Annotated in this window: 56 protein-coding genes and 1 tRNA gene (1 of these 57 only partly in view); 27 read left to right on the forward strand and 30 right to left on the reverse strand. The window is 64.5% G+C overall.

The annotated features are described in order from the left end of the window. Nucleotides 1–72 precede the first annotated feature (72 nt). On the reverse strand, nucleotides 73–291 hold the full coding sequence (locus VLT15_09465; protein ID HSR45444.1) for a dodecin family protein: 219 nt from the start codon (nucleotides 289–291) through the stop codon (nucleotides 73–75). Nucleotides 292–438: 147 nt separating this feature from the next. Between VLT15_09465 and VLT15_09470 the strand changes: the two genes are divergently transcribed. Continuing rightward, nucleotides 439–1,689: a HAMP domain-containing sensor histidine kinase gene (locus VLT15_09470; protein HSR45445.1), complete on the forward strand. Its 1,251-nt coding sequence runs from the start codon at nucleotides 439–441 to the stop codon at nucleotides 1,687–1,689. A gap of 306 nt (nucleotides 1,690–1,995) precedes the next feature. Here the strand turns inward: VLT15_09470 and VLT15_09475 are convergent, their stop codons facing one another. The 7 genes from VLT15_09475 to VLT15_09505 all read right to left on the reverse strand — a co-directional run bounded on the left by VLT15_09475 (nucleotide 1,996) and on the right by VLT15_09505 (nucleotide 10,102). Then, nucleotides 1,996–2,988, reverse strand: a complete 993-nt coding sequence (locus tag VLT15_09475; GenBank protein HSR45446.1) for an HD domain-containing protein — start codon at nucleotides 2,986–2,988, stop codon at nucleotides 1,996–1,998. Between the two features lie 66 nt (nucleotides 2,989–3,054). Further along, nucleotides 3,055–4,998, reverse strand: a complete 1,944-nt coding sequence (locus tag VLT15_09480; protein HSR45447.1) for an ABC transporter permease subunit — start codon at nucleotides 4,996–4,998, stop codon at nucleotides 3,055–3,057. After that, nucleotides 4,991–5,743, reverse strand: coding sequence for a phosphonate ABC transporter ATP-binding protein (gene phnC / locus VLT15_09485; GenBank protein ID HSR45448.1), 753 nt, complete (start codon nucleotides 5,741–5,743; stop codon nucleotides 4,991–4,993). The genes VLT15_09480 and phnC overlap by 8 nt, the downstream gene beginning before the upstream one ends. A gap of 102 nt (nucleotides 5,744–5,845) precedes the next feature. Continuing rightward, the gene (phnD, locus tag VLT15_09490; protein HSR45449.1) at nucleotides 5,846–6,988 is read right to left on the reverse strand and encodes a phosphate/phosphite/phosphonate ABC transporter substrate-binding protein; all 1,143 of its coding nucleotides are present in this window, start codon (nucleotides 6,986–6,988) and stop codon (nucleotides 5,846–5,848) included. An 80-nt stretch (nucleotides 6,989–7,068) separates the two neighbouring features. Then, the gene (locus VLT15_09495; protein HSR45450.1) at nucleotides 7,069–7,629 is read right to left on the reverse strand and encodes a hypothetical protein; all 561 of its coding nucleotides are present in this window, start codon (nucleotides 7,627–7,629) and stop codon (nucleotides 7,069–7,071) included. A gap of 116 nt (nucleotides 7,630–7,745) precedes the next feature. Beyond that, a complete protein-coding gene (locus VLT15_09500; protein ID HSR45451.1) occupies nucleotides 7,746–9,344 on the reverse strand; it encodes a hypothetical protein in 1,599 nt (532 codons plus the stop codon). Further along, entirely contained in the window at nucleotides 9,320–10,102 is a 783-nt protein-coding gene (locus VLT15_09505) for an ABC transporter ATP-binding protein (protein HSR45452.1), read from the reverse strand. Before VLT15_09505 ends, VLT15_09500 begins: the two co-directional genes overlap by 25 nt. Before the next feature lie 128 nt (nucleotides 10,103–10,230). On the opposite strand from VLT15_09505, the gene dnaX reads away from it, so the two are divergent. The 5 genes from dnaX (at nucleotide 10,231) to VLT15_09530 (ending at nucleotide 14,913) form a co-directional block, all read left to right on the forward strand. Then, complete coding sequence (gene dnaX / locus VLT15_09510) at nucleotides 10,231–12,042, forward strand: DNA polymerase III subunit gamma/tau (protein ID HSR45453.1); 1,812 nt, start codon at nucleotides 10,231–10,233, stop codon at nucleotides 12,040–12,042. 103 nt (nucleotides 12,043–12,145) lie between these two features. Then, a complete protein-coding gene (locus VLT15_09515; protein ID HSR45454.1) occupies nucleotides 12,146–12,472 on the forward strand; it encodes a YbaB/EbfC family nucleoid-associated protein in 327 nt (108 codons plus the stop codon). Further along, complete coding sequence (recR, locus tag VLT15_09520) at nucleotides 12,472–13,065, forward strand: recombination mediator RecR (GenBank protein HSR45455.1); 594 nt, start codon at nucleotides 12,472–12,474, stop codon at nucleotides 13,063–13,065. Before VLT15_09515 ends, recR begins: the two co-directional genes overlap by 1 nt. Nucleotides 13,066–13,137: 72 nt before the next feature. Continuing rightward, nucleotides 13,138–14,232, forward strand: coding sequence for a DUF3524 domain-containing protein (locus tag VLT15_09525; protein HSR45456.1), 1,095 nt, complete (start codon nucleotides 13,138–13,140; stop codon nucleotides 14,230–14,232). 18 nt (nucleotides 14,233–14,250) lie between these two features. Next, a complete protein-coding gene (locus VLT15_09530) occupies nucleotides 14,251–14,913 on the forward strand; it encodes an HAD family hydrolase (protein HSR45457.1) in 663 nt (220 codons plus the stop codon). A gap of 34 nt (nucleotides 14,914–14,947) precedes the next feature. On the opposite strand, the gene VLT15_09535 is transcribed toward VLT15_09530, so the two are convergent. The 3 genes from VLT15_09535 to VLT15_09545 form a co-directional block, all read right to left on the reverse strand. Further along, entirely contained in the window at nucleotides 14,948–15,520 is a 573-nt protein-coding gene (locus tag VLT15_09535; GenBank protein ID HSR45458.1) for a hypothetical protein, read from the reverse strand. Between the two features lie 160 nt (nucleotides 15,521–15,680). Beyond that, nucleotides 15,681–16,667, reverse strand: a complete 987-nt coding sequence (gene glpX / locus VLT15_09540; protein HSR45459.1) for a class II fructose-bisphosphatase — start codon at nucleotides 16,665–16,667, stop codon at nucleotides 15,681–15,683. A 1-nt stretch (nucleotide 16,668) separates the two neighbouring features. Beyond that, nucleotides 16,669–17,847: an acetyl-CoA C-acetyltransferase gene (locus VLT15_09545; GenBank protein ID HSR45460.1), complete on the reverse strand. Its 1,179-nt coding sequence runs from the start codon at nucleotides 17,845–17,847 to the stop codon at nucleotides 16,669–16,671. Nucleotides 17,848–17,914: 67 nt separating this feature from the next. Here VLT15_09545 and mce point away from each other — a divergent pair, with 67 nt between their 5' ends. After that, complete coding sequence (gene mce, locus VLT15_09550; protein HSR45461.1) at nucleotides 17,915–18,322, forward strand: methylmalonyl-CoA epimerase; 408 nt, start codon at nucleotides 17,915–17,917, stop codon at nucleotides 18,320–18,322. Continuing rightward, nucleotides 18,315–18,545 (forward strand): hypothetical protein, encoded by a 231-nt coding sequence (locus VLT15_09555; GenBank protein ID HSR45462.1) that lies wholly within the window; start codon nucleotides 18,315–18,317, stop codon nucleotides 18,543–18,545. Before mce ends, VLT15_09555 begins: the two co-directional genes overlap by 8 nt. Before the next feature lie 85 nt (nucleotides 18,546–18,630). On the opposite strand, the gene murJ is transcribed toward VLT15_09555, so the two are convergent. Beyond that, entirely contained in the window at nucleotides 18,631–20,238 is a 1,608-nt protein-coding gene (gene murJ, locus VLT15_09560) for a murein biosynthesis integral membrane protein MurJ (protein HSR45463.1), read from the reverse strand. Continuing rightward, nucleotides 20,235–21,113, reverse strand: coding sequence for a PHP domain-containing protein (locus VLT15_09565; protein ID HSR45464.1), 879 nt, complete (start codon nucleotides 21,111–21,113; stop codon nucleotides 20,235–20,237). The genes murJ and VLT15_09565 overlap by 4 nt, the downstream gene beginning before the upstream one ends. Nucleotides 21,114–21,237: 124 nt before the next feature. Here VLT15_09565 and VLT15_09570 point away from each other — a divergent pair, with 124 nt between their 5' ends. Beyond that, the gene (locus tag VLT15_09570) at nucleotides 21,238–22,938 is read left to right on the forward strand and encodes a chorismate-binding protein (protein HSR45465.1); all 1,701 of its coding nucleotides are present in this window, start codon (nucleotides 21,238–21,240) and stop codon (nucleotides 22,936–22,938) included. A gap of 131 nt (nucleotides 22,939–23,069) precedes the next feature. Here the strand turns inward: VLT15_09570 and VLT15_09575 are convergent, their stop codons facing one another. Further along, entirely contained in the window at nucleotides 23,070–23,954 is an 885-nt protein-coding gene (locus tag VLT15_09575; protein ID HSR45466.1) for a peptidylprolyl isomerase, read from the reverse strand. 79 nt (nucleotides 23,955–24,033) lie between these two features. Here VLT15_09575 and VLT15_09580 point away from each other — a divergent pair, with 79 nt between their 5' ends. Next, nucleotides 24,034–25,266, forward strand: a complete 1,233-nt coding sequence (locus tag VLT15_09580) for an aspartate kinase (protein ID HSR45467.1) — start codon at nucleotides 24,034–24,036, stop codon at nucleotides 25,264–25,266. Further along, nucleotides 25,259–26,272 (forward strand): aspartate-semialdehyde dehydrogenase, encoded by a 1,014-nt coding sequence (locus VLT15_09585; GenBank protein HSR45468.1) that lies wholly within the window; start codon nucleotides 25,259–25,261, stop codon nucleotides 26,270–26,272. Before VLT15_09580 ends, VLT15_09585 begins: the two co-directional genes overlap by 8 nt. A 117-nt stretch (nucleotides 26,273–26,389) precedes the next feature. On the opposite strand, the gene VLT15_09590 is transcribed toward VLT15_09585, so the two are convergent. The 7 genes from VLT15_09590 to VLT15_09620 all read right to left on the reverse strand — a co-directional run bounded on the left by VLT15_09590 (nucleotide 26,390) and on the right by VLT15_09620 (nucleotide 31,470). Continuing rightward, entirely contained in the window at nucleotides 26,390–26,977 is a 588-nt protein-coding gene (locus VLT15_09590; GenBank protein ID HSR45469.1) for a hypothetical protein, read from the reverse strand. Nucleotides 26,978–27,015: 38 nt separating this feature from the next. Then, a complete protein-coding gene (locus tag VLT15_09595) occupies nucleotides 27,016–27,297 on the reverse strand; it encodes a MazG nucleotide pyrophosphohydrolase domain-containing protein (protein ID HSR45470.1) in 282 nt (93 codons plus the stop codon). Nucleotides 27,298–27,389: 92 nt separating this feature from the next. Further along, nucleotides 27,390–28,421 carry a glycerophosphodiester phosphodiesterase family protein gene (locus tag VLT15_09600; GenBank protein ID HSR45471.1) on the reverse strand — a complete coding sequence of 344 codons (1,032 nt, stop codon included), beginning with the start codon at nucleotides 28,419–28,421 and terminating at the stop codon, nucleotides 27,390–27,392. Nucleotides 28,422–28,471: 50 nt separating this feature from the next. Then, nucleotides 28,472–29,479 (reverse strand): type I phosphomannose isomerase catalytic subunit, encoded by a 1,008-nt coding sequence (locus VLT15_09605; protein ID HSR45472.1) that lies wholly within the window; start codon nucleotides 29,477–29,479, stop codon nucleotides 28,472–28,474. 202 nt (nucleotides 29,480–29,681) lie between these two features. Continuing rightward, nucleotides 29,682–29,755, reverse strand: a tRNA-Pro gene (locus tag VLT15_09610). Next, nucleotides 29,746–31,056, reverse strand: a complete 1,311-nt coding sequence (locus VLT15_09615) for a hemolysin family protein (protein HSR45473.1) — start codon at nucleotides 31,054–31,056, stop codon at nucleotides 29,746–29,748. Before VLT15_09615 ends, VLT15_09610 begins: the two co-directional genes overlap by 10 nt. A 33-nt stretch (nucleotides 31,057–31,089) precedes the next feature. Continuing rightward, the gene (locus VLT15_09620) at nucleotides 31,090–31,470 is read right to left on the reverse strand and encodes a response regulator (protein ID HSR45474.1); all 381 of its coding nucleotides are present in this window, start codon (nucleotides 31,468–31,470) and stop codon (nucleotides 31,090–31,092) included. Between the two features lie 129 nt (nucleotides 31,471–31,599). Here VLT15_09620 and VLT15_09625 point away from each other — a divergent pair, with 129 nt between their 5' ends. Both VLT15_09625 and VLT15_09630 read left to right on the forward strand, forming a co-directional pair. Continuing rightward, nucleotides 31,600–32,862 carry an NfeD family protein gene (locus tag VLT15_09625; protein ID HSR45475.1) on the forward strand — a complete coding sequence of 421 codons (1,263 nt, stop codon included), beginning with the start codon at nucleotides 31,600–31,602 and terminating at the stop codon, nucleotides 32,860–32,862. Nucleotides 32,863–33,063: 201 nt separating this feature from the next. Then, nucleotides 33,064–33,306 (forward strand): WhiB family transcriptional regulator, encoded by a 243-nt coding sequence (locus VLT15_09630; GenBank protein ID HSR45476.1) that lies wholly within the window; start codon nucleotides 33,064–33,066, stop codon nucleotides 33,304–33,306. Here VLT15_09630 and selB read toward each other — a convergent pair. Continuing rightward, nucleotides 33,294–35,096: a selenocysteine-specific translation elongation factor gene (gene selB, locus VLT15_09635; GenBank protein ID HSR45477.1), complete on the reverse strand. Its 1,803-nt coding sequence runs from the start codon at nucleotides 35,094–35,096 to the stop codon at nucleotides 33,294–33,296. The two genes, VLT15_09630 and selB, sit on opposite strands and share 13 nt — an antisense overlap. Continuing rightward, nucleotides 35,087–36,418: an L-seryl-tRNA(Sec) selenium transferase gene (gene selA / locus VLT15_09640; protein ID HSR45478.1), complete on the reverse strand. Its 1,332-nt coding sequence runs from the start codon at nucleotides 36,416–36,418 to the stop codon at nucleotides 35,087–35,089. Before selA ends, selB begins: the two co-directional genes overlap by 10 nt. A gap of 35 nt (nucleotides 36,419–36,453) precedes the next feature. On the opposite strand from selA, the gene VLT15_09645 reads away from it, so the two are divergent. The 3 genes from VLT15_09645 (at nucleotide 36,454) to VLT15_09655 (ending at nucleotide 38,867) form a co-directional block, all read left to right on the forward strand. Next, a complete protein-coding gene (locus VLT15_09645; GenBank protein ID HSR45479.1) occupies nucleotides 36,454–36,816 on the forward strand; it encodes an FxsA family protein in 363 nt (120 codons plus the stop codon). A 63-nt stretch (nucleotides 36,817–36,879) separates the two neighbouring features. After that, the gene (locus tag VLT15_09650) at nucleotides 36,880–37,671 is read left to right on the forward strand and encodes an MBL fold metallo-hydrolase (protein ID HSR45480.1); all 792 of its coding nucleotides are present in this window, start codon (nucleotides 36,880–36,882) and stop codon (nucleotides 37,669–37,671) included. Then, complete coding sequence (locus tag VLT15_09655) at nucleotides 37,668–38,867, forward strand: peptidoglycan DD-metalloendopeptidase family protein (protein ID HSR45481.1); 1,200 nt, start codon at nucleotides 37,668–37,670, stop codon at nucleotides 38,865–38,867. Before VLT15_09650 ends, VLT15_09655 begins: the two co-directional genes overlap by 4 nt. A 321-nt stretch (nucleotides 38,868–39,188) precedes the next feature. On the opposite strand, the gene VLT15_09660 is transcribed toward VLT15_09655, so the two are convergent. Then, complete coding sequence (locus VLT15_09660; protein ID HSR45482.1) at nucleotides 39,189–40,328, reverse strand: P-loop NTPase; 1,140 nt, start codon at nucleotides 40,326–40,328, stop codon at nucleotides 39,189–39,191. A 102-nt stretch (nucleotides 40,329–40,430) separates the two neighbouring features. Here VLT15_09660 and erpA point away from each other — a divergent pair, with 102 nt between their 5' ends. The 4 genes from erpA to VLT15_09680 all read left to right on the forward strand — a co-directional run bounded on the left by erpA (nucleotide 40,431) and on the right by VLT15_09680 (nucleotide 43,474). Beyond that, on the forward strand, nucleotides 40,431–40,793 hold the full coding sequence (erpA, locus tag VLT15_09665; GenBank protein ID HSR45483.1) for an iron-sulfur cluster insertion protein ErpA: 363 nt from the start codon (nucleotides 40,431–40,433) through the stop codon (nucleotides 40,791–40,793). A 98-nt stretch (nucleotides 40,794–40,891) separates the two neighbouring features. After that, a complete protein-coding gene (locus tag VLT15_09670; protein HSR45484.1) occupies nucleotides 40,892–41,272 on the forward strand; it encodes a Rid family detoxifying hydrolase in 381 nt (126 codons plus the stop codon). A gap of 15 nt (nucleotides 41,273–41,287) precedes the next feature. After that, entirely contained in the window at nucleotides 41,288–42,805 is a 1,518-nt protein-coding gene (locus VLT15_09675) for an aldehyde dehydrogenase family protein (GenBank protein ID HSR45485.1), read from the forward strand. A gap of 69 nt (nucleotides 42,806–42,874) precedes the next feature. Continuing rightward, on the forward strand, nucleotides 42,875–43,474 hold the full coding sequence (locus VLT15_09680; protein HSR45486.1) for a class I SAM-dependent methyltransferase: 600 nt from the start codon (nucleotides 42,875–42,877) through the stop codon (nucleotides 43,472–43,474). 123 nt (nucleotides 43,475–43,597) lie between these two features. Here the strand turns inward: VLT15_09680 and VLT15_09685 are convergent, their stop codons facing one another. The 4 genes from VLT15_09685 to glnA (VLT15_09700) form a co-directional block, all read right to left on the reverse strand. Beyond that, nucleotides 43,598–43,939 (reverse strand): DUF6300 family protein, encoded by a 342-nt coding sequence (locus VLT15_09685; protein ID HSR45487.1) that lies wholly within the window; start codon nucleotides 43,937–43,939, stop codon nucleotides 43,598–43,600. Nucleotides 43,940–43,941: 2 nt separating this feature from the next. Then, on the reverse strand, nucleotides 43,942–44,748 hold the full coding sequence (locus tag VLT15_09690) for a class I SAM-dependent methyltransferase (GenBank protein ID HSR45488.1): 807 nt from the start codon (nucleotides 44,746–44,748) through the stop codon (nucleotides 43,942–43,944). An 81-nt stretch (nucleotides 44,749–44,829) separates the two neighbouring features. Continuing rightward, nucleotides 44,830–45,450: a response regulator transcription factor gene (locus VLT15_09695; GenBank protein HSR45489.1), complete on the reverse strand. Its 621-nt coding sequence runs from the start codon at nucleotides 45,448–45,450 to the stop codon at nucleotides 44,830–44,832. Then, nucleotides 45,447–46,772 (reverse strand): type I glutamate--ammonia ligase, encoded by a 1,326-nt coding sequence (gene glnA, locus VLT15_09700; protein HSR45490.1) that lies wholly within the window; start codon nucleotides 46,770–46,772, stop codon nucleotides 45,447–45,449. Before glnA (VLT15_09700) ends, VLT15_09695 begins: the two co-directional genes overlap by 4 nt. A 244-nt stretch (nucleotides 46,773–47,016) precedes the next feature. On the opposite strand from glnA (VLT15_09700), the gene glnA (VLT15_09705) reads away from it, so the two are divergent. Further along, nucleotides 47,017–48,441, forward strand: coding sequence for a type I glutamate--ammonia ligase (glnA, locus tag VLT15_09705; GenBank protein HSR45491.1), 1,425 nt, complete (start codon nucleotides 47,017–47,019; stop codon nucleotides 48,439–48,441). A gap of 139 nt (nucleotides 48,442–48,580) precedes the next feature. Here the strand turns inward: glnA (VLT15_09705) and VLT15_09710 are convergent, their stop codons facing one another. Beyond that, entirely contained in the window at nucleotides 48,581–49,192 is a 612-nt protein-coding gene (locus tag VLT15_09710; GenBank protein HSR45492.1) for a hypothetical protein, read from the reverse strand. Between the two features lie 129 nt (nucleotides 49,193–49,321). On the opposite strand from VLT15_09710, the gene VLT15_09715 reads away from it, so the two are divergent. After that, nucleotides 49,322–50,113: a hypothetical protein gene (locus VLT15_09715; GenBank protein ID HSR45493.1), complete on the forward strand. Its 792-nt coding sequence runs from the start codon at nucleotides 49,322–49,324 to the stop codon at nucleotides 50,111–50,113. Between the two features lie 49 nt (nucleotides 50,114–50,162). Continuing rightward, nucleotides 50,163–51,098 (forward strand): MBL fold metallo-hydrolase, encoded by a 936-nt coding sequence (locus VLT15_09720; protein ID HSR45494.1) that lies wholly within the window; start codon nucleotides 50,163–50,165, stop codon nucleotides 51,096–51,098. Nucleotides 51,099–51,126: 28 nt separating this feature from the next. Here the strand turns inward: VLT15_09720 and VLT15_09725 are convergent, their stop codons facing one another. After that, nucleotides 51,127–51,384 (reverse strand): NifU N-terminal domain-containing protein, encoded by a 258-nt coding sequence (locus tag VLT15_09725; GenBank protein ID HSR45495.1) that lies wholly within the window; start codon nucleotides 51,382–51,384, stop codon nucleotides 51,127–51,129. Nucleotides 51,385–51,426: 42 nt separating this feature from the next. Between VLT15_09725 and VLT15_09730 the strand changes: the two genes are divergently transcribed. From VLT15_09730 to VLT15_09745, 4 genes are all read left to right on the forward strand, one after another. Beyond that, a complete protein-coding gene (locus tag VLT15_09730; protein HSR45496.1) occupies nucleotides 51,427–53,400 on the forward strand; it encodes a hydantoinase/oxoprolinase family protein in 1,974 nt (657 codons plus the stop codon). Continuing rightward, nucleotides 53,397–54,944, forward strand: coding sequence for a hydantoinase B/oxoprolinase family protein (locus tag VLT15_09735; protein HSR45497.1), 1,548 nt, complete (start codon nucleotides 53,397–53,399; stop codon nucleotides 54,942–54,944). The genes VLT15_09730 and VLT15_09735 overlap by 4 nt, the downstream gene beginning before the upstream one ends. Further along, on the forward strand, nucleotides 54,941–55,354 hold the full coding sequence (locus tag VLT15_09740) for a nuclear transport factor 2 family protein (GenBank protein ID HSR45498.1): 414 nt from the start codon (nucleotides 54,941–54,943) through the stop codon (nucleotides 55,352–55,354). The genes VLT15_09735 and VLT15_09740 overlap by 4 nt, the downstream gene beginning before the upstream one ends. 105 nt (nucleotides 55,355–55,459) lie before the next feature. Further along, nucleotides 55,460–56,706: the 5' portion of an FAD-linked oxidase C-terminal domain-containing protein gene (locus VLT15_09745; protein ID HSR45499.1), read on the forward strand. Its footprint extends 169 nt past the window's final position; the window shows 1,247 of its 1,416 coding nt (coding positions 1–1,247); it begins with the start codon at nucleotides 55,460–55,462; the stop codon falls past the right edge of the window.

Genomic DNA, 56,706 nt, shown 5'->3' on the forward strand with positions numbered 1-56,706 from the left:
ACTGCCTTTTCGCGCGACCTTCGGCACCTATAGGTGCCGAATCTCGCGCGAAAACGGGGATTTGGAGAGGGGTTACTTGACTGCGAAGGCCAGTTTCAGGGTTGTGTGGAACTGCACGACCTTGCCTTCGTGGACTCTGGCCGTTTGGTTGGTCACCTCGACTCCGGTGATGTTCTTCACCGTCTCCGCGGCCTTGGCCACTCCCTGCGAGACGGCGTCTTCAAAGCTCTTGTCCGAGATCCCGATGATCTCGATCACCTTCACTGCGCCGCGGTCGATGAATTCGGACATCCGTTGCTCCCTTTGTTCGTAGCTCGTCGGTGATCCTACGCCGGACGAACTCCAAGCCGGAACGTGCTATCGGAGCGACCCCGCCTCCATTTGTGGAGTTGACCAAAAAGCCTTTGCTTTGCCCCGGTGTCTGCCGACATAGAAAGTATGACACAGGCCGTATTGTCGCAATCGGTGCGTCGCGGCGAGTCAGTAGTCGATTTTGCTGATGTCTCCTCGACGTTTCACCTGGTGCGCGCCTTCACCGCAGCTTCGAGCGCCGCCGCACTGGCGATCTTTGCCTCTTCCTGGGACTTCCGGAGCGGAGCCTGGCTGGCCGTCGCTCTCGCCGTTGCGGCAACCGCGGATGCCCTGTGGCAGAGGAGAAGGGGGGCCGGCAAACCCTTCCTCCGGCTGGCATTCGACGCGACGGCGCTTTCCCTGGCCGTGATCGTCATCGGCGGTCCGGCACTGATCGCCGGGCCGTTTGCCTACCTCCTGGCGGCGGCTCTGATGATTCTTCCAACCAACCGGGCAATGTTGATGGTCGGCTACTTCGCAGCGTGGATAGCCGCCGTCTACTTCTCGGCAGTCACCTCGGCCGAAGGTTCGACCCGTCTCTATCTGAGCATGGGAGCGGCGCTCATCTTCCTCGCGGCACTTGGCGTCGTTCTCGCCGTCGTGGGTGACTCCGTCCGGGCGGCACGCGCCAGGCAGGACGTCATCCTCCAGGGTGCAGTCGAGGAGAGCCGGGCGAGGACCCAGTTGCTGGCCAGCGTTGGCCATGAACTCCGGACCCCGCTGACCGCAGTCGTCGGTTTCTCGCAGGTACTGCGCGATGGCAACCTGTCGAAGCAGGAAGTAGACGGTCTGATCGCCGCCCTCGCCCGGGAAGCGTTCGACCTGTCCGGCATCGTCGACGATCTGCTCGTCGCGGCGCGGGAACAGATCGGTGAACTCTCCGTCATCGAGGTCCGGGTCGATGTCCGGGCGCAGGTCGCCCAGGTGCTGGAGGGTTGGGAGCGGAGCATCGGCCAGAAGATCGACGTTGACTCGGCCCCCGATGTCAAGGCGCTCGCCGACCCGGCCCGGCTGCGGCAAATCGTCCGCAATCTCCTCACCAATGCCCTCCGCTACGGGGGCGACCACGTGCGGATCGAGATCAAGGCAGCACCGGAGTGGGTCTACGTGCGCGTGTGCGACGACGGCAAAGGAATTCCGCGAAATCGATGGCAGCGGATCTTCGAGCCCTATGAGCGGGAGACCGGCAAGGATCAGCAACCCGCCTCGGTCGGTCTCGGTCTGGCCGTCTCACGTCAACTCGCCCGCCTCATGGGCGGGGACCTCACCTACGTCCACAACGGCGAGAGTGTCTTCGAGTTGAGCCTGCCGAAGGCGTCCTCCGAAGTGGTCCGCTAGGCCATTTCGCGACCCGGACGAACCGCCTCTCTGTGGCACGGAGATGTCTGCTGACCTTCACGGATGGTCTTGTGCTCCTGGTTGCCCCCTCCGCCGGCAAGCATTAGCTTGCCGCCACCTCCCCCGTCTGGTGCCGGGGGAGGAACGCGTGGGTGTCCGTGTTTCGGTTTTCCGCTCTGCCGGCAGGCATTGGCTTGCCGCCACCTCCCCCGTCTGGTGCCGGGGGAGGAGTGTGTGGGTGCGGTTCGCTCGGGAGAGCACGTGGCGGCGTGCGAATTGCGAAAGCCCCACAACCCGGGATTCCTCCTACGCGATTCCCTCCGGCCGGAACAGCGAGTCGTGCAGACGCAGCGCGAAGCGATCGGTCATACCCGAGACGTAGTCGATGGCGCGGTCGGTGAAGTCGGTGTCTTCGATCCGATAGGTGGCCGGAACCTCGGTCGGATGCTCGACGAAGTAGTCGACCAGATCGCGGATGACCCATATCGCCGCGTGCTTCTGCCGTTCGCCGTGCGCTCCGAGGTAGACCCGTTCGAACATGAAGTCCCTGAACCGGCCCATGACGGTGAGAACCTCCGGACGCATCGTCACCCTGCCCTGCTCCAGCGACTCGTCGATGACCGCACGTACCATCGAGTCGATCCACTCCGCGCCGGGTTCCCCGAAGGTGTCCATGGCGTCCTTCGGAATGTCCCGTCGGTTGAGAACCCCGGCTCGGAGAGCGTCGTCGACGTCGTGGGTGAGATAGGCGATACGGTCCGCGAACCGGCACAAGTAGCCTTCCGGCGTGTTGGGGGGCGGCTCGACTTTCCACGAGTGGGCGCGGATTCCGTCGAGGGTCTCCCAGGTCAGGTTGAGAGGTTCGAGCACGGTGAGCAGGCGCACGCTCTGTTTCGAGTGGAGCCACTCTCCATCTACATACGGTGAGAGGGCGTCCTCGCCGGTATGCCCGAACGGCGAATGGCCCGTGTCGTGTCCGAGACAGATCGCTTCGGTCAACGCCTCGTTCAGGCCGAGCGGTACCGCCATCGCCCGGCCGATCTGAGTCACCTGCAGGGTATGAGTCAGGCGGGTGACGAAATGATCGCCCTCTGGATTGAGGAAAACCTGGGTCTTGTGTTTCAGACGACGGAAGGCTTTGGAGTGGAGGATGCGGTCCCGGTCGCGCTCGAAAGCCGTCCGGTATTCATCCGGTTCCTCTTCGACTGCGCGACCCTTCGACTCCGAGGACAGCGTCGCCTCGGGCGAGAGCAACTCCCTCTCCAGCGACTCGCGCTCTTCCCGTTTGATCAACCGCATAGGGGACAACCTAGAGCCTGGAGCTCAGAACCTGGAACCAAGTGCTGCAGCCGGCCGCAACAACTCCTAGACGATCCTCTCACGAATCCGGGAGCTCAGGTAGTCCATCGAAGCAACGACCACCGCGATGGCCAGCATGTTCACCGATGCAGCCTGGTAGTTGAGCAACCGGATGTTCTGCTGGAGCAGGAAGCCGATTCCGCCACCGCCGGCGAACCCGATGATCGTCGACATGCGAACATTGATATCCCAGCGGTACAAGGTGAAAGATATGTACGGCGGGACGATCTGGGGGATCACCGCATAAACGATCGTCTGGATCCTCGTTGCGCCCGATGCTTTCACGGCCTCGATCGGTCCCGACAGGATGCTCTCGACCTGCTCTGAATAGAGTTTGGCGAGTGCGGCCACTGTGTGCAGTGCAAGGGCGAGAGACCCTGCGAACGGTCCAATGCCCACCCAGACAACGAACACGATCACCATGACCAGTGGCTCTATCGACCGGATTGCGTTGAAAACGGTTCGGGCAATGTAGTAGACCGACAACCCGATCCCGATCTGCTCGCGCTGGTAGGCGCGCATAGCCAGGATGAGTCCGATGGCGGCCCCCACACCCCCCGGCACCCAGTAGACCTTCAACGGATCAGTGATCTGGTAGAGCGAACCGATCCCAACTCCGATGAGGCCGGCCAGCAGCGCACCGGAAGTCGCGGCGAGTGGGACCCGGAACACTTTGATGAAACCGGCAGGAAGGTGGCCCTTCATCCACATGCCGAGTTTGCCTGCGAGGTTCATTAGAACCCCGGCGGTCGCCAGCGCGGTGAGGAGGGTGATTATTGCGTTGAGGATGTCGCCGAGGCTGGCAACGAACGACCCCAAGAAATCGAAACCCGACAAGCGGGGCTCGAGCCACTCACCGACGGTCACCATCAAACTGGCCAGCAGGAACAGCACAACGATCCCGCCCACGGAGGCAGCCGACATGACTGCCGCTCGTATGCCGCGCTCCGAGGGCGTCGGCGGTTCCTCCTCCACCGGCGGCAGGGCCCATCGGAAGGCCATGACCATGAGAATCGGAATTGCCACCAATCCGAGGATGACCAGGAATGTCGAATCGGTGAGTTGCTCGCTGATAGCCCTCGCCCAACCGGCCGCCAGCATGCCGACTCCGACCCCAACCGGCAGGGCGATCAGTTGAAGAGCCAACTTCGTCATCGGGACGCTTATGTCCCGCATCAGATTGCGCGCAGCAAGGAAGCTGAGGGGAACGGCGATGATCGTGCCCAGGGTGGTTGCGAGGAAAGCCAGGAATACTGTCTCGATTATCCGGTCCCAGGTGTTCTTCGTGGATTCTGAGATCCGCGGGGATCTGACGGTGGACACGACACCGTTGCCGTCCTCTACCTCTACCTCCACCGGATTGAAGACCGACCCGATGTTCTCCCGGGTGATCGCCCTGATCGTCTGCGGTTCGTCGCCTTCTCGCTCACGAGTGTTGACTTCTATCTCGAAATCCCCGAACTCGTCGGTCTGGAATTCGGCCAGCCTCAGTTCCAGATCACCCAAAGTGGGGTCATCGGACGGCGGTACCTGGACGAGAGTGCCCCGCGCGTTTGCCGAGAAATTGAATCCGCGGACTGTGATCTTGTCGCCCGGTGCAACGCATGCGGGTTCCACCGTGATGTGCCGCGAGTCAACGTCGGGCTCGTCGGCAACGAAACCCACGGCCTGACAGGGCATCGCAAAAGTCGTATCGGTGGGTGTAGATATTCGCTCGTAGGTCAGGATGTCGGGCCGGGCAAGGGCCCGGAGAACCCGAACCAGTTGAGTCTGACGGGTCTCAGACTTGATCTCATCGAGGTTGACGTCGGTCACTGCGAACCCGTAGGCGTAAACGATCACGCCGAAAACCATCGCCAGTATCAGGAGAACTGTGCGCTTGAGCCCTCGTTTGGGAGTGACCGGCATCGGTTCGAGTGTCTGCTGCGAGGTGTCTCTGCTATCAGCCAACGCGCTCAGCCTCCTGCCCGTAGATCTCCTTGAACTTGGCGTCGTCTATTTCCGATGGAGATCCTTCGAATACCAGTTTGCCTTCGTTGAGAGCGATGGCCCGATCGGCGTAGCGATGGACCAGATCCAAGAAGTGAAGGCTGCAGATCACCGTCACCTTGTCCTCATCATTGATCGTCTCGAGGTACTGCATGATGCTGTGCGCCAGCACCGGGTCGAGGCTGGCCACCGGCTCGTCCGCCAGAATCATTTCGGGATCCTGCATCAGAGCCCGTGCAACTCCCACCCTTTGCTGCTGGCCGCCGCTCAGTTCGTCGGCGCGCTGGCCGGCCTTGTCTTCCAGTCCCACCCTGGCGAGTTGCTGGTGGGCCTTGATCACCTGATCCCTGGGGAAACGGTTGACGAGGCTCAAAGCCGGGTTCACGTAGCCGAGGCTTCCCTGGAGCACGTTGGTGAGAACCTTCGAACGGTGGACCAGGTTGAAGTGCTGGAACACCATTCCGATCTTCCGGCGGATTCTGCGCATTTCCTCCTGAGAGGCACTGGTGATGTCCACACCATTCCAGGTGATGCGGCCCTCGGTAGGCTCGATCAGGCGGTTGATGCATCGCAGTAGCGTGGACTTGCCGGACCCGCTGAGTCCAATCACCGCTAGGAACTGGCCGTCGGGGACCTCGAAGCTAACGTCTTCGAGGGCCTGTGTCCCTCCGTCATAGACCTTGGTCAGGTGTTCGACTTTCAGCATGCCCTGGCGGCCGTCCTTCCTCGCTCGCTTTGAGAGCTAATCGCGAACCGGGCAGGGGATCAAACCCCTGCCCGGTTCCGTTTCATCAGGGATAGGGTTTTCCTAGCCCTCCAGTTCGTAACCGACCAGATCAACGATCCTGCGGAGGCTGTCGTACTCCGAGTCGGTCGCCGGGTCGATGCCCGTCCATCCGTAGAAGTCCTGGTTTCCGATCGACTGATTCCACGCGCAGTCTTCATTGTCCTCGCACTCGCCGGCGAAGGCGGTGAGAGCTGCTTCGATCTGGGCGCGAACGTCGGCGGGGAACTCCGGACCGAACGACAGGGTGTCGTTGGGGATCTCCGGCGAGATGGTCAGAATCTTCACCTTCTGGATGATATCCGGAGCGTCGTTGCGGGCACTGGCCCGTGCGTCCAGTACACGCCACTGGGCGTCTTCCGGACCGCAGAACAGACGCGACCCTTCCTCGTTCGGGGCGCAACTATCAACGATTTCGTCCGGGATCTCCGGGTTGTCGCCGATAGCCCAGTCGAAGTTCGGTGTCAGCGGCGGGCTGAAGAATGTGGTAGCAAAGTCGGCTTCGCCCCGGTAGACGGCCAGGGCCGCCTGCGGGTGACCGCCGGCTTCCACTCGCTCGCCGGGCGTAACGCCGGCTTCGTCGAACATCAGAGTCGGGACCATGTAGCCCGAGGTCGATCCGGTGTCCGGGAACGCCCAGGTCAGGCCCTCGAGATCTTCGATGCTGTCGATGTCGCTGTCACGCGGGACCAGGATCTGGGCCCAGTACACGGACCAGCCGAAGCGGATGGCCTTGAACGAAACATCTACGCCACAACGGTTGCTGGCAAGAACGTATCCCAGGCCGGGAATGAATCCCATGGTGTTTTCCGGCGAGGCACACATCTCCTCAATGGTTGCCGCATAAGAGGTAGGTACCGAGACCTCGAAGCTAAGCCCGGTGGCTTCTTCGAGGGCTGCCTTCATGATCTCGCCACCTGTGACGATCACCTCTGCCTCGACCGAAGGAACGAACAGCACCTTGATCGGGTTCTCAGGAGAACCGACCGTCGGGGCAGGCTCGGTCGTTGTGGTCGTCGGTGCTTCCGTGGTCGTCGTCGGTTCCGGTGCAGCCGTCGTGGCCGTCGTAGCCGTCGGCTCTTCGGTGGTGTCAGATGTGCTGTCACCACACGCGGCAAGCACGAGCATCAGTGCAAGTGCCAGCGCGATCCAAACACGTGATTTCATGCTGGAGTAACTCCCTTCCTGTAGCGGACAATCGGAGATCGCCCGTCTCGTGACAATCTAGCCACTGAGGACGATGCCAGCTACCTGGTGGCCAGTTCTTGCACGATATCGACGAAAGATGGCCAATCCGGAACGTCGCGAGTCCCGGGTACGGGGCCATTCCAGGGCCGGACGAACCGGCACACCAGGGATTCCGGGCGGGCCCGGTGGATCGATACCACCTGGTGCGGGGCGTCATCGAGGTAAACGTCGCATGCGACCCGCCACTTGTCGTCGAGCATGTGCACTTCTCGCGTCGGAAGTCTGTGTTCGGAGATCCAGGCGAAGGTGTCGTGGATCGCCCAGTCGGGTTTCTGCGTCAAGATCACGACCTCATGCCCGGAACGTGCCAGTGCTCGCAGCGCCTCGACCGCTCCCGGGTAGGTCTCCAGGTGCCGGAACATGGTCGCTCCGCCGTGATCCTTCGCCCATGTCCAGAACTCGCCCATGTGCCGGAAGTGGGTCAGGGAGGGGATTCCGTCCCAGGCATCCACCGCGTCGAAGGGGATATCCGCACCGAAGTCGGAGTTGTAACGGTTGATCCAACCGCTGTTGAAGTCGGCGACCACTCCGTCGAGATCGATTCCAAGGCGCAAGTGCATGATCTCAGGCTAGGCCTGCGAGGTTCCAGGTATCAGGTACCAGATAACGGCAGTTCTCTCCGACGGCTCCGCCGCCGGCGAGAACTGCAATTTGATTCGACGACGCAGTTGTCGAATCAAACCTCTACCCAAGCCAGAATCTCCGGCAGGCGCCGGCGTGTCACCCAGATGGACACTGCAAGTCCCGCTCCGTACAGCAAGAGACCCCATACGACCGACAACCAGGCAATGAGCATGGGCGAAAGGGCATCCGTGTAGAAGAGCGCGATGGTCATCGCCGAGGCCGGTACGACCAGGCTGAGCCCGATCACGAAGAAGGCGATCAACTGCGACCCGATGGCCAGGCAACCCTGCTCGCTGGCCTGGGAGAAGACGTCGGTGCCCGGGTCGGGGAGGCGCAGCGGGGTCACGGCGGACACGACGTTTCCGACCGCCATCTGGGCCAGAACCGCCGTCAGCATGAGAGGCGGCAGCAGCGTCAGGTACCGGGCCGTGCCCACGTAGAACGAGAACGCTATCGACACGGCCGAAGCCTCGAGCATAAGCCCGAGGCCGGTCGCCAGATTCTTTCCGACGATAACCTGGAGCGGGCTGGCAGGCAGTGCGAACAGGAAGCTGGCCGCCCTGCGTTCCCAGCCGAACTGGTTCAACGCAATCGGCAGCCCGACGAACAACACGACGATCGGGGCCAGGAGCGGCATCCATTCCTGTTCCCTGACCCTGGCGAGTTGGGCGTCGCCGAAGAAGGTGGCTGCAACCAGGAACCCGAGGAAGATGACCGCCCCGGTCCACACCATGCGCATGCGCGGCTCCCTCAGGTAGTACCTGAGTTCCTTGCGTGCGACGACCAGGACCGTCGACCATCCGAAGCTCTCGGCGAAGCCTCTGCCGAATGATCGGCGGGACACGGTGGTGACCTCGGGCGTGGTGAGGAGTCGCTGGACTATCCAGAACCAGAACGCCAGCAGTGCCCCCAGCCATCCAAGCGAGATCACCAGGCCGGATACGACTCCCCAGGGGTCACCGGCGTGCGCAGACAGGATCGCAGACTGGGCCCCGGCAGGCGGGACGAGGATCCGGAACGGTGACAGCGGATACTTCTCAACCGCTCCGACCAGGCCGTGTTCCCCGACGGCGGCAGCGATCGACCGCTGCAGCAGGAATCCGGCCAGCCCCAGTGCGGCGATGATCACCATGATCAGGTCTCTGCCGCGCCTGCTGCGCACTAGAGCACTCACTACGGCGGTGAAGGCCTGGCCGCTCACTATGAGGATGGCCAGGATCAATGCGCCCGCAACGATCGTCACCGGAGTGGCGAGCCAGCCGCTGAAGGTGAAAGCGGTCACCGCGAGGAGCATCAGAGGGACGATGATTGGTGGAGTCACCAGCCCGGCCGAGAGGAGCCCGCCGAGCAGCTGGCGGCGCTCGAACGGCATCAGAGAGAACTTGTTGGGATCGAGAGTCTCGTCGAGCGGGAACACGATGACCGGCACTGTGGTCCACAAGATCCACAACAGTGCCATCACCCAGATCGAGAACTCGCCGCGATTGACTCCCGATAGACCGGCGGCGGTCGAACCGTACCAACGGGACAGGGACCAACCACCCCAGATGATCAAGGTGAGGACGAGCGGTAGCCCGATGGCCCGCTGCCGGTCGTGGCGGACGCCGTTGACCAACAGCCTCCACTTCAGCCAGACGAGGCGTCGAGCCAATCCAGGCCTCCCGGGGTCTCTTCGGCACCGACCGCGGCCAGGAAGGCGTCCTCGACACTCGATGCCGAGTAGTGGTCGAGGAGTTGCTGGCGGGGTCCCTCGATGATGAGGGCGCCGTCGACCATGATTCCGATTCTCGAGCACAGCCGCTCGACCAGTTCCATCACATGCGACGAGAACACCACGGTCGCCCCTCGCTCCGTGTAGCCCTGCAGCAGACTGCGGATCAGCCGGGCGCTGACCGCGTCGACCCCCTCGAAGGGCTCGTCGAGGAACAGGACCGGCGGAGCATGGATGACGGCTGCCGCCAGCGCCACCTTCTTCCGCATTCCGCGCGAGTAGTCCGTGATCAGACCGTGCGCCGCCTCGGCCAGATCGAGGGCCTCGAGCAGTTCGTTCCTGCGCCGCAACGCCTCGTTTCTCGGCAGCCCGTGGGTCGCAGCAGTGAAATCGAGCAGTTCGGCTCCGGTGAGCCGCTCGTAGAGGTTGAACTCCTCGGGAAGTACGCCGATGCGCCGTTTCACCTCGATCGGCTTCGACCACGTATCGAACTCCCCGATCCCTGCACGACCGGCATCGGGTCGAAGTAGCCCGACGATCATCTTTATCGTCGTCGTCTTTCCGGCACCGTTGGGACCGAGGAGACCGTAGAACTCGCCGGGTTCGATCGCCAGATCGACCCCGTTGACGGCGGTCTTCTTGCCGAAATGCCTGACCAGGCCTTCCGCCCAAACGGCAGGTTTCGAATCTGTCGCCATCGGTTATCTGTCTTCCCGTCGCGCGCAACCTAGGAACCCAGTATCGGCCATTTGCCGCCACTATTGAGAACTGATCGGCGGTAGCCCGCGGCAGGGCTCCTCGGATCGCTGAGGAACCGGGCGTCGCTATGCTCGCTCAGGTGGAATACCAGGCGCTATATCGCAAGTACCGGCCCCAGCGTTTCTCGGAGATCATCGGCCAGGGCCATGTGACCGAAACCCTGGCCCGGGAGGTCGTGGAAGACAAGGTCGCTCACGCCTACCTGTTCGCAGGCCCGCGGGGAACAGGCAAGACGACCGCAGCCCGAATCCTCGCCAAGTCGTTGAACTGCACCAATCGCCAGGACGGCGGAGAGCCGTGCAATGTGTGTTCTTCGTGTGTCGGGATCACGGAGGGGTCGTCCCTCGACGTGATCGAACTCGATGCCGCCTCACACAACAGTGTCGACGACATCCGCGACATGCGGGTGAGCGTGTCGACCGTTGCCTCGGCAGGCGGCGCCAAGCGAGTGTTCATCCTCGACGAAGCGCACATGCTTTCGAAGGCTGCCGGCAATGCACTGCTGAAGACACTCGAAGAGCCTCCGGCACACGTCCACTTCGTTCTGGCCACAACCGAGCCCTACAAGCTGCTCGACACGATCCGGAGCCGGGCCCAGCGTTTCGACTTCCACCCGGTATCGATAGGCGTGCTCGTGAAGCACCTCGACTCCATCTCGGACATCGAGGGCTATCGGCGGTCCGAGGAAGCGCTCGTCGCGGTTGCCCGGCATGCCCGAGGGTCCGTGCGCGACTCGATGAGCTTGCTCGAGCAGGTCGCCGCTCTGGGCGAATCGAGCGTTGAGGTGGCCGGCGTGAACCGTGCCCTGGGGCTCGCCGACCGCGAGGTCTACAGCCGGCTCGGCTCGGCCGTGGCCGACCTGGACGCCCGGTCTGCCCTGGAGATGGTGGCGACCCTGTCGGCTGAGGGTGCCGATCTCCGCAGGTTCGCCGCCGAGGCGATTGCGTTCTTCCGTGGAGTGTTTCTCGTCAAATACGCTCCGAATCTCTCCGAAGTCGTGGACGAATCGGAAGATGTCATCGACGACTGGCGGCGTGTGGCCGACGAGCTATCTGCTTCCGACGTGCTCCGCGTGCTCGACATCATGTCGGAGGCCCTGATTCAACTGCGAGAAGGCCGGGAAGAGCGGCTGATGATCGAACTGGCTCTCCTGAAGATGACCCGTCCGGAGGTCGCGTCCGATCCGTCGTCGCTTGCCGCCCGGCTCGAACACCTGGAGCAGCGCATGAAGCGGATGACCGCCGGTGCGGCGGCAGCACCGCAGATTCCCGTTCCGAAACCCCTTCCGGCCGCGCCGGAACCGGTTGCCGTCCCGGCTTCCCGGGGGAAGGCTCCCGAGGAGGAGGTCGTTGCTCCTTCTGCTTCGGTCGCCGACGGCGCCGCAGACGAATCCCCGGAGGATTCGACTGAGGAGCCGGCCCCGGTCCCGGAAGCGGCCGCTTCGAAGGGGCCCGCCGCTACCACCGGAGAGGTCACCTTCCTCGACCTCCAGTCCGTCTGGCCCGCGCTGGTTGCCGGCGTTCGGGACATTCTGGGCTCGCGTCGCTATGCCCTCTTCCGCGAATCCAGCCCGGGAGCGGTCGAAGGCTCGATCCTGGTGATGCACCTGCCCGAGCACCGGAGTTTTCACCTGCAACAGCTGAAATCCGACAACGTGGTGGCGGCGATCGTGGCAACGAAGGCTTCGGAACTCCTCGGTGTAGAAGTGACGGTCGAGTTCCGGACGGACGGGGAGCCGCAGCTCCCGGTGGTCCGTGAGGTACCGGTGATACCCGACAAGGACGACCTCGCCGAGGCCCCGGAAGAAGGAACCGATCCGACCAGCCTGATGTCCGAGTTCCTCGGAGCAGAGGTTGTCGAAGAGGTAGAGAACGACTAGGTGTCGGGTGCCGGCACCGCCGGTCGCCGGCCCATCGTGAGGACGGAGCCGTCCTGCCTCTCGAAGGACGAGGCTGAAGCCGGAGTGGTGATACCCTCTGACCATGGGAATGCGACCTCAAGACATGCGCAAGCTGATGCAGCAGGCGCAGCAAATGCAGGAACAGCTAGCCGCTGCTCAGGACGAACTCGCCTCAGCCACGTTCGAGGGGAGCGCCGGCGGCGGTGTGGTCAAGGCCACGGTGACGGGATCGAACGAGATCGTCTCGGTTGAGATAGATCCCTCGGTGATCGATCCGGAGGATCCCGAGATGCTCGGCGATCTGGTGGTGGCAGCAGTCAACCAGGCGATCAAGAACGCGGCCGATGCCGCCCAGCAGTCACTCGGCGGGCTGGCCGGAGGCCTTGATCTCGGTGGCTTGCTCGGCTGATGTTTGAGGGGCCGATTCAACGGCTTATCGATGAGCTCGCTCGACTTCCCGGGATCGGCCGAAAGTCTGCTCAGCGTCTTGCCTTCCACCTCCTGAACGCCGAGGATGCCGACGCGCAGCGTCTGGCAAGCGCCATCGTCGACATGCGCACCCAGGTCCGGCTGTGCAGCCGGTGCTTCAACGTCACGGGTGCAGAGGAATGCTCGATCTGCCGGGACCTGCGCCGGGATCCCACCCTCGTTTGTGTTGTCGAGCGGGCGCAGGACATCGTGGTCATCGAGAAGACCCAGGAGTTTCGCGGCCGCTACCACGTTCTGGGCGGCGCCCTCTCACCGATCGACGGTATCGGCCCCGGCCAGTTGCGGATCGCTGAGCTCAAGCACCGGATACCGAACGAGGGCGTGCAGGAACTGATCGTGGCGACCAACCCGACCATCGAGGGCGACACGACCGCCATGTACCTGGCGCGCGAGCTGAAGCCGCTCGGGGTCCGGGTGACCCGGTTGGCCAGCGGACTCCCCGTGGGCGGGGACCTCGATTACGCAGACGAACTCACCCTCGGCCGGGCCCTGGTGGGCCGGCAGGAGATATAGGCGAGACACGGCCCGCAGGCGGCGCCCGAGCCACGGGCGATCCAGACGATGGGCGTCGCCTAGCCTCCCAGCATGAAGATCCTCCTCATTGAGCCCTACTTCGGCGGCTCGCATCGGGTCTGGGCGGAGGGCTACGCGGCGCACAGCAGCCACGAAGTCCGCCTTCTGACGATGCCGGCGAGGTTCTGGACCTGGCGGATGCGGGGCGGCGCAATCACGCTGGCGCATGAGACGGAGCTGTGGGTTGAAGAGAACGGCCGCCCCGACCTGGTGGTGGCGAGCGACATGCTGGACCTTCCCGCCTATCTGGGGGCGGCTCGCCGGGTGCTGGGCGGCACGCCGGCAGCCCTCTATCTCCACGAAAGCCAGTTCACCTACCCCTGGTCGCCGCAACTGCGCACCGACCTCCAGTACGCCTACGTCAACTGGTCCTCGATGCAATCGGCCGACCTGATTCTGTTCAACTCGGCGTTTCACATGAAGGTCGTGTTCGAGAGCCTGCCCAAGTTCCTTCGCCAGTTTCCCGACTCCACCCATGAGCATCTGGTCGGCGAGGTCCGGGAACGATCGGCGGTTCTGCACGTCGGCATCGATCTGCGACGATTCGATCGGGTTCCCTCCTCCCGGGGCGACGGCGCCCCGCTGATCCTGTGGAACCAGCGCTGGGAGCACGACAAGGATCCGGCTGCCTTCTTCCGGGCTGTGTTCGGACTCGCAGACGACGGTGTCGAGTTCAGGCTTGCCGTGTGCGGTGAGAACTTCCGGCAGATGCCCGAGGAGTTCGCGGAAGCCGAGCGGCGGCTTGCCGGCCACCTCGTCCACTTCGGTTTCGCGGCGGAGGACGAATATGTGCGGCTGCTCCGCGCGGCGGACGTCGTCGCCAGCACGGCGCTCCACGAGTTCTTCGGCATAGCGATTGTCGAAGCCGCCTACGCGGGAGCCTTCCCGGTGCTGCCCGACCGGCTCTCCTACCCGGAGTTGTTTCCCGAGACCCTTCACGAACGGGTGCTCTATCCGGAGGGCGGTCTTCAGGAGCGCCTCCGGTGGGCACTCACGCATCCTGCCGAACGCATGACGGTGGCGGCGGAGTTGAAGCAGTCGCTGACGGCGTTTGACTGGTCGGTGCTGGCCCCCCGCTACGACAGGCTTCTGGCAGCGCTGGCGTAGCGCTACCGTTCCGGACTCATGCAGCACGTTGTCTGGGACTGGAACGGGACCCTCCTGAACGACCTCCAGCAGGTCGTTCTGTCCGTCAACGCCGCCCTCGCGTCGGTGGGCGTCGGCCCGATCGATGCCGACGGTTACCGGGCCGGATACACCCGCCCGGTCGTGCTCTTCTACGAGCACCTTCTCGGCCGTCCGGTCGGCGACGAAGAGTGGGAGCGGCTGGACATCACTTTTCACGACGCCTACCGGGAGGCGCTGGCCGGCGCCGAACTGGCCCCCGATGCTCTGGAAGCGATGGACCGGGTCGAAGCGGCCGGGTGGACCCAGTCGCTGCTCTCGATGTTCCCGCACAACGAACTGCTCGCTGCTCTCGACGAACACGGCATTGCGGACAGGCTCCTGGCCGTTGACGGCTTGCGAGGGGGGCGCGGCGAGCGGAAGTACGGCAGTCTCGTGAAACATCTGGAGCACGTCGCCCCCAAGCTCGGCGGCCGAATCGACCCGAAGACGGTGGTCATGATCGGAGACGCTCTCGATGACGCCGATGCCGCCGAGGGACTCGGAATCAGATGTGTCCTCTACGCCAGCGGATCCCACCCGCGCGAGAAGCTCGAAGCCTCGGGTCACCCGGTGGCCGGCTCGCTCATCGAGGCGCTGGCCCTGGCCGGGATCACAAGCTGACTCGATCCGCCTGCGCCTCGAATGTGTTTGCGCCTCAGGGCTGGAAACGCGTGAAGATCGGCTGACACTGCGCCATGGCAGCCTGGAAGGCCGGATCGTTCGGATCTATGTTCTCGCCCATCTCGAACAGGCCGCCGAACCCGTCTCCCGAGAAATCGGGATCCGGCATGTCGTAGCCGTTGTCGCGCATGCAGGTAGCGAACTCGAGGAACGTGTCCTGCAACTCGACGAGGTCGGGAAGCTGTCCGCCTCCGAACTGGACACCTTCCAGGAACTCGGAACAAGCATCCAATGCGGCTTCGATGTTGGCGCGGATCTCCTCGGGCGTCGAGCCAAACGTCGTCATGTCCAGATCGTCCATCGAGAGGTTTCCGTCGGCGTCGACCGTCGGATCAGGAAAATCGAGGCCTTGATCGCGCATGCACTGCGTGAGTTTGAGGGCCTGTTCCTCGCTCATTTGCGAGAGACTGGTCGCCTCGGTGGTTGCCGGAGCGACCGTTGTCGTGGTGTCCTCGAGGGTGGCGATGGTGTCCGCGCTCCCGTCTCCCCCACAAGCCGAGGCAAAGAGCGCGAGACCGGCAAGGGTCATGATCAATCGGCGGTTCATGAACACATTCTCGCAGGCTCACGGCCAACTCGAACATGCGGCGGTTCCAGATCATGGGTTCTGCCCCACCAGATGATTGGCCTACCGGACCACGACTCGATTACAGAAGCTGGAACCCAAGACCTAGAACTCAGAACCTTGAACCCGGAACTTCTGCGTCTCAGTCGTACACCAGGGCGCTGATCTTGCGCAGGCGGGTGAAATCGTGGCGGGCGTGCATCGATCGGACGGACCCGGTTTTCGAGCGCATGACGACCGAGTGGGTGCGGGCTCCGTCGCCGAAGAACTCCACTCCCTGCAGAAACTCCCCGGTCGTGACTCCGGTGGCTGCAAAGAAGACATTGTTCGACCGGACCAGATCTCTCTGGGTGAGCACGGTGTCGAGATCGAGGCCGTTGTCCAGTGCGTACTGCCGCTCAGAGTCGTCGCGCGGCCAGAGGCGCGCCTGTATCTCGCCGCCCATGCATGTCAACGCGGCGGCGGCAATGACGGCTTCCGGGGAGCCGCCGACACCGAGCAAGATATCGATTCCCGTCGCCTCGTCGGCTGCGGAGATCGCGCCCGAGATGTCGCCGTCCCTGATGAGGCGGATTCGTCCGCCGACCCTGCGCACGGCGTCGATGTACTTGGCGTTGCGCGGCCGGTCGAGAATTATGGCAGTCAGGTCGTTGATGTCCTTTCCCCTCGCATCGGCGACCACGTGCAGGTTGTGCTCTACCGGAGCGTCGAGATCGATCTTGCCGGCGGCCGCCGGCCCAACCGCGATCTTGTCCATGTAGACCACGGAGCCCGGTGAGTACATAGACCCGCGTTCTGCCATTGCGATCACTGCAAGGGCACCCGGCATGCCCTGAGCCGACAAAGTGGTCCCGTCGATCGGATCGACGGCGATATCCACCTCCGGCCCGTTGCCGTTGCCCACCCGCTCGCCGTTGAAGAGCATCGGGGCCTCGTCCTTCTCGCCCTCGCCGATGACGACGACGCCGTCAATGTCGATGGAGGCGAGGATCGCACGCATCGCATCGACCGCGGCGCGGTCGACGCCCTCTTTGTCACCCCTGCCTTGCCAGCGAGCGGCAGCCATGGCGGCGGTTTCCGTCACATGAGCCAGATCGAAGGCCAGATTGCGGTCCGGTGTCTCGATCACTTCATGCCACCTTCACGATCAAGGCGTCGCCCTGACCTCCGCCGCCGCACAGGGTCGCCGCGCCGATGCCGCCTCCGCGCCGGCGCAGGGCGTTGATCAGCGTGACGACCAGGCGGGCTCCGGTTGCCCCGATCGGGTGACCCATCGCGACTGCACCGCCGTTGACGTTCACCTTCTCGTGGGGGATGTCGAGCATCCTGGCCGACCACAGCGAAACGGCGGCGAACGCTTCGTTGATCTCGACCAGATCGAGGTCGGACGCCTCCATTCCGGCCTTCTTGAGCGCCACTTGCAGCGCTTCTGCCGGTCGCTCGTGCAGCGTGGCGTCCCGTCCTCCTATCTGTCCGTAGGCGATCACTTCCGCGAGGATCGGCAGGCCGGCGGCCTCCGCGGCCCTGCGGTCGGCAGCAACGACCGCTGCGCCTCCGTCGGAGATCTGAGAGGCGTTCCCGGCTGTGATGGTTCCCTCTTCGATGAAGGCCGGTCGCAGACGACCGAGCGACTCGGCGGTCGTGCCGGCTCGTACACCCTCGTCGGTGTCGAAGACCACGGGGTCACCCTTGCGTTGCCGGATCGAGATGGGGACGATCTCGTCCGCGAAAGCGCCGTTCTCGGCGGCTGCGATCGTGCGTGCGTGGCTCGCCGCCGACCATTCGTCCTGTTCTTCCCGGCTGATGCCGAGCTGCCGGTTCTTCATGTCCGAACTCTCGCCCATGGTGCACTGGTCGAAAGCGCAGAAGAGACCGTCGTGCAGCATCACATCGACGAGAGTTGCATCGCCCAGGCGACTGCCGGCGCGTAGCTCGCGCAGCACGTGAGGTGCGTTCGTCATCGACTCCATGCCGCCCGCCACGACAAACGACGACTCGCCGAGGCGGATCGACCGATCGGCATGGCCGATGGCCGCGAGTCCGGAAAGGCATACCTTGTTGATCGTGATCGCCGGAACGGTCATCGGGATGCCCGCCCGGGTGGCGGCGACCCGCGAAGTTATCTGACCCTCTCCTGCCTGGAGGACCTGTCCGAAGATGACCTCGTCCACCTTGTTGGCTTCCAGGCCCGAGCGCTCCAGCGCACCCTCAATGGCTCTCGCGCCGAGATCAACGGCACGCAGTGCTGCGAGGCTCCCCGAGAACTTGCCGATCGCCGTTCGGGCGATCCCTGTGATAACTGCACCCATTACTGGTCACCTCCTGCGACGAGACTACCCGGGTAACCCGGCGTCCTCCCCGGTAGTCTCAGTCCCAGTGAAGCTAATCAATCTCGATCATGTTGCAATTGCCGTGCCGGACCTCGACCAGGCGATCGCCGAGTACAGGCGTCAGTACGAGGTGGAGCCACTCTTCCGCGAGGTCGTCGAGGAACAAGGTGTCGAGGAAGCAATGATCCCGCTCGGCGGGTCGTTCGTGCAGCTCATTCGACCGCTCCGCGCGGACTCTCCGGTGGGGCGTTTTCTTGCCAGGAACGGGCCGGGTCTTCACCATGTCGCCTACGCGGTGGCCTCGATCGAGGACGCTCTCGACCATTTGAGGAGCGAAGGGATCCGTCTCGTGGACGAATCCCCCCGTATCGGTGGGAGGGGAGCCAAGATCGCCTTCGTCCATCCGAAGGAACTGGCCGGGACCCTCATCGAACTGGTCGAGACTGATGAATAGCGAGATCCGGGTGCGCGGCGGCGTCGGACCCCAGGAGGCGGCTGCCATCCTGGCTGCCGTTCAGCTACTTCTCGAGGAAGAGGCCGCATCACAGGCGATGATCGCCCCCCGCAACGTTCCGACGGCCTGGGTGCGGTCGAGCCGGCGACGGGTCGTGAAACCTGCCAGGCACACATCCACTTCTCTGAGCCCCCACGGAATCGCCGACGGCCAGATCCGGTAGGGGGAGCCCTGCCGGGCACCGGTTCCGCATTTCGGGTTCCGGGTGTTCGGGTTCCGCCGTCCCGGGCCGGTGGACCAATGGCCGATCAATCGAGTGGCGCCGATGCTCCTCGGCCGCGCCGCAAACCCTCCAGTTCCGGCGCGCGCATCGCTCGTGCGGAACCCAGGAACACTGTTCCGACTACGAGGGCGCCCACCGCCAGTGCGGCCAGTGACCGCCAGAAGCCTGACAAGGCGATATCTCCGGTGACGGACGATACCGCCCACCAGCCTGCGGCCGCCGCCAGACCGGCCGCCACCGCGCTGCGACCTATTGAGGCGAGCAGAGGTTGAAGCTCACCGCCGCCCGTTCTCCGGTACCAGACCGAGGCCATCATCAGGGTATAGAGCGTCATGGCGAGAGTGCTGGCCAATGCCATGCCGGGAGTCCCCATCACGTCGAAAAGCCATATGTAGAGCCATACTCCGGCGGCCGTGCCGATGGTTCCGGTGATCACCGGCACCCACATCTCCCGGCGGGCGTAGAAGCCGCGGGCGTACAGCTGGTGGGCTCCCCAGACCGGGATGCTGAACGCGTAGGGAACGAGGGCCGCCGCAGTTCCGATTGTCGCCGCGTTCGTGAACTCTCCGCGCTCGAAGACCAGCCGGACGGCAGGTTGCGAAGCGGCGAGAACAGCCGCGGTCGCCGCAGCGCCCACGAAGACCGTGTACTGGAGCGCCTTGCGCAGAGTCGCCGCCAACTCCGCATGACGGCCCTCTGCGAAGAGGCTCGCCAGGAACGGATAGGCTGCTACGCCGGCCGCCTGGGCGATCATGCCGACCGGCAACATGTTGAGCCTTCGAGCCAGACCGAGTTGGGTGATCGAACCTTCGCCGGCCCATTGGCCGAATATCCGCACGAACTGCTCGTCGAGCACGGCGATCGACTGCCCGAGCATCAGGGGGAGCGCCAGCACGGCGTACTCCCAGAGAGACGGATGCCGCCAGCGCGTGCCCGGCATCCAGCGCAGGCCGGCCCGTTTCGCCCCGACGACCTGAAGGGCGAAGTTACCGAGGATGGCTCCGGCCAGGGCTCCGTAGACGAACCCCGCCGGCGAAGGTTTCCCGATGGCCCAACTGATGAGACCTCCGGCGATGATGCTCAGGTTGTAGACGAGTGGGGCCAGCGCGGGGATCAGGAACCGTCTGCGGGCGTACTGGACGGCCATCAACAGCGAGCCGACGAGGAAGAACAACTGAGCCGGAGCAACGACCCTCGTCAGTGCGGCCACCTCATCGAGCTGCACGTCGGATAGGCGTTTGGCTGCATCGGACACGGGCAGCCAGTCTGAGAGTCCGACGAACAGCAACTCAACCAGCGGTCGGGCGAAGACGATCGTGGCGACGGTGAGTGCCGTCATCACCACCACAACCGGACGGACCACTGCAGCAAACGATCGCCAGGCGCCGTCCTCGTCGTCGTCGACGAAGTAGCGGGAGAGGATCGGAATGAAAGTGATCGTCATGTACCCGCCTGCCATGAGATAGAACAGCAGATCGGGAATGAAGAAGGCGGCGAAATAGATGTCCCCGGCCGCCGTTGCGCCGAGGAGGTTGGCGATGAGGAGATCGCGCAGCAGGCCCAGGATGCGAGAGAGCACGATCCCGCCGGAGACGAGCAACGCCGCCTTGCCGATGGTCGTTCGCCGGCTCATGACGGCAGCGCGGCCCGAGCCGCGCTCAGTTCCTCGAGCACTTCGTCGGCGACGACAAGATCACCCCAGCCGGTGCCCAGCTGAAGGCCCTCTTTGTAGGTCCCGTGGTAGTCGGAACCCCCAGAAGGGATCATTCCGAAGGATCTCGTCACCGCGGCCAGTGCCTCTCGTTCGTCGGGGGAGTATTCGGGGTAGTAGCAGTCGATGCCGGCCAGCCCCAGGCCGGCAAGGTAGCCGAACGCTTCACGAAACTGGGCTTCGGACTCGAGGCCCATCGTGTACGGATGGGAGAGAATCGGCAGCGCTCGTGACCGCAGGGCTAGTTCGATGGAATCCTCAGGGGTGAGGCGCTCGCGAGGCACATAGGCCGGCCGCCCGTTGCCCAGGTAGTCATCGAATGCGGCGCGCATGTCCTCCGCCACCCCCTTGCGGATCAGCACGGCGGCGATGTGCGGCCTGCCGGTTACGCCGGTGCCCGCCTCCTCCGCCACCTCTTCATTCGTGATATCGATCCCGAGACCGTTGAGCTTCTCGACGATGCGGTCGTTCCGGGTCGCCCGGGCCCCCCGGATACGGGCCAATCGGTCCTGGAGCGGGCCTTCCCCCGGTTCGAGGAACAACACGACCATGTGCAAGGTCCCCGGTGCCCACTCACACGAGATCTCGATGCCGGGGACGACGTCGAGGCCGAGCCGGGCACCTGCGGAGCGCGCCTCCTCTATGCCATCCTGGGTGTCGTGATCGGTCAGCGCCAGCGCGGACAGCCCGGCGGAACGGGCCTTCTCGATGAGCGCTGTGGGCGAGTCCGACCCATCGGAAAACCGGCTGTGGGTGTGGAGGTCGACGGGCATATCCGCCGGGCAGAGTAGCGACACGAGGCACTCGTTCCGGCCATCATGACGGGATACCATTCCCACTAGGGAGGCACAGACGACCACCGGTCACACACCCTACATCCGCTTCGACGATCTGCGACCGCATAGCCGGCGGTCGTTCACGATGTCCGGCGAGGCGCAGATTCTCATAGCGAAGTCGGCACGCGAGGTAGCCGGTGTGCTCGATGCGGCCGAGCAGGCGGTGGCGGGCGGACGCTGGGTGGCCGGTTTCGTTTCCTATGAGGCGGCGCCCGGTCTCGATCCTGCACTCCGTGTTGAGCCCTCGGCGGGCACCGCCTTCGACGAGCTCCCGGCGGCGTGGTTTGCCGTGTTCCCCGACCGCCGACCGGCCGACGACTCGAATGCCGAGAGCTATTCCCTCGGCAGCTGGAGTGCCGCCGTCAGCGAATCCGACCACCGTTCGTCGGTCCATCGAATCCTGGAGCACATCCGGCAGGGCGATACATATCAGGTCAATCTGACCTTCGGCCTCTCGACCCCCTTCACCGGCGGCGCTCGATCGTTCTACCTCGACCTGATCGCCGCGCAAACGTGCGGATACGGGTCATATATCGACACCGGGCGATGGCAGATTGCGTCGGCCTCGCCCGAGTTGTTCTTCGAGTGGAGCGATGAGCGGATCGTCTGCCGCCCCATGAAGGGCACCGTGCGGCGCGGATTGCTCACTGCGGAGGACGAGGAGCAGCGCCTCGCATTGCTGGCGTCCGAGAAGGACCGGGCCGAGAACGTGATGATCGTCGACATGGTTCGCAACGACCTCGGCCGGGTGGCGGTAGTCGGCTCTGTCGACACTCCGGTCCTGTTCAGCGCCGAGAAGTACGACACGGTCTGGCAACTCACCTCCACCGTGACGGCGCGAACAACTCCGGGCACCTCGCTGCGGTCGGTCTTCGAAGCACTGTTCCCGAGCGCGTCGATAACCGGCGCACCAAAGGTCGCCACGATGGAGATCATCAGCGCACTCGAGGGACACCCGCGCGGGGTCTATTGCGGCACCATCGGATTCGGCGGTCCCGGGCCAACGGGCCGTCCTGAGTGGGCGTTCAACGTCGCAATCCGTACGGTCGTGCTGGATCGCCGGCGCGGGGTGGCGCATTACGGGACCGGGGGCGGCGTCACGATCGATTCAACCGCCGAGGGCGAGTATCGAGAGGCATTGCTCAAAGCAGAGGTTCTGGCACGACGCACTGCCGACTTCCGCCTTCTGGAGACGATGCGGTGGGAGCCGGCGTCCGGATTCTGGCTTCTCGACCGGCACCTGGATCGCCTGGTGGACTCGGGCTGGTACTTCGACATCCCCCTCGATCGAGAGAAGGTCTTGACGGACCTCCAGCGGGCGGTCGCCGGTTTGGACGCCCCTTCCGTCCTGCGCCTCGTAGTCGACCGTACGGGGTCGATCTCGATCGATGTTGCAGCCCTGCCGGCTGCGGATACCGGGGTCAGGCTGGCGGTGGACGACCGGCCGATCGACCGCCGGGACCCGCTCCTCTACCACAAGACAACCGGACGGCGCGTGTACAACGAGGCGGCGGCCCGGCATCCCGGAGCAGACGACGTCGTGTTGTGGAATGAGTCAGGACAGGTCACCGAAACGACGATCGGGAACCTGGCCGTGCTGGTGGACGGAATCTGGTGGACGCCGCCCGTGTCGAGCGGGTGCCTGCCGGGAACGTATCGGGCCGAACTACTCGAGGAGGGGAAGCTTCGCGAGCGGGTGATCACCACCGGTGAGCTTCGTTCTGCCGGCTCGATCGCGCGCCTCAACTCGGTGAGAGGCTGGGAAATGGCGGCTCTGGCCGGATAGCTCCCCGTGCTCCGAGGGCCGCCCATTCTCCGGCCACGGGCGAGAGAGACAGGCGGATTTCGCGTTCTCGTTCCGGGATGCGAAGGTCCGGGGGACCGAACTCAGATAGTCAGGCTGCTACCTGCCACCTGCTACGGCGTGACCTCAACATCGACCCGCTCGATGAACAAGCCCTCCATGGGCACGCTCTGCTCGCCTCCGCGGAACTCCTTGGGGAGGGCCTCGATGGCGTCCATGGTGGCGTCGGAGTCGACGGTCCTGCCGAACACGGAGTAGCTGGGGCCGAGCGGGTAATCCTCGAACATGATGAAGAACTGGCTACCGGCACTGCCCGGCGCCCCGCTGTTCGCCATTGCCAGTGTTCCCTTCGGGTAGGGAGACACGGCAGACGCCAGCTCATCGGGCAGCAGGTAGCCGGGGTTGCCGGTTCCGGTCGCCGTCGGGTCGCCGCCCTGCAGCATGAATCCTTCGACGATGCGATGGAAAGCCTGTCCTGTGAAATAGCCCTGACGGGCCAGGAACACGAACGAGTTGACGGTCTCGGGCGCGGCTGCCGGATCGAGCTCCAGAACGATGTCACCGCACGACGTGACGATGGTCGCGACTACCCGATCGGAGGGATCTATGCCTTGATCCTCCGGGGCGTCGAAGGTCATCGGCTCGACCGGATCGGGCAAAGTCCCGCCGCAGGCGACCGGCAGCGTCCGGTAGTCGTCGTAACCCGACGGTATCTGCACGTCGGGGCCGGCGGCTGCCGTGGTAGCGGTGGTACTCGTCGAAGTCGAGTCGGTCGTGCTCGTCGAGGCCGGGATGGTTGTACTCGTCGAGGTATCAGCGGTCGCGTCGTCGTTTCCGCTCAGCAGCGAGTTGACACCGAGGACTATGACGACGATCACGAACAATATGACGACTTGAGTGATCCGGCGGCGCAGTGCTTTGGCTCGAGCTGCTTTGCGCTCTGCTTCGAGACGCTTCTGGCGGTTCACTTTTTGTCGTTCGCGTTTTTCGTGGCTCACGGGCGGGAACTATAGGCGCGTCTGAAGAGGTTTCCGCCACCGTTACACTCGTTCTTCGACATTAATCAGGAGTGGCCGGATGGCCTTGATCGTTCAGAAGTACGGCGGCACCTCGGTGGCCGATGCAAGCCGCCTCAAACAAGTTGCACATCGGATCGCCGCCACCCGCCGCGCAGGCAACCAGGTGATCGTGGTGGTCTCCGCGATGGGTTCGACCACCGACGACCTGATTGCGCTGGCCGATCAGGTGAACACCAGTCCGCCGGCCCGCGAGATGGACATGCTGCTCACCGCCGGTGAGCGCATCTCCATGGCCTTGCTGGCCATGGCCATCCATGCCGAAGGTCTCGAAGCCGTGAGCTTCACCGGTTCCCAGGCCGGCATCCTGACCAGCGAAGCACACGGCGAAGCCAAGATCGAGGAGATTCGCGGATTCCGAGTCCAGGAGTCACTCGATGAGGGCAAGGTCGTCATCGTCGCCGGTTTCCAGGGGGTGTCGCCCCGAACCAAGGAGATCACAACACTCGGACGGGGAGGCTCGGATGCCTCGGCAGTTGCTCTGGCGGCTGCTTTCGGGGCGGACGTTTGTGAGATCTGTACAGATGTCGACGGCGTCTTCACGGCCGACCCGAGAATCGTTCCCAACGCCAGGAAACTCGACGAAATCTCAACCGAAGAGATGCTCGAACTCGCCGCCACCGGCGCCGGCGTGCTCATGGCGCGCTCGGTGGAGTTCGGACGTCGTTTCAACATCCCTATCCACGTGCGGTCTTCGTTCAGCGACGCGCCGGGTACCTGGGTCAAGGAGAAGACCATGGAACAAGCCATCATCAGCGGAATCGCTCACGACAAGTCGGAGGCGAAAGTAACGGTTCATGGAGTTCCGGATCGGCCGGGTATTGCAGCCAGTCTGTTTGAGCCCATGGCGAAGGCTGAGATCAATATCGACATGATCGTTCAGAACGTTTCCATCGACGGCTCGACGGACATCAGCTTCACGGTCCCGAGAGCCATGTCGGCGGTCGCTCTCGGCGTCACCGAGCAGGTCGCAGCCGAGATCGGCGCGGCCGGAGTCGACATCGACAACGACATCGCCAAGGTCTCGCTCGTCGGAGCCGGCATGAAATCGCACCCGGGTGTGGCCGCCAAGGTCTTCAGGGCGTTGAGCAATGCGGACATCAACATCGAGATGATCTCCACGTCGACCATCCGCATCTCCTGCGTCGTTCGGTCGGATCGGGTGGAGGACGCGGTCCGGACCTTGCACGAGGCGTTCGAGGACGAACTGGCCGGAGCGCAAGCCGATGCCTGACAAGAACGTTGCGATTGTCGGGGCGACCGGTGCCGTCGGCAGGGCCATGCTGTCGATTCTGACCGAACGGGATTTCCCCGTGGGGCGACTGCGCCTGATGGCCTCCGCCCGTTCGGCCGGACAGAAGATAGAGACGGTCTGGGGAGAGGTCGAGGTCGAGGATCTGTCCATCGCCGATCCGACGGGAATCGACATCGCTCTCTTTTCGGCCGGCGGTGGTCGGTCCAGGGAGTACGCCCCCGCCTTCGCCGGCGCCGGTGCGGTGGTGATCGACAACTCATCGGCGTTCCGCATGGATGAACGTGTTCCGCTGGTTGTAGCGGGAGTCAACGATCACGCCGCGAGCGCCAACGAGGGCATCATCGCCAATCCGAACTGCACGACCATGACGATGCTCATGGGAGTGGCTCCTCTGCACCGGGCCGCAGGGCTGGTCCGGATGGTCGCCTCGTCGTATCAGGCTGTGTCGGGCTCCGGCAAGACCGGTGTAGACGAACTGTCCCGCCAGATCCGTCTTCTGCAAGCCGACGAGGCGGCCCTCAACGATGGAACCTGGGTGGACCCGGGCGGCGACGTCTACGCCCGCCCGATCGGCTTCAACGTCTTGCCGTTGATAGGTAGTGCGGATCCGCACGGATACACCGACGAGGAGCTGAAACTGCTGAACGAGACGCGCAAGATCCTCGAGGCGCCTGCGATCGAAGCAGAGTCGACCTGCGTCCGCGTGCCGGTCGTGACGGGCCACGGCACGTCCGTTGCGCTGTGGTTTGAACGTCCGGTGGCTCCGGAAGAAGCGGTGCGGCTGATCGACGAAGCACCGGGTGTTCAGGTGTGGCTGGACAGGGTGCCTACTCCGCTCGATGCGGCGGGTACCGATGATGTGCTGGTGGGACGTATCCGGCCGACACTCGACGGCAGGGGCGGACTCAACATCTGGACGGTTGGTGACAACCTGCGCAAGGGCGCAGCCCTCAACGCAGTCCAGATCGCAGAGTTACTGGTCTAGTCGGCGTCAGATCGTCGCCGTAAGCGACCCATCCGATCGGTTGTAGGTTCTGGGTTTTGGTTGTAGGTATCCAACCCGGCACCTAAAACCTAAAACCCCAAAAACCCAATACCTCTCTCAGATGATGCAGAAGGTGCCGCCCATGTCGACCGCGTCTTCCTCCCCCGTGATCAGCGGGCAGAGTTCACGGTCGAACGGGACGATCTTCAAGGAAGCTCGAATCGAATGAGATGCGGGTTGGGTGATGCCGGCAGGAGCGTGGGTCGTCGTCGTTGTCGGCACCGGTGATGGGGGAGGAGCATCCCCTTGACAGAAGATCACGGAAACGTAGAGGTAGCCGTCGCTGCCGCGCTTTTGGGCCGCCCCGATCGAAGTCCACTTCGATGACGTGATCACCGACCAGTGCACTCCGCTCCTGGCGAACTCCTGAAAGATCATCTCGATGTTGGGGCCCATGCCGACGACTTCTCCTGCAGAGTCGCAGGTTCCGATGATCGGGCTCAGGTCCGAGTGAAACGGTTTCCCCGCGGCAGCCTGTGCGCTCGCCGACGCGCCGGCGAGTGACTGCGCCTCGCTCAGGGTCGGCAGGGAGCCGCCTCTTGCAGATGCGACGGCGGATTCGAGGTCGTTGGCGACGGCCGGTAGAGCGATCAGGGCAATGAGGGCGGCCGCGACTATGGAAAGAAATGGAAATCGACTCTTCACCCCGGGAGCCTAATCGCCCGGTTCCGGTGAGCGCTATCTCACGTACAGTTGCACGGCACAGAGCCGCACTTCGGACACCCATGGGCGTACCGGTCGAGCGCCCCTTCGATATCGATGCCCGCCTGGTTGGCGAGCGAGAACGTCCAGGCGAGGACGTCGGCGAACTCGTGAGACTGCTGATCCGGGTCGCCCTTGCGAAGCGACTGGGCGAGTTCACCCACCTCTTCGGTCAACCAGGCGACCGAGGCGGGGATCCCTCTGGCGCGATCGCGGTCACCGTAGGTGCGTTCCATCATGCGCTGAAACTCTGTGATCTCCATGCGATCTCCACTGTCACCCGGTTCCCGACCGATACCGGGCAGGATCGTAGCGCACCGGGCGGATGGGGATCTGAGCCCGTGACCGTCGGGTCCTACTGCTCGCCGACCTGTTCCATCAGTAGATCGGGCCTGTCGGTGATGATCCCGTCCACTCCCAGCGCGATGAATGTGGCCATGTCACCCGGATCGTTCACGGTCCACGGGATGACCCGGAGTCCGGCCTCATGAGCCTCCGCGATGCGCGGGGCGGTCAGCGTCGATGCTCGCGGTGACCAGATCGACGCCCCGCCGGCCGCAAGGCCGGGCAGGTCGACCGAACCGGTCGAGGTGAGCGCGGCCAGGGGGACCGTCGGATCAGCGGCATGCACAGCCCAGAGGGACCGATGGTCGAAGCTCTGGACGACGATGCGGCTCGCCAGGCCGAATCGATTCATCAGGTCGAGCAGTGCCAACTCGAACGGTCCGGCGTTGACCCCATCGAATCCATCTGCGATCGTCGAGGGGTCGTCGGGCCGCCGCTTCGTCTCGACGTTGAACCCGACCCGTGCTGCATTCTCTCGTTGTGAGTCGGTCTTGTCGTCCGACCCCGCGTAGCTATCGACGAACTCGAGCAGTTCGATCAGGGTCACGATCCGGAAGTCGTTCCCGGCGAGTTCCGTCGCCACGGCCAGCTGATCGGGCTGTCCCTCCGGGTCCGGGTTCCTGTCGCACTTGAACCAGTTGATCTGATCAGCCGTCAGCCGGGCGATCGCCCGATCCGCCTGTGATCCGGGGTCGTCGGGATCGGGGACCGTCGCAGGGGCACCCGCCCGCAACCCGCACTTGTCGGACTCGACCACCGGATCGTGCCAGATGACGATCTGCCCGTCCGCGGTGTAGTGCAGATCGAGTTCGAGTGTCGTCACACCGATATCCAGTGCCGTCTCGAAGGCCGGGAGGGTGTTCTCCGGCTGCAGGCCCCGTGCGCCTCGATGGCCCTGGACGTCGAACCCGTTGGAGGAAGGTGATGCAGGCTGCGAATCGGTGGGGGTACTCCGGCATCCGCTCGAGACCAGCGCCGCAACCAGCAAGACGGACCAGAGAAGGCGACGCCTCCCCGCCTGCCTCTCTGCGTTCAGTTGCATCGGAACCACGGTACCTCTCACCGCCGGGTGTGTTTCGCCCAACGCGCCGGTTATTTCGTTTCGAGTCTCACGAGTAGAAGCGAGGCCGGTCCGGGAGCAGACAGGCGGGTGCCGGCCGCGATGGCGGCCGGAATGACACAGGTGACGCCGCTCTCGAGCACGCCGTCCCCGCCCGGGTAGGTGAAACCGACCGGTCCCGATTCGACCATGAGAACGTGGCATCCGGCAGACAATGAGGCTTCCTTGTAGCCGGAATCCAGCAGCAAGAGCTCGATCGTGTAGTGGTCGGTCTCGACCAGGCGTCCGCGATGCGAGCCGGGAGCCAACCTGGTCGCCGGTGGAGGCGGCTCGAGGCCGGCGTTGGCGAGGGCTTCGGCCGGGTGAAGCAGCCGATCCGACCGTCCGTACTCTTCTGCCCAGTCGTAGAACCGGAAGGTCGTGTCGCTGGGCGTTTGGATCTCGGCCGCCAGAACTCCGGCCCCCAGTGCATGGACGGTGCCACTCGGAAGGTGGTGAAGTTCGCCGGCTGTGACGGGAGTCCTGGTGAGCAGGTGTACCGGGGACCCTCCCGCCGAGACCACTGCGGTCAGCTCCTCCAGTGTCGTTCCGGGCCGCACTCCTTTGAAGACTGCCGAACCGGGAGCGGCCTCGAGAATGAACCAGCTCTCCGTCTTGAGGAAGGCTTCCGGGTGGGCGTCGACGTATTCGGCGGTTGGATGAACCTGAACCGAGAGATGCTCCTGAGCATCCAGGTACTTCACGAGGAGAGGAAACCCGCCGCTCTCGCTGGGTGGAACGTCTCCGAGCAGGTTGCGCCGCCACCGCTGCATGACTTCGTGGAGGGTGTCGCCGGCACATGGGCCGTTCAGGATCACCGATCGGGCCTCGCCCCCGCCGCCGCCGGTCGGGCTCGTCGACGCAAGGTCCGCCAACTCCCAGCTCTCGCCTATCCGTGCCCCGGCCGGCAGGTCCTTGCCGAATCCGGCGAGCCGGCGGCCACCCCAGACCTTCTCTTTGAGGATCGGGTTGAGGATCAGTGGATAGGGATCAAGAGTCATGTCTCACCGCCGGGGACCGAACGGGATCGGCTGTCGTACCCTACCAACACGGCAGCGGGCACCTGGGGAGGCGCGCTCGTGGGACTCCGCCGCCGTGTGTGGGGGTCGGACGCCTGCCGTGGGGTTGCCCGGCCGGTGGGATCGAGTCGACCCGCAAACCAGAGGCCGCCCCGCAGGGCGGCCCTGAACTGGTGTTTCTGAGTCGGGACGGCGGGATTTGAACCCGCGACCTCAGCGTCCCGAACGCTGCGCGCTGCCAAGCTGCGCTACGTCCCGTGGTGGGAATCATACCCGCTTCCGGGTGTCTCAAACCCGGTCTCCACCCGGATCCGATCGATTCTGAGCTTGTCCATGCGATCGACGGTGAACCGGATCCCCTCCAACTCTGCCGTCGAGCCTTCAGTGGGGATGTTGCCGGACAAGAACAGGAACAGTCCTCCTATCGTCGCGTACGGGCCGGACGGCAGTTCCACGGAGATGACGTCTGCGAGGTCCTCCACCGGCATCCGACCGTCTGTCAGCCACGTCCGACGGTCGATTTGCACTGCTGCGGGTATGCCGGGGTCGTATTCGTCCTGGAGTTCCCCAACCAACTCTGCCACCAGGTCCTTGATCGTCACGATGCCGTCCACACCTCCGTGTTCGTCGAGTACCACCGCGAACCCGAGGCGGCGGACGCGCATCTGCTGGAAAACGTCGAGGACCGGAGTGCTCTCGGGCACGTAGTGCGGCTCGCGCAGGAGGCGGATCAGCCTCTGCGGGGGAAGGTTGTCGGCAGATCTCAACAGGTCTTTGGCGTAGAAGATGCCGAGAATCTGATCCAGGTTCCCTTCGTCGTCGATCACCGGATAACGTGAGTGTCCGGTGCGCACGACGGCCGATCGGATGCCTGCCGTCGTGAGCGGGGTCGAGAGGGGAACGATGTCGACTCTCGGGGTCATGACGTCCCTCACCGGGCGGTCCGAAAGGCTGAACACCGAATCGATCAGCTCGCGTTCGGCCGCATCGATCTCGCCGGCCGCCTCTCCGAGCTTGGCCATTGCCTTGATGTCCTCTTCGGTGATCGGGCTCACCCTGACGTCGGTGGCCCCGAAGAGGCGGAGAATCAGTCGACCGATCCCCACGAAGATCCGGGTGATGGGTGAGATCGTGCGGGTCAGAAACCAGATGGGGCGTGCCACCGCCAGGGAGAACTGATCCGGGTAGCGGGCCGCGAGAGTCTTCGGTGTGATTTCACCGACGATGAGGATCAGGGCGGTGAACAGGAGCGTCGATGCCCAGGGACCCCAGCCGACTCCGGCTTCCTCACCGAAATTGGAGGCGATGAGCTGAATGGCGATCGCCGTCGCCACCGACGCACCGAGGATGTTTACGAAGTTGTTGGCGACCAGCAACGTGCCGAGTGTCCGCTCGGGATCGCTCGTCAAGCGGGCTAGGAATCGTCCCCTCCGGCTTCCGTCGTCGAGTTGATGCACTCGCTCGCGGGGAATGGCGATCAGGGCCGTCTCCGAGCCGGAAAGGAATCCGGAGGCGGTCACACACAGCGCCAGAACAGACAGCAGGATGATCGTAGACATGGCGTCACATCGGGGTCGAGCCCCGACCGACCGTCAGCGGACGGCCCCGACGCCCTGCACCCGGTCCAGCGTGGCCCGGAGATCCTGAGCTGTGATGGGTTTCGTCAGCCAGGCGTGAGCAGAGGCTCTCTTCGCGAGGAATGCGTCGGCGGCCCGATCAAGCAGGAGAACGATGGGTATGTCCGCGAGATGCGATTCGTACTCGGTCTCTCGAACGGCCCTGGCGACGGCCATACCGCCCATGCTCCCGATCTGCATGTCGATGATGATCACATCCGGTTCGAAGCCGATCACTTCGTTCACGGCGGTGCGCGGATCCGTGATCTCGCGCACTTCGATTTCTGAATCGCTGAGAGCGGCGGCTACCTGGTTTCGAACCCAGGATGCGTCCGCTACGAGCAGCACTTTTGACATGATTGAGAGGTTAGCCGCGCCGGGGGACTCGGCGTAGTTGAGTAGGTCAACTCTGATCGTGCCGGCCACTCATTCGGGATCGATCAAATGCGAGTCCGATGCATACCGGGTAACAGGTACCATCGACGCATGCTTCGTCGTCTCTCAGCTCTCTCCGCGTTGTTCGTAGCGCTCGTCGCCATGCCCGCCTTTGCCTCTGAGCGCGAAGCTCCCGTCGACATCATCGAAGTCAAAGGGCCTCTCGACGGACTCGGCATCGAGTACGTCATGGACGAGATATCCGCCTCGGCGGCAGACGGATCGCTCGCCGTGATCATTCAGGTCGATTCTCCGGGGGCAGTGTCGGACAAGATCGATGAGTTGATCGAGCTCATCCAGGCCGCGCCTCTTCCCATCGCCACGTGGGTAGGGCCGGCCCCTGCCCGCGCATACGGAGGGGCGCTGCAGATGGTCCTGGCGGCGCCTGTGCGGCTGGCCGCGGTCGGATCTGAGATCGGCCACATCAGTCCCCGAGTAGCCGGAACCAACCGCGGCACAGAGATCCACTCCGGGATCGGAAGCGAGGACATCGAGTTGCTGTCCGATGTCGTAGAGGTCACGGCACCCGTGCCCGGCATCATCGATGCCACTCCTCCGGCCGATCGGCAGGCGGTGGCAGCACTGGACGGTGTCGGCTTCGTGGTAGCCGGCGAAACGATCGTGCTCACCACGATTCACGACGTGGAGGTCGATGGTGAAACGGTCAGTACCACCGCTCCGGTGCGCTTCAGGCAGCCGGGCGTCCTGACCCGCACGGCCCGCACAGCCCTGGCGCCGGAGGCCGCCTTCTTCTTCCTCGTCGCCGGTCTCGCCGTGGCGGCTTTCGAGTTCTATGCGATCGGCCCCGGCCTGGCCGCCGCCGTGGCGGCCGCATCACTGCTCATGGCAGGCTACGGCCTGGTCAGCTTGCCGCTGCGCTGGTGGGGACTCCTGCTCGTCCCGGCCGGGATGTGGTTGTTCACCGTCGACTACCAGCGCGGGCGATTCAGGGCCTTGAGTGCCCTCGGCGCGATTGTGCTCCTCGCCGGGGGTCTGACCTTCACCAACGGCGGTTCGCAGATAACCGCCAACTTCTGGGGTGTCCTGTTCGCCGTCATGGGGGTCTGGCTGTTCTACCAGTTCGCAATGCCCACAGTGGCTCGAGCCCGGTTCTCAACGCCGACCATGGGCAGGGAGTACCTGATCGGCCGGTCGGGCAGGGCGCTCACCGGCTTTGCGCCTGAGGGCAGAGTCGAAGTCGACGGCGCTCACTGGGCGGCCACCGCCCATCGCGAGGCCGGGATATCCGAAGGCGACGAGGTCGTCGTTGCCGGCATCGACGGCTTGTTTCTCGAGGTGGAGAGAAAGCAGTAGCCCATTGGCTTGAGCGATCGGCAGTTGGATCCTGGTTGAAGCCGTGGTCGGATTCATGGGCTGCCGATTGCCTGCTGCCTGCCGCCTGCGGGGCAGAAGTCGCGAAAATCTCCCGTGTTCCTGCCATATATTTCCTGGTCACATCACGGACCCGCTGTTAGGTTGACCCCCCGAACCCCGGTCTGGAGGAAGGAGCTGGAGGTGAGCGACTGGCAGTCTGCCGCTCTTTGTAGAGGCAACCATTCGCATCTGTTTTTCCCGCCCAGCACGTTCGAACGCAAGGACGAACGTGAACGGCGAGAGGTCAGGGCGAAAGCCATCTGTCAGGTCTGTCCGGTGACGAGCGATTGCCTCGACTATGCAGTCCGCATTCGCGAGCCGTACGGAATATGGGGAGGACTCACCGAACCGGATCGACGGTCGGTAGCCGTTCAATCGGCCTGAACCGTCCGGACATCACCGTCCCGCTCCGTGACGCCGTTGGCGTCCATCCATTCGAGGAGCGGGACGGCGTATTTCCTGGACAATCCGAAGTGGTCGCGGAACTCGGCGACGGTGAATGGTGTCGGCATCGCTCTCATGCGCTCGATGAGGCCATCGAGCTGCTCGGGCAAATAGACCAGTTCAGGCCCGACCCTCACAATCCGTGCCTCTCGAAGCAGCGCGTGCAGTAGATCCGGATCAATCGACAGTTCCTTGATGCGAGGCACAGCCAAACCGGCCGTTCGGAGCTCGTCTCGAACAGACTCCCAGTCCGCCTCGCGCCCCGCATCGAGTCCGCCCGCGAAGTCTGCGGTTGCCACGGTCGCCCCGTCGTCGCGCAACTCGTCGCCGGAATCGATCAATGCCTCGAGGAAGTCGAGATCGACTTCGATGCTGCTGGCGAGACTGGCCTTCGGTACACCCGGTCGCAGCGGGTTCTCTTCCTGAAAGGCACGCGCCGCAGCCACGGCCCGGTCGGTGATCTGGTGGGCGTGGCGGCGCGCCATGGCCCGGCCTTTCACGATCACGGCATCGGTGGGTGTCCCGCCTCCGGAGTGGGCAGCCAGTCGGGCGAGATCCTCCGTCTGCCGGGCTCCGAGCAAGGCATCGGCGATCGAGTCCGGCCCTTCGCCGAGCGCCGCACGCAGGCTGCCGAGCGACGTCAGAATCGAGGCGCGGCGCCTGCTCGGGGCGGGATTCAGAACCCGGCCGCCTCCGACGACGGAACGGCGTCCGGTTTCTCTCAGAATGAACCTGTCTCCGGCCACCACGGGAATCCGGGAGGGCAGCTCGAGCAGAGCCGCCCCGGACCCGGTGAGCTCGGCATCCTCAACGAGCCGCAGGGTCACAGGCCATGAACCAGATCCGAGGTGCAGGTGGTAGGCGCCGCGGTTGGTCAGCGGGTCCTCCACATACCTGGCGGTCCGAACGTCCACCAGGAGCAGGTCGCTGGGTGCCCACTGACCCGGCAGGCCGAGCATCGACCCTCGCTGTACCTCCTGCCGCTCGAGCCCTGCCAGGTTGATCGCACAACGAGTGGACGGCGGCACGGTTTCGAGTTCCTGTTCATGCGACTGAAGTCCGCGGACCCGGACTTCGTGCTTGCCCGGCCAGAGCTCGAGACGATCTCCGACCCGGACGGAGCCGTCGGTGAGTGTTCCCGTGACGACGGTTCCCGCCCCGGAGATCGTGAAGGCGCGATCGATCCACAGCCTGGAGCGCCCGTTGGGCCGGGACTCGCGTCCCGCGCTCTCCACCGCCTTCGCCAGGTGTTCCAGCAAAGACTCCTGTCCGGCGCGTGTCGGGGCGGCGACCGGAATGAGCGGGGCATCGGCGAACACCGTTCCGGCCAGGTGCTCTTCTACTTCGAGAACCGCCAGTTCGAGCAAGTCCTCATCGACCCGGTCGGTCTTTGTAATGGCTACGACGCCGTGACGCACGCCGAGTAGGTCGAGAACTGCCAGATGCTCCTCGGATTGCGGCATCCAACCCTCGTCCGCGGCAACGACGAGCAGCGCCACATCTATAGCCTCCGTTCCGGCCAGCATGTTCTTGATGAAACGCTCATGGCCCGGGACGTCGACGAAAGAGACCTCTGTTCCGTCCGGGAGGGTGGTCCAGGCGAACCCGAGATCGATGGTCAGCCCGCGCCTCTTCTCTTCGTCCCAGCGGTCCGGGTCACGTCCGGTCAACTGCTCGACCAGGGTCGACTTGCCGTGGTCGACATGTCCGGCGGTGCCGATTACCGGCATGCGGCGGCCAGCGCGGCGGCGAGGGCGTCGTCGTCGGATACCGGGACGGCGCGAATGTCGATGATCAGCTCACCTGCGTCCCTTCGTGCCACAACCGGCGTTTCCGAAGCGAGCAGTCGATCCCATACTTCGTCGGTATCGATGTCGGTGATTGCCAGCACGGGTGTGGGCAGCTCGGCACCCGGCACCGATCCTGCTCCTGGAACCGAACTACCCGCACGAATGTCTCCACCGGCGACCGTTCGAAGCCGGCCGAGCCTCATCTCCAGGTCTTCATAGCTCTGCGCAGCCATCTGCCAGAACGGAATCTCCGATCCGCGCCCGTCCGCGTATAGCTCCAGGGTCACGGCCAGTGCCGCCAGGTTGGCTCCGTCGATTCGCAGCGCCCGGGCGATCGGGTGGGTCGCCATCCGCTCGATCAGCTCACCGTGCCCCACGATGATTCCGGCCTGCGGGCCGCCGAGCAGTTTGTCGCCGGAGAAACTGACGATGCCGGCTCCGGCGGAGAGCGCTTGCCGGACGCCGGGCTCATTCTTGAGCCATGCGGGAGGCGGACCATCGAGCCAGGGAACGTTGTCGTCCAGCAATCCCGAACCGATGTCGAATGCGACGGGAACACCATGCTCCCGTCCGACCTCGACGAGATCCCGCAGTGAGGTGTCCTCGGAGAAACCCATCACGCGGTAGTTGGACGGATGCACCTTGAGCAGGAGAGTCGTGTCGGCGGTCATGGCCCTCTCGTAGTCGGAGCGGCGGGTGCGGTTGGTGGTTCCGACCTCGACCATGCGGGCATGGCTGGCGGCCATCAGTTCGGGCAGACGGTAGGAACCGCCGATCTCTATCAACTCCCCCCGGGACACGGGGACCCGGCCGTCACCTCCGATGGCGGCCAGGGTGAGCAGCAGAGCGCCGGCGTTGTTGCCCACGACCAGCGCGGCTTCCGCGCCGGTCAGGACGCGAAGGAGGGTCTGCACATATGCACCCCTCCCGCCCCGCCGCCCGGTCGACAGGTCGAACTCGAGGTTGCCGTATCCGGTTGCTGCTCGAAGGGCGGCCTCCGCAGCGGTTGCAGCAAGTGGGGCCCTTCCCAGATTCGTGTGCAGGAGGACGCCTGTGGCGTTCAGCACCTTGCGCGGCCGAGAGTTCTCGAGCTTCGACAACTTGTCCTCGGCAATCGAGCGCGCCTCGACCTCTTCGCCTGCCGAGAGCCGCCGGCGAGCCTCATCGATAGACCGGCGGGCTATCTCGGTGACGAGGGTCGCCGGCAGCGGGGACCCGATCTCGCGAACCAGTGCATCAACGGAAGGGAGGTGCCGCAGCATGATGAATAGCCTAGACATGCCCTTATTCTGTCGACATGCTGGTTTTGCTCTTCATCGCAGTACCCATCGCGGAACTCTTCGTCCTCGTGGCCGTGGAGGACCGCATCGGACTCGGCACCACCGTGGCCGCCATACTCCTCACTGCGGTGCTCGGAGCCTCGCTGCTGCGCAGGCAAGGCGGAGCAACGATGTCGGCCATCCGGGGGCAGATCTCATCGGGGCAGTTCCCCGGAAAGGACCTGGCCCACGGGGGGATACTCCTCTTTGCAGGCGGACTCCTCCTCACTCCAGGGTTTCTCACCGACGCGGTCGGCTTCGCGCTGATGGTGCCCGCGGTGCGGGAACTGGTGAGAATCCGGCTCGCCGGGTTCTTCCGAAATCGCACCGTCATTCTCTGATCGACTTGAGCTGGGCCGAGAACGCGCGAAACTGGTCGTCGTCCCCCCGAGTTTCGAGGACCAGTGGAGATAGAACGGCTGCTCGCCCCCAATCCTGGACTGTTCACGGGTCCCGGCACCAACACCTATTTGGTCCGGTCGGGCGCCGCCGCCCTCATCGTGGATCCGGGACCGGTCGATTCATCGCACGCCCGGGCGATTCTCGAAGCGGTTGCCGCCGACGCCGTGCTCGGCATCCTGGTGACCCATTCCCATCCGGATCATGCACCGCTCGCCAATCCGCTCGGCCGTGATCTGGGAGTCCCGGTCTACGGCTACGAACCCGGTCCTCAGTTCGACCCGGATGTGCTGGTCGGCGACGACGCTCGGATCCCGGTCGGCGCCGAACGGCTGACGGTGCTCTACACGCCCGGACATTCCGCGGATCACCTGTGCTTCCTTGCGGGCGACGTGCTGTTCACCGGTGACCACATCATGGGCGGGTCGACCGTGGTAGTCGAAGACATGGTCGCCTATCTCGATTCGTTGAGGCGCCTCGGTGCACTATCGCTGAGGAAGCTCTACCCGGGACACGGGCCGATCATGGACGATCCCCGGGCGGTGATCGACGACTACATCGGCCACCGCCTGGAGCGGGAAGAGCAGATCGTCGCCGCGCTGGCCGCAGGTGCAGGCACCGTCGGCGCGGTGGTCGAAGATGTGTACGCCGACGTCGACCCGGCCCTTCATCCGCTTGCCGCTCATTCTGTGGCGGCCCACCTCAACAAACTCGTTGCTGAAGGGCGGGCGTCCTTCGAAGGCTCGGCGGATGAGCTCTGGGGGGCTCTCGTTCGGCTCATCGGGGCTCCGTCGTGAGGTGGCTGCGCCTCGTCGGGGCGGTGGTCGTCATGGCGCTGCTGGCATTGCCGGCGCTTGCGCAGGTGTCCGACGACGATTTGTCCGCCGCCGAACGGGAGGTCGCCACAACCCGGGCCGAGCTCGAAGCCCTGGCTGTGGAGTTGGAGGCAGCCACGGTCCGCTCCGTCGAGCTGGACGCGGAGATCTCCCGCATCAACCGGTCGATCCTCGAAACGCAGGTTCAGGTGGCGGCCGCACTCGAGCGACTCCAGGAACGGGCCGTGGCCCTTTACACGGCGGCGGCCTCCAACCGCGTTTCGCTGCTGTTCTTCTCCGGGACGCCGGAGCAACTCGGGGCCGGCCTCAGCTATCTCGAGAGCCTGGCCCTGGACGACGAGCAGCTGGTCAACGATCTCGAAGGGCTTCGATCTGAGTACGAACGCCAGCTGGGCGTCCTTTCCGACCTCGAGGGAGAGCAACGAGTGACCGTTGAGCGACTCGATTCAGCGGCGGTATCGCTGAACGATCGACTCGACGACGCCCAGGCCTCCTACGTCGCGCTGGTCGAGCAGCGAAGGATCGAGGAAGAGGAGCAGCGCCGAATAGAAGAGGAACTCCGACGGCTGGCAGAAGAGCAACGGCTGGCAGAGGAGGCTGCTCGCGCCGCGACTTCGACCACCACGACGGTCGTCACGACCACCTCAACGGCAGCCGTTTCGTCCACTACGACGCTGCCGGATGAATCGACGACCACAACCACCGAAACCACCACCCCGACCACCACCCCGACCACCACGCCCCCTCCGGCGGGGAACCTGGTGTGTCCGATCAACGGGTTCACGACCTTCACCGATACCTGGGGAGCCCCGCGCAGCGGCGGAAGGACGCACCAGGGAGTCGACATGCTGGCGGCTCGGGGAACTCCGGCGGTGGCGATTGAGTCCGGCACGATTCTCCGGTTGGGCAACAGCAGCCTGGGTGGGATAACGATCTGGCTGACCGGCGTCTCCGGGGACGAGTACTACTACGCACACCTGGACGGCTGGGCGCCCGGCCTCTCTGTGGGGCAGTCCGTGGCTGCCGGCGAACTGGTGGGGACGGTCGGTTCGTCGGGCAACGCTTCATACACCGTCCCGCACCTCCACTTCGAGCTCCACCCGGGTGGAGGCTCGGCGGTGAATCCCTATCCCCTGGTCAAGGGACTGTGCGGCTAGGGGTGAGCCTCGAGGTCTGCTTTCTGCACCGAGACCGGGCAGGGCGAGCCGCCTGCCGGCTCTGGCCATGCCACAGACACCGGTCCATGGTCGTCTTGTCCCGGTGATTCGAAACTCGCGACGTTTAACCCGGTGAGGGCCGACCTTTCGGTGGCCCTCACGCTGGTGTGATGCACTTGCGGTGGAAAAGCCTTCCCAGCCGGTCCGGCAACCTCGGCACGTTCAGGTCGATTATCGACCACGGAGGGTAGTTTCTTGCGTAGCAATAAAAGATAGCACCATGTAACTAGTCCCTGAGCGGGCCGGGGCGGCGAACGAACCCTATGCCGGCTGCGCCTCCAGCGCTTCTACGAGTCGTGCGATGCGAGCGGTGCAGGTTTCGTCTTCAACCGGAGGAACCAGGTCGACAACACGCTGGGCGGTTGCCATCAAGGCGGCACCTGCGGCGCTCGCCGGTGCGAAACGGGCTACCGGAGTCCCCGAGTCTCCTCCTTCGACGACGCCGGCGTCGACCGGGATGGTGCCTATCAATGGAACTCCAATCGACTCGGCCAGCTCGAGGCCTCCTCCCGATCCGAAGAGGTCGTAGCGGGTCCCGTGGTCGCAAACGAATCCGGCCATGTTCTCGATGACTCCGACGACGGGCATGTACGACCTTCGGGCCATGTCCGCCACCCGGATGGCGACCTTCTGCGCGGCCTTCTGAGGAGTGGTGACGACGACCATCTCTGCCTGCGGGAGAAGTCTCGACAGCGCCATTTGGATATCGCCGGTTCCGGGTGGCAAGTCGATGATCAAGTAGTCGAGCTCTCCCCACTCCACCTGATGCAGGAACTGCTCGAGGGCCTTCGAAAGCATGAGACCCCGCCACATGAGGGCGGTCTCTTCCGACTCGACGATGAGGCCGGTTGAGACGACATCGATGCCGTGCACATGAACCGGGATGATGATCTTCTCGTCGTTCGCTTCGAGGCGTTCGCTCGTGCCGAGCATGCGGGGAATCGAGAAGCCCCATATGTCGGCATCGAGCAGACCAACGCGGTAACCGAGGTCGGAGATGCCGACGGCCAGATTCACGCTGACCGACGACTTCCCGACGCCTCCTTTGCCGGAGCCGACCGCGATCACTCTGGTCTTGGGGTCGATCCTGGTCGGTTCGGCTTTGTCCCTGGCGGTTTTTCTGGCCCGCTCCATCACGCCGGAACGCTGCTTCTGGGTCATCGCCCGGATGTCGATTTGCACATCGGTGACACTGCGCAGCGCCGAGACCTTGCGGACGGCGTCTTCTTCGATCTGCGAACGCATCGGACATTCGGCGATCGTCAGCGCGATTCCGAGCGTCACGACTCCGGCCGGGGTGATCTCCACATCCTGGACCATGCCGAGCTCGACGATGTCCGTCCCCAGTTCCGGATCGAATACCCCGCGCAGCGCCTCTAATACGTCATTCTTCGTGGTCACTCCGTGCATGGTACCGACAATTACCACTATCGAGACATTGGAAATTACCCCGGTCGAGGGGTTATAGTTACGTACCCGTAATGAGCTGAGGAGTTAGGACCCATGAGTCAGCCGTTGGCATTCAAGCCGCGTGTACCGCAGAAGGCCGTCGATCTGACGGATGGCGCCATCAACAAGCTGCGCCAGCTCATCGAAGCCGAAGGCGATGACACGATGGCCCTCCGTCTGGCAGTGCGTCCGGGCGGCTGTTCGGGATTCTCCTACGAGATGTTCTTCGACAACGAGTTCGACGGAGCCGACACCGTCGAAGAGTACGAAGGCGTCAAGGTCGTCGTCGACCCGCAGAGCCTCGAAATGGTGCGCGGTGCGACTCTCGATTACAAGGACGGGCTGACCGGCGCGGGGTTTGCAATCAACAACCCGAACGTCACCCGCTCCTGCGGCTGCGGCAACAGCTTCTCCTGAACTGCAGGCGTTAGGTTGTCGGCCGTGAGCTCCGCACTGCTCACTGCTACTGCCCGGCGGGCGGCGCCACCACCTCCAGGACCAGTTACTCTTGCCGGATGCCCAAACACGTACTCAGCACCCCCAGCGCGCCGCCCGCCCTCGGACCGTATTCGGTAGCAGTCGAAGCCGCCGGCCTCGTGTTCATCTCCGGTCAGGTCGCGCTTGATCCGGCCACCGGCGACAGAGCCCCCGACGATGTCGTGGCGCAGTCGAAGCAGATCATGAAGAACCTCGAGGCGATCCTTGCCGATATCGGGCTCGGCTTCGCCGATGTAGTCAAGACCACCATCTTCCTGGCCGACATGGCCGACTTCCCGAAGGTCAACGAGGTCTACGGAGCGGCCTTCACCGACCGGCCACCGGCCCGCTCCACCGTTGAGGTGGCCGCCCTGCCCGGTGGTTTTCTGGTCGAAATCGAAACCATCGCGGCGCGCTGAGAGAGGAGCCCAAAGGTGGACACACAGCAAGTACTTGCCGAACTAGGCATCGATGAAATCAACCGCGGAGCCTATGCCGGAGGGTGGATCGAGACCCACGGCTCCGAACTGCAGAGCATCAACCCCGCCACCGGCGAGGTAATCGCCACCATCACCAGGGCCACCGGTGAGGACTACGAGAAGGTTGCAGCCAGTTCGGTCGAGACCTTCGAACGCTGGCGGATGCTGCCCGCGCCGAAGCGCGGCGAGTACGTCAGGTTGGTAGGGAACGCACTACGCGAGAAGAAGGCTGCACTCGGTGCGCTGGTCACGATGGAGATGGGCAAGATCCTCCCCGAAGGGGAGGGCGAAGTCCAGGAAATGATCGACATCGCGGACTTCGCGGTCGGACTTTCTCGCCAGCTGTACGGTCTGACGATGGCCTCGGAGCGGCCGCGGCATCGCATGTACGAGCAGTGGCATCCGCTCGGCCCGGTCGGCACCATCACTTCGTTCAACTTCCCGACGGCCGTGTGGTCGTGGAACTCGCTGATCGCGGCGGTCTGCGGCGACACGAACATCTGGAAGCCCTCCAGTGAAACGCCCCTGACCGCCATCGCCGTCACCAATATCACCCACGAGGTAATGGCCGGAACCGGGTTCGAGGGCGTCTTCAACCTGGCGATCGGCTCGGGGTCCGATGTCGGCGATCTCATGGTGAAGGACCGCCGGGTACCGCTCGTTTCTGCCACCGGATCTTGCGACATGGGATACAAGGTCGGGACCGAACTAGCCAAGCGTCTCGGACGGGCGATACTCGAACTCGGCGGGAACAACGCGATCATCGTGATGGACGACGCCGACATCGAGCTGGCCGTCCGGGCGGCGACCTTCGCCGCCGTTGGAACGGCCGGGCAGCGCTGCACATCGTTGCGGCGCATGATCGTCCACAAGGACGTCTTCGACGAGGTGGCAGAGCGGATGGTCTCCACCTACGCCCAGGTCACTATCGGAGACCCGCTCGCAGCGGGGATACTGATGGGACCGCTCGTCAACGAGACCGCCGTCCACAACATGCTCACCGCCCTCGACATAGCCAAGCGTGAAGGTGGAGAAGTCCTGACGGGCGGCAACCGCCTCGAGGATCTCGGACCGGCCTACATCGAGCCGACCATCGTCAAGATGCCCAAGGACGCGCCGATCCTCCAGGAGGAGACCTTCGCGCCCTTGCTGTACCTGATCGAGGTGGATTCACTCGAGGAAGGCATCGCCGTTCAGAACGGGGTCCGCCAGGGGTTGTCGTCGGCCATCTTCACCGACTCGCTCAAAAACGCGGAGAAGTTCCTATCTCACCTCGGCTCCGACTGCGGCATCGCCAACGTCAACATCGGGACCTCCGGAGCCGAGATCGGCGGCGCATTCGGCGGCGAGAAGGAGACGGGCGGCGGCCGCGAGGCGGGGTCGGACTCCTGGAAGGCCTATATGCGTCGCCAGACGACCACGATCAACTGGGGCGACGACCTTCCGTTGGCCCAGGGCGTCGAGTTCGTCTGAGTCCCTCCCTTTCATGCGTGGGAGGGGAGCAGCTTTGTCACGCACGAAGAGACTCGCGAGGAGTTGACTGTGGATCGAGACGCCTGGGACGACCGGTATCGGGACCGCGAGTGGTTGTGGACTGCCGAGGCCAACCGCTCCGTGGTTCAGGAGACGGTCGGGCTCAACCCCGGACGGGCGCTGGACCTGGCCGCCGGCGAGGGCCGGAACGCGGTCTGGCTGGCCAAGCAGGGCTGGGACGTGACGGCAGTCGACTTCTCGGGTGTAGCCCTCGGGCGAGCCTCCGACCTCGCTGCTCGTGAGGGCGTGACGATCACAACGGTCGAAGCGGATCTGCGCGATTACGTGCCGGCGGTCGGGGCCTTCGATCTCGTCCTTCTGTCCTACCTGCATCTTCCGCCGGTCTTCTTTCGAGAAGTCCTCGCACGGGCTGCCGGGGCACTGGCGCCGGGCGGGACGCTCGTGGTCGTCGGCCACGATCTCTCCAACATCGAGGAGGGCTACGGGGGGCCCCAGAGCCCTGAGGTCCTCTACACCCCCGACTCTCTGGTCGGGGATCTGGGCGACCTCGAGATCGTCAAGGCGGAGAAGGTGGATCGACCGTACGAGGCCGACGAGGGCACCTTCACGGCCATCGACGCCCTGGTGGTGGCGACGAGACCACAGTAGGGCGAGTTGCTAGGGGAGCGGCACCGGCGGTTCGGCGAACCCGGCGCCGGGTAACCGGCAGATGCCGTCCATTGCCTTTGACCGGTGTGCCGTCCTGCCCGCTTCAACACGATCCCGGCTCGTCTAGTCCTTCATTTGTTCGGGGCCGACCGTCGGCAACTCATCGGGCATGAGCGGGTTCGGGCGGTTCCGGTGATAGCGCCCCAGCGTGTCTGCATCACAGACCGTGCACAGATGCACAGTCCGGCTGCCGACGATCGAGAGCTGTGTGCCTCGCGAGCGCTCGACGATCGCCTTCACCACCGCTTGCAGGTCGTCGCCTCCGCAGCGGTCACAGTGCGGCGTTGCAGGGCGGTCCCAGGTGCGCCCACACGCACCGCAGGTCAGATGAATGATCTCGCCCTCACGGGACCCGCGCAGGTTGTCGGCCTCGTCGCACTCCGGGCAGCAGATATCCAACGCCACCGTCAGGCCCGCCCGACGGCGATGAAGTGTGGGGTCGCTCCGAGTAGCGATGGGGCAGACTCGAGCCTCCGCAGGACGTCGAGGACGGCGGCGAGTTTCTCAGGATCGGTGATTCGCTCGTCCAGATCCCGGGCCGCCCACGACACTCCCTCGACGGCGAGGATCTGCACGTCTGTGAAGCCACTCGAGGCGACTTCATCCACTAGTTCCTCCGGTCGATGGAAGTAAGCCGTCGTGAAAAACCGGGGATCACCTGTGTTGTTCACGTGTTTGCCGGTCTCGAGGTCGGCATGCACGATTCGCTCGAACTCCTCGTGATCGATGAAGCCTGAGTCGAAGCCGTCGATCGCTGAGGCGTATCTCGTGATTCCGGCCGCGATCAGCGGGCCACCAGGTCTGAGAACCCGCCGTGCCTCGCGGAGAGCCTGGAGTCTGTCTGCGCGCTCCTGGAGGTGATAGAGCGGGCCGAGCATCAAGGCCATATCAAAGCTGTCGGCTGCGAAGTCGAGAACGGCTGCAACGCCGGCCGTCGCGCCGGGTACTCCGGCCTCGCGCGCCTGCTCAACGTGAAGGGCGACCGGATCGATCAGCGCCGGGCGATGGCCGAGCTCCGACAGCCAGACCGAATAGACGCCCGGGCCTCCGCCGATGTCGATTACGTCGGCAGGTGCTGGAGGCAGGTAGCGCTCGATGATCTCTTTCGTCCGAATCAGTTCGATCTGACTCAATCCATCGCTGCCCAGACGTGCCGACTCGTCGTACAGCTCGGAATAGTGAGCGTAGATCTCGGGCCGAATGAACGGATGCATGCAAAGGACAATACGCCCTGTCTCCTTCTGGCGTCAGAAACGCCCCGAGATTGCGTGATCATCGACGCCACAACGAGCGAATCAGCCGAAGCGGTAGCCGACCGACCGCACCGTCGTGATCCAGCTGGCGCGTTCCTCGCCCAGCTTGGAGCGCAGCCTTCGCACGTGCACGTCGACGGTGCGGGCGCCGCCGAAGTAGTCGTATCCCCACACCTTCTGGAGAAGCTGTTCCCGGCTCCATACCCTGCCCTGGTGCTCGATGAAGAACCGCAACAACTCGTACTCCATGAACGTCAGATCGATCGGCCTACCGTCGATGGTGGCCTGATATGTAGCGAGGTTGAGTTCGAGGGATTTGTAGCGCTGTGTCTCGACCTCCGCCTGCTGACCGGCGAGGCGATGGAACCGCAGCCGCAACTCCAGCGTATCGACGGGGTCGGTGACGAAGTCATCAACCCATCCCTCCGACTCGAGGAGAGTCGTCTGGGACGAGGTGATGATTGCGATGATCGGACATCCATTGTCCTCGTTGACCCGTTTCGCCTCGCGCAGCTGCTGGATCGGCTCGGTGCGGAGGTCGATGAGGGCGATATCCCACTCAATCTCTTCATCTTCGATCGAGACCGCGTGCGCTCCGGTCAGCGTGATGGCCTCAACGAGACCGGCCGGGTCGCCAATCGAGGAGTGCGCAACGGTGATCACAGGATCGGCAGGTATCTCTCGAGTTCGAACGCCGAAACGTGATGCTGGAAACGATCCCACTCCTTGCGTTTGTTGCGCAGGAACCATGAGAAGACGTGCTCACCGAGAGCCTCTGCCATGAACTCCGAAGCCTCCATGGCGTCGAGGGCGTGATCGAGTGTGGAGGGGAGCCTTCCCACGCCCAGCGCCTTCCGCTCCGCGGTAGTCATCTCGAAGACGTTGCTCGAAACCTCGGCCGGAAGCTCGTAGTTGTTCTCGATTCCGCTCAGGCCGGCGGCCAGCAGCACGGAGAATGCGAGATACGGGTTGCAGGCCGAATCCGGCGCCCGGTACTCGATTCTGGTCGACGAGGCCTTCCCCCGTTTCACCGTCGGCACCCGGATCAAAGCGGACTGGTTGTTGCGGGCCCAGAACGAGTAGATCGGCGCTTCGAAACCCTGAACCAGACGTTTGTAGGAGTTGACCCATTGGTTCGTGATGGCCGTCAACTCTGGTGCATGCCTGAGCACCCCGGCGATGAAACCCTCGGCCACTTTCGACAGCCCGTTCTCGGCACCGGCCTCGTAGAAGGCGTTCCGGTCGCCCTCGAAAAGGGACAGGTGCATGTGAAACCCGGATCCGTCGTGTTCCTCGAGCGGTTTGGGCATGAAGGTCGCATATATGCCGTGTTCGATCGCCACCTCCTTGACCGCAAGGCGGAAGGTCATCACGTTGTCTGCCATGGTCAGAGCGTCGGTGTAGCGCAGGTCTATCTCGTGCTGGCTGGGGGCCACCTCGTGATGGGAGTACTCCACCGGGATCCCCAACTGTTCGAGAGCGTTGATCGTCGTGCGCCGGTACTCCTGCGCAACGTCCAGTGGGGTGAGGTCGAAGTAGCCGCCCTGATCGAGGACCTTTGGCTTGCCTTTCGAGTTCTTGAAGTAGAAATACTCGAGTTCCGGTCCGACGTAGAACGAGTAGCCGAGGTCCGCTGCTCTCTGGAGGTTGCGTCGCAGCACATATCTGGGGTCTCCTTCGAAGGGCTCACCGTTCGGAGTGACGATGTCACAGAACATGCGCGCCACCTGCTGTTCCGGCCGCCACGGCAGGATTTGAAAACTGGACGGATCGGGCAGGGCGAGCATGTCGGCCTCTTGAACCCGGGCGTAGCCGTCGATCGATGACCCGTCGAACGTCATGCCTTCCTCGAACGCCGTCTCCAGTTCGGCCGGGCTGATCGAGACCGATTTGAGGAAACCCTGGACGTCGGTGAACCACAGGCGAACGAACCGGATTCCCCGTTCTTCGACGGTTCGCAGCACGTACTCGGCCTGTTTGTCCACGTCTCGCTCCTTCGTCGATTACTACGAAACGATACTCCACCCAGGCCGATCTTCCCCTTCGCGGCCGCTCTGTTCAAGCGGCGAATGGCCAGCGTGACAGGCGATTGCGGGCTTCGCAGGCGACGGGATTTAACACTCCGTTCACATTCGGGCAACCGAGCCGAAACCGGTCCATGGGACTCTGCGGCGCGCGGGCGGCTCGCGTCGTCCCGCGTCGAAACCGGCTTCAGAGGAGTAACCCATCGTGAGTAAGACGCCTGCAGAGATTCTTCAGGAACTGGCCGCCGAGGACTACATATTCGTGGATCTCCGGTTCTGCGATCTTCCCGGTCAGGTCCAGCACTTCACCATTCCGGCCGGCCAACTCGACGAAGATGGGTTCGTTGAAGGATTCGGGTTCGACGGGTCGTCGATCCGGGGATTCCAGGAGATCCAGGAATCGGACATGATCCTCAAGCCGGACCCTTCCACGGCCTTCCTCGATCCGTTCATGAAGCACAAGACCATGGTGATCTACTGTTTCGTGTTCGATCCGATCACCGGGGAGCCCTACGACCGCGACCCGCGCTACATCGCAGCCAAGGCGGAGGCCTACTTGACGGGCACCGGCATCGCAGACACCTCCTACTGGGGCCCCGAAGCCGAGTTCTACGTCTTCGATTCCGCCCGGTTCATGCAGAACGAGTTCTCCTCGTTCCATGAGGTGCAGTCTGTTGAGGGAGCGTGGAACTCCGGCGCCGAGGAGGACGGCAAGAACCTCGCCTACAAGCCCGGCTACAAAGAGGGCTATTTCCCGGTCCCTCCGACCGATCACTTCCAGGATCTGCGTTCGGAGATGTCGCTGGCCTTGATGAATCTCAACATCCACGTCGAAGTCCATCACCACGAAGTCGGAACCGCCGGCCAGGCCGAGATCGATATCCGCTACAACACGCTCCTCCGACAAGCCGACGACGTGACGATCTTCAAGTATGTAGTGAAGAACGTTGCCTGGGCCCACGGCAAGACCGTGACCTTCATGCCGAAACCGGTGTTCATGGACAACGGGTCCGGGATGCACACCCACCAGAGCCTCTGGAAGGACGGGGTGCCGCTGTTCTACGACGAGAACGGCTACGCCGGATTGTCGGACATGGCCCGCTGGTATATCGGCGGCTTGTTGAAGCACGCGCCGGCGGTACTGGCGTTCGCAGCCCCGACCACGAACTCGTACCGGCGGCTGGTGCCCGGATACGAAGCCCCGGTCAACCTGGTGTACAGCCAGCGCAACAGGTCGGCTGCCGTTCGTATCCCGCTGTACTCGCAGAAGCCGGCGCTCAAGCGTCTCGAGTTTCGCTGCCCGGATCCGTCGGCCAACACATACCTGGCATTCGCAGCGATGTTGATGGCCGGTCTCGACGGCGTGCAGAACCAGATCGAACCGCCGCCCCCGGTCGACAAGGACATCTACGACCTGCCTCCCTCCGAACTGGCGAACCTGCCGTCGGTTCCGGGCAGTCTCGAAGAGGCGCTGGCGGCACTCGAGGAGGATCACGACTTCCTGCTGCACGGCGACGTGTTCACCGAGGGCCTGATCCGTGCCTGGATCGACTACAAGATGGAGCACGAGGTCGATGCTCTGCGGTTGCGCCCGCACCCGCACGAGTTCTCGATGTATTACGACGCGTAGGAGCCGGCGGCTCCGCGGTTGGTCATCGGCCACCGGTTCTCCCCCCGCCGCCGAGGCGGGGGGAGTCGCGTTCCGGGGGGCCCGCTTCGAGCAAGTGGGGGGCCGGGCAACCGTCTGACACCGGCGGGGCGCAGCCCGCCTAGATGCCGGCTGCTGCCTTTGCCGAACTCACGGCGGCGCTGAAGTCTCCCACCGCCCCGTTGAAGGATTCGAGCGCAGCCAGGCGCTCTGCCGAGCCCTCGCTGTTCACGAGTCCGTCGAGCACGTTCTCAGCTGCCGTCTTGGCGGCGGTTGCCGCGGCCACGATCTTCTCGTGCTCCAGGGCGAGGCCGGCCTGACCGGCGGGCGGAGTGGCTGCTGCTACTTCGTCGGCGAAGGTCGTCGTGTCCGCGATCAAGGTCTCGAGGACGGTCCGGGTGTCCGAGAAGGTGGCGGAGCGATCGTCCCAGGCGGCGTTGGCCGCCGCCATTCGGTCTCCCAGGGTCGCCATCGAAAGATCGAAGTTGTCGAGTCCGGCGACGTAGGCCTGGACTTCGGGCGAGATAGCGATCGGCACCGTGGAAGGGGCCGACGAACCGCTCGTTGCCTCGGTCGTCGAGGTGCTGGTCGACGTCGAAGAAGAGGTCTCATTATCTGGGACCTCGGGGACCGTATCGATGCTGGTGGTGAAGAGGTAGGTGAATCCGACCATTCCGACAATGATCAGCGGAAGGATCCACCGCCCCGGCTTTGGATCTGGGTTGCGTGCCATCGGCAGACCAACGATAGCCGACGGCTTTGCGGTTCCCGAACAATGCCGCTCGTTTTCGAGAACCCCCTTGATCCCGGGCCTCTGCCGTCGTACGTTCGGCTTGCCACCGCGCTTCCCCGGAGAGGCGTCATGCGCGATCAGCTTTCCGACAACGAGACCGAGATCTACGAGCACATACCCTGGAGCCGGCTCACTCTCACCAACGGCACCGGTGCGCGAGGCAGGTGGATGTACTTCGCCGCCGCTCTGCTGATCGCAGCCGCGCTGGCGGCCGTTGTCGCACGCATGGTCTGGCAACCAGGGGCGGCGGTCGCAGCACCGTCGACTTCCTCACTTCGACCGATTGCCGAGATCCCGGAACCCGTTCCGCCGCCCGTCCTCTATTCCGAAGCGGACCTGATGGCCGCATCCCCGCCCCTCGACATCGGCCGGAAGGTGGCATCGGTCGCCGAACGGTACGTGCGCCGGTGGGCCGGCGGTTCGGACGACTCGTGGAGCTACGTCGAATGGATCATTGTCGACTCCGTGGAGGATCTCGGAGACGGCAGATTCACGGCCACGGTGTTGATGCAACTGCTCGTCGCCGGCGAAACGGGGACCGTTCGTCTGCCGGTGGAAGGTCTGGTCATAACCGTTCTGGTGGACGGCGATGTTGTTTCGGTAGTCGACCTGCCCTCCCCGGTGGGTGTGGGGGCACTGTCGGTCGGCAGACCCGTCGCCGGCAATGCCGAGATACCGGCCGCGGTGGCGCGGGGCGCCCTCGACGCGGTCGCTCCGTGGGGCACGGCGACCGTGGTGGGCGGGGGGCCGGTGGACGATCGATGGCGAGTTGAAGTAGAGGTCGAGAGCTCCGGCGGGCTGTTGAGGACCGTTGCCGTGTGGATGTCCCCGGAGGGATTGCCGGTGGCACTGGTTCCGTAGGAGGGAAGTAGCCTGGCGGTGGATTGCAGACGGCGTACCAGAGGTTCCTATGAGCGGTCTCTTCTTCTTCCTGGTGGTAATGATCGGCGCCATCTCCAAACCGTTTGGCGGGTCACCCGGATACGGCGATGGGGACCGACCCCGGCCCGGATACGGCGATCTCGAACGCGTGCCGGTAGCGGATGACTGGTTCGAGGTCCACATCGCCGCGCCCGGCGTCTTGGCGATTTCTGAACCGTTCCAGTGGCAGGAGGTGATCTCGTACCTGATCACGGGATCCGAGCGGGCTCTTCTCTTCGACACCGGCATGGGGATCGGCTCGATCAGCAGTGTCGTTCGAGAACTCACCTCCCTCCCCGTGACGGTGCTCAACTCGCACACGCATTTCGATCACATCGGCGGCAATGCGGAGTTCGGTCGAATACTGGCGATGGACACCGACTACACGAGGCGCAGCACGTCCGGTATCGCCAACGCCGACGTTCGCCGGGAAGTATCTCCGGGAGCTCTCATGCGGCCGCTGCCCAAGGGATTCGACCCCTCCACCTACTGCATCGCCCCGTTCGAGGTAACCGGGTACATCGCCGACGGGCATCGAATCGACCTGGGGGACAGAGAGCTCGAAGTCGTGGGTGTTCCCGGACACACTCCGGACTCGATCGCCCTGCTCGAAACCGATTCCGGGTTCCTGTGGACCGGAGACACCTTCTATGAGGGGCCGATCTGGCTGTTCGTTCCGGAAACGGATCTGGCGGCCTACGAGGAGTCGCTGGAGCGGCTGGTCGGGCTCGTGCCGCGCCTGAGCACTCTGTTCCCGGCACACCAGGCGCCCAGGGCGAACCCCGGACGCCTCGAGGAGTTGCGCAATGCCCTCGCGCTGGTGAAGGGCGGCGAAACCCGGGGAGAGAGCACCGGGGACGGGCGCATCGAGTATCGCTTCGGAGCCTTCTCCCTGCTGATGGAGGAGTCCGGCCCGACCGGGTGATCCGGCGTCCTGCCGGCGCCTCCGCCGGTTACCCGGGGAACTCAGCCTCTAGGATCGCCTGGGCGGCCGGAGCGATGGTTCCCCAGTCGGCTTCCGGCGTCTTGGTCAAAGTAACGAAATCGGCGGTCATGAAGACACTCGTCACGCCTTCGAGTCGGAAAACAGCAATGGCAACAGGATCGTCGGTTTCCTGGCTGGGAACGAATGTCTTCGGCCCGCCTACGTCCACGCCTACGGTGAACTTGAGGGCATTCGGGTTGGGTGTGTTGTCGATTCGAACCGGCATGGTTGTTGATCCTTCCTACCGTCCTGAGAGTAGTGAAGCATCGTGACACTCGGCGTCGATGTTGGAGGCACGTTCACCGATCTCGCCTGGTGGGATGGGGCGCAGCTCCGGGTCGGCAAGACTTCGTCGACGCGGGACCAGTCGGAAGGTGTAGTTGCCGGTGCCCTCGGACTCACAGAGGGACGCCCGGTGCAGGCCCTGCTGCACGGAACGACGGTTGCGACCAACACGCTCCTCGAACGGAAGGGAGCACGTACTGCACTGGTTGCCACCGAAGGGTTCACAGACGTGATCGAGATCGGACGGCAGGAGCGGCCGTCGCTCTATGACAGCTTCGTCGATCGGTCCGAACCGCTGGTTGAGAAACGACTCCGGTTCGGCGCGGCGGAACGGTCTTCTTTCGATGCCGGATCCGGCGTTCGCCTCTCCAACCTCGGTGGGTTGATTGAGGCGCTGGCGACCGCCCGCCCGGAGGCCGTTGCCGTTTCCCTGCTGTTCGGGTTCGCCGATCCGGATAACGAGTCGCTGATTCGCGCGGCCATCTCGGCCGCAATGCCCGACGTGCCCGTATCGATCAGCAGTGAGGTGGTCGGCGAGCTGCGTGAGTACGAAAGAACCTCCACGACGATCCTCAACGCCTACTTGACGCCGGTGATGGCGGGATACCTGCGGAGTCTGGTGGAGAGGGCGGCCGTCGCCGGTCTCCCGCCCGACATCCTGGTGATGCGGTCGTCGGGCGGGTTGATGGACATCGGCACCGCCGGGCGGCTTCCGGCCGCCGCACTGCTCTCGGGCCCGGCCGGAGGCGTCGTTGCCTCAGCCGCTCTGGGAGAAGCACTCGGATACGGCCGGCTCGTCTCGTTCGATATGGGGGGCACCTCCACCGATGTGTGCCGGATCGAAAGAGGCCGTCCGGAAGTCTCGTACGAGCGAGCCATCGACGGATACCCGTGCCGGATGCCGTCCGTCGCGGTGCACACGGTCGGGGCAGGCGGAGGCAGTGTCGGCTGGATCGATCCGGGAGGGGCACTTCGGGTCGGGCCACGCAGTTCGGGGGCCATTCCCGGTCCTGCATCCTACGACCGCGGCGGAGTCGAAGCCGCAGTCACCGACGCGAATCTGGCGCTGGGCCGAATCGGGTCCGAGGTGCGCCTCGCCGGATCGGTTCCCCTGCGGGAGGATCTGGCGCGGGCGGCACTCGACCGGCTCGGCGCGGCAGTGGGCCTCGGGCATCGTGAGACGGCGCTCGGGATGCTCGAGGTGGTTGAGGCCCACATGGTCCGGGCCATCCGGGCCGTATCGGTCGAACAAGGCGCCGATCCCCGGGACGCGGCTCTGGTCGCCTTCGGCGGGGCAGGCGGCCTTCACGCGACGGCACTGGCCAAGAGTCTCGAGATGGCGGGCGTGATCGTCCCCCCGTTTGCCGGGGTGTTCTCCGCGTTCGGCCTCCTCCTCAGCCCGCCCCGACACGACGCGGCGCGCAGCGTGCTGCTGCGGTCGGGTGAACGGCTCGATGAGCTCGTGAAGTCCCTGGCCGGGGATGCCGTCGATACGTATCGTGCCGAGACGGGTCGGGGCCCGGATCAGGTCCGCCTCGTTGCCGACGTCCGCTATCTGGGTCAGGCTCATGAGACCTCCGTTCCGTACGAGGCGGGGGAAGGCTGGGACGCTCTCGCCGGACGCTTTCACGCCGCCCACCACGATCGCAACGGCTTCGCCCGCCCGGAGGACCCGGTGGAGGTGGTCACGTTGAGAGCAGAGGCAGTCGGGTCTCCTGCCATGTCATGGAACGATCTCCCGGAGTTTCGACCCGAAGGGGAGGCGGACCGGGGGACCCGGGAGATCGTTTCCTCAGACGGGCCCTTGCCGGCTTCTGTTTGGTGGCGAGGCGGCCTGCGTCCCGGCCGCCAGGTCGTCGGTCCGGCGATCATCGAGGAAGCAGAGGCGACCACCTATCTCGGCCCCGGGGAGCGGGCGGTCGTGTCCGAGTCGGGAGCTCTCGAGGTGTCGTGGTGATCTCGATCAGTCCGATCGCCCTGGAAGTTGCGAGAAACCAGTTCGCATCGATTGCCGACGAAATGGGGATGGTGCTGCGCCGGACCTCGTACTCGCCGAATATCAAGGAGCGAGCCGACTGTTCCGCGGCCGTGTTTGTTGCGTCGGGTGAAATGCTCGCCCAGGCCGAGCACATTCCCGTGCATCTCGGCTCGATGCCGGCGTCGGTTGCCGCGGTCCTCGACCGGTTCGGCGACGGAGTGGAGCCGGACACACAGTACGCGGTGAATGACCCCTTCTTCGGAGGTACCCACCTCAACGATCTGACGCTCGTCCGCCCGGTGTTCGCCGGTGGGCGCATGGTCGCCTGGGTCGCCAATAGAGCCCATCACGCTGATGTGGGAGGCGAGGCGCCGGGCTCCATGCCGGCACATGCCGTCCACGTCGATCAAGAAGGCCACCGGGTTCCACCGACGGTGGCGGTTCGCAACGGCGAGTGGGCGGCCGAGTTCGTCGAGCCGTTTCTGCGCGCCACCCGAACGCCGGCGGAGCGGCTTGGCGATCTGTCGGCCCAACTCGGTGCCAATGAAGTGGGGGCACGGCGCCTCCAGGCGCTGATTGTGAACGAAGGAATCGATTCCTACGACCGGCTCAGCTCGGCGCTGCTCGACTACGGCGAGCGGCGAATGAGAGCAGCGCTCGAGGCTCTCCCGGACGGCCGGTTCGAGTTCACCGATTCCATGGAATGGGGCTCTCGCGATCTTCCGATCAGTGTGGCAGTCCGGATCGACGGGGAGAGCCTCGAGGCCGACTTCTCCGGGACCCACCCCCAAATCGACGGCAACATCAACGCGGTAGAAGCAGTCACCCGCAGTTGCCTGTACTACGCGGTGCGAGTGGCCACGGACCCAACGATCCCCGCCAACGGCGGCTGCTACCGGCCCTTGGATCTGAAGGTCGAGCCCGGATCTCTCGTGTCGGCCGAGTACCCCGCTGCCGTCGCAGCCGGGAATGTGGAGACGAGCCAGCGAATCGCCGACGTTCTGCTGGGGTCACTCGCTCAGGCCGCCCCGGATCGAGTGCCGGCCGCCTCCCAAGGGACGATGAACAACGTCTTGATCGGATCAGACGAGTTCGCCTATTACGAGACTCTGGCCGGAGGGCAAGGCGGACGCCCCGGCAAACCAGGCCAGTCGGGAATCCACACCGGTATGACGAACACCAAGAACACCCCGATCGAGTCCCTCGAAACCCACTACCCCTTCCGGGTCGTCCGCTACGGCCTGCGCCGCGGCAGCGGCGGTGCCGGAGCATTCCCGGGCGGCGAGGGAATCGAGCGAGAGATCGAGTTCGCGACCCCGGCGACCGTCTCGCTCATGGGTGAGCGGAGGCGCAACGCCCCGTGGGGACTGGCCGGCGGTGGCCCGGGAGCGACCGGCGAGGACTGGGTGATCCGCGCCGGGCGAACCCCCGAACGCGTGCCCGGGAAATCGACGTTCGAGGTCGCCGCAGGCGACCGGTTGCTGGTGCGGACACCGGGCGGGGGAGGTTGGGGGGTTGAATGAAACCGCGTGATGCAGCCCGCCGCTGGGCCGAGGTCTGGCACCGCTCGTGGGAGGCTCTCGACCCGGAGCCGGTCGTCGCTCTCTACCGCGAGGATGCTCTTCTTTCCACCGCCCCTTTTCGTGAGCCGTTCAAAGGACGGTCTGGAGTCCGGAGCTATGTGACCGGGGTGTTCGGGGAGGAGGAAGAGCCCGATGTTCACATGGGAGTCCCGGTGGTCGACGGAGACTCTGCCGCCGTCCCGTGGTGGGCGGCCCTGGGCGAAGAAGGACACCACGTGACCATTGCCGGGGTTTCCGTCCTTCGCTTCGATGCCAGGGGACTCGTTGCCGAGCAGTGGGATTCGTGGAACGTCACCGACGGGCTTCTCGATCCACCGGAGAGCTGGGGACCGTTCGCCGGCGGGCGGTAGGGAAGCAGGGGAGAGGGCGGAAGACGTCCGCGGTTCGGGAGTAGCGTGTCCCGCTCCCCGGCCCCACTCCGCGCGTTGCCCCTCAGTTGGGTAACCTGCCTAGGCATGACGCTCACCGCCGAATTGCGCGATCTTCTCGGCCACGACCGGGTGCTCACAGAGCCGCTCGAACGCTGGGTTTACGGCATCGATTCCGGCGTGGTCCGCGGTGATGCGCAGCTCGTAGCGTTCCCCGAGACCACGGCCGAAGTGGCTTCGATAGTGCGCCTGGCCCGGCATTACAGGATGCCGATCGTGGCGAGAGGCGCAGGCACCGGCCTGGCCGGAGGGGCCATTCCCACCCAACCCGGCCTGGTAGTGGTGCTGACCAAGATGAACTCGGTCGAGATCGACGTCGAGAACGCGGCGGCCTGGGTGGGTCCCGGGGTGATCAACCTGGATCTCTCCAAACAGACGGAACCGCTCGGATTTCACTTCGCCCCCGACCCGTCTTCGCAATCCGCATGCACGATCGGCGGCAACATCGCCAACAACTCGGGCGGACCCCACTGCCTGGCGGAAGGATCGACGGTCGGGCACGTGCTCGCCGTGGAGATGGTCACGGCCGACGGGGACATCATCATGCTGGGCGGCCCGGCTCCCGACCCGCTGGGACTCGATCTGCGCGGTGTGGTAGTCGGATCTGAAGGCACCCTCGGAATCATCACGAAAGCGCTGGTGCGTCTCACGCCGAATCCGCCCGATGTGCGAACCCTGCTCACGGCCTTCTCCCGGGTGGAAGATGCCGCTGCCACCGTGTCGGGCGTCATCGCCCGCGGGGTCGTCCCGGCTGCCCTGGAGATGATGGATCAACGCATGACCGAGGCGGTGGAGCGATTCGTGAGCGCCGGATTCCCGACCGACGCCGCCGCCGTCCTGCTCGCCGAGGTCGTCGGGCTTACGGCTGCCGTCGATGCCGAAGCCGCCATCATCGAAGAGGTCGCCGGAGAGAACAACGCCACGACTCTGCGCGTTGCCGCCGATGGGGCGGAGCGGGCGAAACTGTGGCTGGGCCGCAAGTCCGCTTTCGGCGCCGTCGCTCAAGCTGCACCCGATTACTACCTCCACGACACCGTCGTGCCCCGCACCAAGCTCGTCGAGACAATGACCCGCGTATATGAGATCGCCGACCGGCACGGGATCATGATGCTGAACGTCTTCCACGCCGGTGACGGCAACCTGCATCCCCTGATGGCGTTCGACTCTGCCGAGGAGGGGATGCTCGACCGGGTCAAGGCTGCTGCCCGCGAGCTGGTCGAGGTCTGCGTGGCAGTCGGCGGCTCTCTCTCGGGGGAGCACGGCATAGGCATCGA

This window comes from Acidimicrobiia bacterium (genome assembly GCA_035471805.1).
Taxonomy (GTDB): domain Bacteria; phylum Actinomycetota; class Acidimicrobiia; order Spongiisociales; family JAHEDJ01; genus JAHEDJ01.

Coding starts and splice junctions, on each gene's coding strand:
- VLT15_09525 (HSR45456.1), top strand. CDS start 13,138: ATGAAGATCCTCCTCATTGAGCCCTACTTCGGCGGCTCGCATCGGGTC.
- VLT15_09740 (HSR45498.1), top strand. CDS start 54,941: ATGAAACCGCGTGATGCAGCCCGCCGCTGGGCCGAGGTCTGGCACCGC.
- VLT15_09645 (HSR45479.1), top strand. CDS start 36,454: ATGCTGGTTTTGCTCTTCATCGCAGTACCCATCGCGGAACTCTTCGTC.
- VLT15_09535 (HSR45458.1), bottom strand. CDS start 15,520: ATGAACCGCCGATTGATCATGACCCTTGCCGGTCTCGCGCTCTTTGCC.
- VLT15_09690 (HSR45488.1), bottom strand. CDS start 44,748: ATGCATCCGTTCATTCGGCCCGAGATCTACGCTCACTATTCCGAGCTG.
- VLT15_09530 (HSR45457.1), top strand. CDS start 14,251: ATGCAGCACGTTGTCTGGGACTGGAACGGGACCCTCCTGAACGACCTC.
- VLT15_09615 (HSR45473.1), bottom strand. CDS start 31,056: ATGTCTACGATCATCCTGCTGTCTGTTCTGGCGCTGTGTGTGACCGCC.
- VLT15_09515 (HSR45454.1), top strand. CDS start 12,146: ATGGGAATGCGACCTCAAGACATGCGCAAGCTGATGCAGCAGGCGCAG.
- selB (HSR45477.1), bottom strand. CDS start 35,096: ATGCCGGTAATCGGCACCGCCGGACATGTCGACCACGGCAAGTCGACC.
- VLT15_09720 (HSR45494.1), top strand. CDS start 50,163: ATGAGCGGTCTCTTCTTCTTCCTGGTGGTAATGATCGGCGCCATCTCC.
- VLT15_09715 (HSR45493.1), top strand. CDS start 49,322: ATGCGCGATCAGCTTTCCGACAACGAGACCGAGATCTACGAGCACATA.
- VLT15_09545 (HSR45460.1), bottom strand. CDS start 17,847: ATGGGTGCAGTTATCACAGGGATCGCCCGAACGGCGATCGGCAAGTTC.
- recR (HSR45455.1), top strand. CDS start 12,472: ATGTTTGAGGGGCCGATTCAACGGCTTATCGATGAGCTCGCTCGACTT.
- VLT15_09470 (HSR45445.1), top strand. CDS start 439: ATGACACAGGCCGTATTGTCGCAATCGGTGCGTCGCGGCGAGTCAGTA.
- VLT15_09505 (HSR45452.1), bottom strand. CDS start 10,102: ATGGCGACAGATTCGAAACCTGCCGTTTGGGCGGAAGGCCTGGTCAGG.
- VLT15_09625 (HSR45475.1), top strand. CDS start 31,600: ATGCTTCGTCGTCTCTCAGCTCTCTCCGCGTTGTTCGTAGCGCTCGTC.
- murJ (HSR45463.1), bottom strand. CDS start 20,238: ATGAGCCGGCGAACGACCATCGGCAAGGCGGCGTTGCTCGTCTCCGGC.
- VLT15_09585 (HSR45468.1), top strand. CDS start 25,259: ATGCCTGACAAGAACGTTGCGATTGTCGGGGCGACCGGTGCCGTCGGC.
- VLT15_09495 (HSR45450.1), bottom strand. CDS start 7,629: ATGCACTTGCGCCTTGGAATCGATCTCGACGGAGTGGTCGCCGACTTC.
- VLT15_09555 (HSR45462.1), top strand. CDS start 18,315: ATGAATAGCGAGATCCGGGTGCGCGGCGGCGTCGGACCCCAGGAGGCG.
- dnaX (HSR45453.1), top strand. CDS start 10,231: ATGCTCGCTCAGGTGGAATACCAGGCGCTATATCGCAAGTACCGGCCC.
- VLT15_09570 (HSR45465.1), top strand. CDS start 21,238: ATGTCCGGCGAGGCGCAGATTCTCATAGCGAAGTCGGCACGCGAGGTA.
- VLT15_09605 (HSR45472.1), bottom strand. CDS start 29,479: ATGACTCTTGATCCCTATCCACTGATCCTCAACCCGATCCTCAAAGAG.
- VLT15_09465 (HSR45444.1), bottom strand. CDS start 291: ATGTCCGAATTCATCGACCGCGGCGCAGTGAAGGTGATCGAGATCATC.
- VLT15_09725 (HSR45495.1), bottom strand. CDS start 51,384: ATGCCGGTTCGAATCGACAACACACCCAACCCGAATGCCCTCAAGTTC.
- VLT15_09670 (HSR45484.1), top strand. CDS start 40,892: ATGCCCAAACACGTACTCAGCACCCCCAGCGCGCCGCCCGCCCTCGGA.
- VLT15_09600 (HSR45471.1), bottom strand. CDS start 28,421: ATGCAACTGAACGCAGAGAGGCAGGCGGGGAGGCGTCGCCTTCTCTGG.
- phnC (HSR45448.1), bottom strand. CDS start 5,743: ATGCTGAAAGTCGAACACCTGACCAAGGTCTATGACGGAGGGACACAG.
- VLT15_09595 (HSR45470.1), bottom strand. CDS start 27,297: ATGGAGATCACAGAGTTTCAGCGCATGATGGAACGCACCTACGGTGAC.
- VLT15_09475 (HSR45446.1), bottom strand. CDS start 2,988: ATGCGGTTGATCAAACGGGAAGAGCGCGAGTCGCTGGAGAGGGAGTTG.
- phnD (HSR45449.1), bottom strand. CDS start 6,988: ATGAAATCACGTGTTTGGATCGCGCTGGCACTTGCACTGATGCTCGTG.
- selA (HSR45478.1), bottom strand. CDS start 36,418: ATGCTGCGGCACCTCCCTTCCGTTGATGCACTGGTTCGCGAGATCGGG.
- erpA (HSR45483.1), top strand. CDS start 40,431: ATGAGTCAGCCGTTGGCATTCAAGCCGCGTGTACCGCAGAAGGCCGTC.
- VLT15_09620 (HSR45474.1), bottom strand. CDS start 31,470: ATGTCAAAAGTGCTGCTCGTAGCGGACGCATCCTGGGTTCGAAACCAG.
- VLT15_09710 (HSR45492.1), bottom strand. CDS start 49,192: ATGGCACGCAACCCAGATCCAAAGCCGGGGCGGTGGATCCTTCCGCTG.
- VLT15_09580 (HSR45467.1), top strand. CDS start 24,034: ATGGCCTTGATCGTTCAGAAGTACGGCGGCACCTCGGTGGCCGATGCA.